Origin of the sequence: Modicisalibacter tunisiensis, from assembly GCF_020148005.1 — a bacterium.
GTDB lineage: Bacteria > Pseudomonadota > Gammaproteobacteria > Pseudomonadales > Halomonadaceae > Modicisalibacter > Modicisalibacter tunisiensis.
The window spans coordinates 1,261,816-1,317,962 of sequence record NZ_JAGXFD010000001.1; the positions used below are offsets into that span (position 1 = coordinate 1,261,816).

Sequence of the window (56,147 nt, forward strand, 5' to 3'; positions counted from 1 at the left end):
CCGGGTCGCCGGCGTCGCGGATGCCGACGAAGTTGACGCCCTTGACCACGCGGCCGGCGTCGACGTCGAGGCAGGGGATGATGCGCTTGGCCAGACCCATGGTGATCACTCCTTGCGGGTTGTGTCGAGGCTGTCGCACAGGCGCTGGGCCGCGGCGACGTCGAGACTGCCTTCGTAGATGGCGCGGCCGGTGATGGCGCCGAGGATGCCCTGGTCGGCGACCTCGGCCAGGCCACGGATGTCATCGAGGTTGGTGACCCCGCCCGAGGCGATCACCGGCAGGCCGCCCTCGCGGGCCAGCGCGACGGTGGCGTCGAGGTTGACGCCCTGCATCATGCCGTCGCGGGCGATGTCGGTGTAGACGATCGACGAGACGCCGTCGTCGGCGAAGCGCCTGGCCAGCTCGGTGGCCTTGAGCGTCGACACCTCGGCCCAGCCGTCGGTGGCGACGAAGCCGTCGCGGGCGTCGAGGCCGACGATCACGTGACCCGCGAACAGCCGGCACGCCTCGCTGACGAAGGCCGGCTGCTTGACCGCCTGGGTGCCGATGATCACGTAGGAGACCCCGGCCTCGAGGTAGTGCTCGATGGTTTCCGCCGAGCGGATGCCGCCGCCGATCTGGATCGGCAGGTCGGGGTAGGCGCGGGCGATGGCGGTGACCGCCTCGCCGTTGACCGGCTTGCCCTCGAAGGCGCCGTTGAGATCGACCAGGTGCAGACGGCGGGCGCCGGCCTCGACCCAGCGCGCGGCCATGGCGACCGGATCGTCGCCGTAGGTGGTGGCGTCGTCCATTCGCCCCTGCTTGAGGCGGACGCATTGGCCGTCCTTGAGATCGATGGCGGGAATAACCAGCATGTCATGTCCTCGTGAGCGCCCGGTCCGGCCGGGCGCGGTCTATCCAGTGTGACGGCGGCGAACGCCGGGGCTCAGGGCGTCCAGTTGACGAAGTTTTCCAGCAGGCGCAGCCCCGCGTCGGCGCTCTTCTCGGGGTGAAACTGCACGGCGAAGACGCTGTCCCGGCCGGTCGCCACATGGGCGGTGACGTCGCCGTAGCGGGTGGTGCCGAAGACGTCCGCGTCGCGCTCGGCCTCGACGTAGTAGCCGTGCACGAAGTAGAAGCGGGCGCCGTCGCCGATGCCTTCCCAGAGCGGATGCGGGTGATGCTGGCTGACCTGGTTCCAGCCCATGTGGGGGATCTTCAGGCGGCGGCCGTCTGCGTCGTGCATCTCCTGGCTGAAACGGCGCACGCTGCCCGGCAGGTAGCCCAGGCAGGTAACCCCGCCGTTCTCCTCGCTGTGCTCCATGAGCATCTGCTGGCCGACGCAGATGCCCAGCAGTGGCTTGCCCTCGTCGTCCAGCAGTTCCTTGACCAGCCCCTGCAGTTCGGTGCGCTGCAGCTCGCCCATGCAGTCGCGGATGGCGCCCTGGCCGGGCAGCACGATGCGCGTGGCGCCGCGGATCGAGCGGGCGTCGCGGGTGATCACCACGTGTTCGTGGGTGACGTGCTCCAGGGCCTTGGCCACGGAGTGGAGATTGCCCATGCCATAGTCGATGACGGCGATCGTCATGCTCGCTCCTCGCGGTTACTGATCAAAGGCTGCCCTTGGTGGACGGCATCTGCCCGGCCATGCGCGGGTCCGGTTCGACGGCCATGCGCAGGGCGCGGCCGAAGGCCTTGAAGATGGTCTCGGCCTGGTGGTGCGCGTTGAACCCCTTGAGGTTGTCGATATGCAGCGTCACCCGGGCGTGGTTGACGAAGCCCTGGAAGAACTCCCAGAACAGCTGGGTGTCCAGGCGACCGATGCTGGCACGGGTGAACTCGACATCCATGGCCAGTCCGGGCCGGCCGGAGAAGTCGATCACCACCCGGGACAGGGCTTCGTCGAGCGGCACGTAGGCATGGCCGTAGCGGCGGATGCCGCGCTTGTCGCCGATTGCCTTGTCAAAGGCCTGGCCGAGCGTGATGCCGATGTCCTCGACGGTATGGTGGTCGTCGATGTGCAGATCGCCCCTGGCGACGATATCCAGGTCGATCAGCCCGTGGCGGGCGATCTGGTCGAGCATGTGGTCGAGAAACGGCACGCCGGTGTCGGCATTGAAGCGTCCCTGGCCGTCCAGGTTGACGGTGACCGTGATCTGAGTCTCGGACGTGTCTCGCGATACCGTGGCGATTCGCTCGGGCATTGGCCGCTCTCCCTTCCGGGCGCTCGCGCGCCGGGCAACAGTAAGTTGGCGGGACGCGTGGCGGAAACCGGAGTGTGGCGGCCTGCGCGTCCCGTGCCGAGCCTGTCATTATAGAGAATCGCAATGGCCATCCGCTACAATGCGGGGTCATCGACGGCGGGATTCGTGGCACCACGGGAGGGAGCAGGCATGCCGGTTACACTGGAGGAAGTCGATCACGCGCGCTGGGGCGAGGATCCCCAGGTGGGGATCGATCTGGCGCGTATCTATCAGGATGCCGAGGCCGACTGGCTGCCGCTGCCCGTCGATGCATTCATCCGCGACCATCTCGAGTTGGGCGGTGTCTTTCACGCCGCCCTGTTCAACGACCGCCTGCTGGGCGCGGTCAGTGTGCGCAAGTCGCCCGAGGCCTGGTGGCTTTCGCACTTCTGCGTGCGCCGGCCTACACGCCGCCGTGGTGTCGGTTCACGGTTGATGACGCTGGTCGCCGCGGCGGCGGGGGAGACGCCGCTGCGCATAGAGACCCGCCACCTGCCGCTGGAAAGCCAGCTGCTGCTGGTCCGCATGGGCTATCGGCTCGAGGAGGGCGGCGGCTTTTTCGAACTCAAGACACCCCCTGCAGGAGGAAGCCAATGAAGAGGCTGGTGCGGATTCTGCTCGCGGCCGTCGGCGTGCTGGGGCTGGTGGTCGTGGCAGCGGTCGTCTACGTCACCACGTTCTTCGATCCCAACGAGCTCAAGCCGCGCCTTGTCGAGGCCGTGCACGAGCAGACCGGGCTGGATCTGGCGCTGGACGGGCCGCTCAACTGGTCCTTCTATCCGCGCATCGGCGTCAGCGTCGAGGATGCCCGCGCCTGGCTGCCCGACCAGCAGCGCGACGACGAGGCCTTCGCGGCGATCGACCGCGGCGAGGTCAGCCTGGCCTTCGCGCCGTTGCTGTCGGGCGAGATCGCCATCGACGGCCTGACCCTGAACGGCCTGCGGCTGTCGCTGGAACGTGATGCGCAGGGGCACGGCAACTGGGAGCAGCTGCTCGAGCGCTTCGGCGATGCCGAGGGCCAGCCGCGCAAAGCGCTGGCGCCGGCCTCGTCGGGCCCGGCCATGCAGGGAGCGGGCGCCCCCAGCGTGGCGCTGGATATCGCCAGCATCGCGGTGCGTGACGGCCAGGTCCACTATCTGGATCGGCGCAGTGGTCTGGATGTCACGGTTCGGGACTTTGCGCTGGATGCCAGCGATGTCAATCCCGCCAGTGCCTTCCCGCTGCAAGCCAGTTTCGTCGTCGACGGCACCCAGCCGGCGGTGCGCAGTCAGGTGAAGCTCAAGAGCAAGGCCCGGCTGGGGCTTCAGGACGGGCGCTATGTCCTCGAGGGGCTGGCGTTGCAGACCACCACCGATCTGCCGGCCTATCCGGATCGCCAGCAGACGCTCGACCTGGATGCCGACTCGCTGATTGCCGACACTCGCCAGGGGCGTTACCGGCTCGACGGCGCCGAGGTGGATGCGAGTCTCGCGCATCCGGCGCTGGGCGAGTCGCCGCTGTCGCTCAAGGCCACCTTCGCCGCCGAGGCGGATACCGACGCCGCGACCGCGCGTCTGAACGACCTGGCCGTCAGCGGGGACGACGGCCTAGAGCTGAATGGCAATCTGGCGGTCAGCCGGCTCGACACGACGCCGCGCTATACCGGCAAGATCGAGCTGGCGCCGTTGTCGCTGCGTCCCTGGCTGACCCGGATGGGCCTGCCGCCGGCGACCGCGGATGACAAGGCACTGAGCAAGGTTGCGCTGAACAGCCCGATCCAGGGCGATATGCAACAGGCCACACTGACCAGCCTGAAGCTGGTCGTCGACGACACCACCTTCACCGGCTCGCTGGGCGCCGGTCTCGACGGGCAGTCGCTGACTGCGGATCTGCAGGGGGGCGCGCTCGATCTGGACCGCTACCTGCCGCCGACGGAGGCGACGCCGGGCAAGCAGGCGGATACCGCGGCGTTGCTGAATGCGCTGGGCGTGGCGCCGGCCTATGCGGCCACCGAAGCCGCCCAGGGCGCCGACCTGGTGCCGGTGGACACGCTGCGCACGCTGGCAGTGGACGGCAAGCTGTCCCTGGATTCGCTGGTGGTCAAGGGCATGACCCTCGAGCAGCCCTCGCTGGCGCTGCATGGGCGTGATGGGCAGTTCACGCTGCAGCGTCTCGATGCCCGCCTCTACGACGGCACGCTGCATGCCGAGGCCGGCCTCGATGTGCGCCGGACACCGATTCACTGGCGCTTCAGCGACGCGCTCGACGGCGTGCAGCTGGTGCCGCTGGTCGAGGACTACAGCGGCAAGCCCTCGCCGCTGCGGGGCCGGCTCAATGTATCCGGCAACTTCACCTCGCGGACCAACCGCGCCGACACGCTGCTGCGCAACCTCAACGGCAAGGCCGACTTCCGCGTCGTCGACGGGGCGGTGTTCAACGTCAACGTCTCGAAGGAGCTGTGTACCGCCGTGGCGGCCCTGGAGGGGGAGGCCACCCAGCGTGACTGGAGCCCGGACACCCGCTTCGACCAGCTCAAGGGCAGCGCCCGGGTCGTCGACGGTGTCGTCCACAACGACGACCTGCTGATCACCCTGCCCGGCATCGAGATGACCGGCAAGGGGCGGGTCAACCTGCCCACCCAGCGTTTCGACTACGATGCCCGGGCGCGGTTCGTCGATACCGCGGATGCCGCCTGCAAGGTCAATCCGCGCCTCGAGAAGGTGCCGCTGCCGGTGCACTGCGAGGGCGAGCTCTCCGGCGAGCCGGGCCAGTGGTGCGCGTTCGACCGCCAGGCCTTCCAGAAGGCGCTGACCAGTCTCGCCAAGGACGAGGCCAAGAAGAAGGCCGTCGACAAGCTGAACGAGAAACTCGATGAAAAGCTCGGTGGCAAGTCCTCCGAGGAACTTCGCAACGCGATCCGTGGTCTATTGAAGTGATCATCATGCAAGCCAGTCCTGCGCCGACCTTCGCGTCGGCGCTTTTTTATGGAGGGCCGCCGTCGTGACGCCGTCCCGCCCCGCCGAACTGACCCCCGAGGTGTTCCAGCAGCGCCTGTTCGCCTGGTTCGACCGTCATGGTCGCAAGAGCCTGCCCTGGCAGCAGGACAAGACCCCCTACCGGATCTGGGTGTCGGAGATCATGCTCCAGCAGACCCAGGTCGCCACGGTGATTCCCTACTACGCGCGTTTCATGGCGCGCTTCCCGGATGTCGAGGCGCTGGCCCGCGCCGAGGTCGACGAGGTGCTGCACCTGTGGACCGGGCTCGGCTACTACGCCCGGGCCCGCAACCTGCACCGCGCGGCGCAGCGTGTCGTCGACGCGCATGGCGGCGAGTTTCCCGTGCACAGCCTCGAGGCCATGGCCGCGCTGCCGGGCATCGGCCCGTCCACGGCCGGGGCGATCATCAGCATCAGCACCGGGCGCCGGGCAGTGATCCTCGACGGCAACGTCAAGCGGGTGCTGGCGCGGCTGCATGCCGTCGAGGGCTGGCCCGGCCGGACCGCGGTGAGTCGCGAGCTGTGGCGGCTGGCCGAGCGCTACACGCCCGACTCGCGGCTGGCCGACTACTCGCAGGCGATGATGGATCTGGGCGCGACGGTCTGTACTCGCGGCAAGCCCAGCTGCCTGATCTGCCCCTTCGTCGACGCCTGCGAGGCCCACGCCCGCGGCGAGGAGCGGCGCTTTCCCGAGCCCAGGCCGCGCAAGGCGCTGCCCGAGCGGCATGCCCGGATGCTGCTGCTGTGTCATCCCGACGGGCGCGTGCTGCTCGAACAGCGCCCGCCCACCGGGCTGTGGGGCGGCCTGTGGTGCTTTCCCCAGTTCGAGGATGACGCCGCCCTCGATGCGTGGTTAGCCTGTCGGGTACCCGAGGCGCGGCGTGGCCGGTCCTGGACGCCGTTCACCCATACCTTCAGCCATTTTCGGCTGCAGGTCGTGCCGCAGCCGGTGTGGCTGGAGCGCGAGCCGCCGGGCGTCGCCGAGCCGGGGCGCATGTGGTACGACCTCGAGGCGCCGCCGAATGTCGGCCTGGCCGCGCCCGTGAAGGCCCTGCTGGACACGCTGGCCGAGACCCTGACCCAAGCCGAGGAACGTTCGTGATGAGCAATACCGTATTCTGTCGCAAGTATCAGCAGGAGCTCGAGGCGCTGCCCTTTCCGCCGCTGCCCGGCGAGAAGGGCGCGGAGATTCAGCGCACCGTCTCCCGCCAGGCCTGGGAGGAATGGCAGGCCCTGCAGACGCGGCTGATCAACGAGAAGCACCTCAACATGCTGGACCCGGAGACCCGGGCCTACCTGATGGAGCAGATGGAACGCTTCCTCGACAACCGCGACACCGACCAGGCCGAAGGCTATGTGCCGCCGTCCTCCTGAGCGTGCCGGGCCCCGAGAACATCTTTTTGAAAGAAGGGGTTGACCGAAAGCGGGCGCTGGGGTTTAATACGTCCCCGTTGGCAGCGGCCAGATAGCTCAGTTGGTAGAGCAGGGGATTGAAAATCCCCGTGTCGGCGGTTCGATTCCGTCTCTGGCCACCACATTGCTGGGGTATCGCCAAGTGGTAAGGCACCGGTTTTTGGTATCGGCATGCGCAGGTTCGAATCCTGCTACCCCAGCCACGCCAACGCTATCTGGCGCTGGCATAGCTCAGTTGGTAGAGCAACTGACTTGTAATCAGTAGGTCCCGGGTTCGACTCCTGGTGCCAGCACCAAAAAATGCTCGCAGAATCAAGCATTTACGAATTTCTAAAAACCGCCTCCCAAGGCGGTTTTTTTGTGGGTGTCTACATTGTGTCTACAGCGGCGAGAGGATTGAATCTCACCGCGTCTTCCAGGTGGTCCGGCGCGAAGTGGGCGTAACGCAGGGTCATGGTCAGTGACTGGTGGCCCAGGATGCGTTGCAGGACCAGGATGTTCCCCCCCCGTTCATCATGGAGTGACTGGCGACACCGGCCGTCCGGCTCGTGCCCTCTGTCTCTCGTTACTCTTCGTTGCCGCTCCGCCGATATCAGCGCTGCATGCCGTCTTCCGGCAGCAGCTCCGGATTGAGCCCGGCCTCGTAGGGAAAGGTCGTGAAATCGGCGATGCGCGCCAGGGCCTCGACATCCAGCAGGTGAATGCGCCGCCGCGAGCGCTCCAGCAGGCCGCGCCGCGACAGCTCGATCAGCGTGCGGCTGACGTGCACGGAACTCATGCCCAGCAGCATGCCGATCTGCCGCTGCAGCAGAGGCAGGTAGAACTGGTCGCCCGAGGCGGCGTCCACACGCTGCAGCCGGTGCTGCACTTCCAGCATGAGATGGGCGATGCGCGAGACGGCATCGTGGCTCAGCACGTTGATCAGCCGCTGGGTGATCAATCGCTCCTGCCGGGCGGCGGAGGCCTGCAGGGCCCAGTCGAGGCGACGAGAGCAGCGCATCAGTTCGGAGACGCGCTCCACGGGATAGGCGCTCACCTGGCCGGTGGTGAGCATTACCGCCGTGCTGGTGTGGTCGTGATAGGTCAGGTCGCGCAGCCCCATGATGTCGCCGGGCACGAACAGGTCGAGTATCTGCTGCGAGCCGTTGGCGGAACGGTGGTAACTGCAGGCCCAGCCGCGACACAGCGTGTAGAGGTGATCGGACGGCCTCTGCGTCTGCCAGAGTTCCGAGCCCCGGGGCACGCGCCGGGGGTGGGCATCGAGTTCGGCGAGCAGGCTGGCGTCGCCGCCCGACAGCGTGACGTGCCGGTCGATGTTCCTGGCCAGGTGGCTTTCCTGCGACAGCATGGCACCACTCCTTGTGCACCTTCTGTCTGTTTGTCACCAGCTCGCCGGCTCGAGGCGCAAGCGGCCGGCGGTGATCGCTGGCACGAGGCGTGATCCAACCTGTCATCTTGGCAACAATTCGAGGCCAGTAGCAAGAAGCAAAATGTTACGGGAGCCGGCGGGGCTGTCGTGGCCGGGGTTACTCGAACAGGTGCGCCAGGCAGGGATTGATGTGATCGCTGAACTTCTCGGGGCGAAAGTCGGAGATCTGCGAGAGGGTTTCCAGGTCGTTGATCTGGAAGCTCCGGCGTCGGCGGGTAATCAGTCCGCGCTCCGCCAGGTCGCTCATGGTGCGGCTGACGTGGACTTCGCTCATGCCCAGCAGCATGGCCAGCTGGCGCTGGGTGAGGGGCAGCGTGAAGCTGTTGCCGGTGGTTTCCTCGATCCGCTTGAGCCGGTAGTAGACCTCCAGGGCGAAGTGGCCCAGACGCGAGCAGGCGTCGTTGCTCAGGACGTTCACCAGGCGTTCGGTGATCACGCTCTGCTGTCGTGCCGCCGAGGCATGCAGCCCCAGCGCCAGGCGCGGCGACCGGGTGAAGAGATCCTCGAGGCGGACCGTCGGGAACGGGCAGATGACGCCATCGGTGAGCATGACGGCGGTGGTGTAGTGGCTTCTCGAGGTTGCATCGCGAATCCCCATCACGTCGCCCGGGAGGAAGATGTCGAGCACCTGCTGGGCGCCGTTCTCGGAGCAGTGAAAGGCATAGGCCCAGCCGCTGCGCAGGGTGTAGAGCTGGGTGGGCGTTTCGTGCGCCTCCCACAGCACCTTGCCCTTGTCGACCTTCCGTGGATCCTTCTCCAGCGACTTGAGAAGGGCGATGTCGGAGGCCTGAAGGTTCACGTGGTGGGCGAGGTTCCTGGTGACGCAACTCACTGGCTGCTGCATGTCCACATCCTTGTGTTACTGCGCGTGTCGGTGGCGTGCCCGGCCGGGCCTGACCCGGCGAGCGCCGACATAAATGTACAAGAAGTTCTTCGGGGACGGGAGTCCGGCGGCCGGAATGTGCTTGGGGCGGTTGGCCTGCTCGTCGATAGTCCGCTACGGTTATCAGAGACAAAGGAGTGAACGCACGGATTCAGGGAGGATGATGTGAGCGATACTGACCTGGGAACCATGGATGCCGGTTCGCTGGTACGGCTGTTCGAATCCGGCGAGGCCTCGCCGCTGGAAGCGACACGGGCAGCGCTCGAGCGCATCGAACGCTTCAACGACGCGGTCAATGCCTATGTCCATGTGGATCGGGAGGGCGCCGAGAAGGCGGCCCGCGCCTCGGCCCGGCGCTGGGGCCAGGGCAAGCCGCTGAGCCCGATCGACGGGGTACCGGCCTCGCTGAAGGATCTTACCAATGTCGCCGGCATGCCGGCCCGGGAGGGGTCGCTGACCACCCCGGACACCCTCTGCGAGATGGACGCTCCTCCGGCGGCACGGCTGCGCGAGGCCGGGGCCGTGCTGCTGGGCAAGACCAATACCCCCGAGTTCGGCTGGAAGGCGGTCACCGACAACCGGGTCTACGGGACCACCTGCAACCCGTGGGACACGCGCCTGACTCCCGGTGGCTCGTCGGGCGGCGCGGCGGTGGCGGCCTCGCTCAACATGGGCGTGCTGCACCAGGGGGGCGATTCCGGCGGCTCGATACGCATTCCCGCGGCCTTCACCGGGGTCTTCGGCTTCAAGCCGACCTTCGGCTGGACGCCGCAGTGGCCGCCGGCCCAGGAGCCCTCGCTGTCGCACATCGGCCCGCTGACCCGCACGGTGTCGGATGCCGCGCGCATGCTCAACGTCATCGGCCGCTACGACTACCGTGACCCCTACGCCACCCGCGGCCAGCCCGACGACTGGGGCGTCGACATGGATTGCGACCTGCGCGGCCTGCGCATCGCCTATTCGCCGACGCTGGGCTATGCCGAGGTGGACCCGCAGATCGCCGACCGGGTCCACGAGGCCGCGAAGCGGCTCGAGGCGCTGGGCGCCGAGCTCGTCGAGATCAATCCCGGGTTCACCTCGCCGATCGATATCTTCCGCAAGCTGTGGTTCACCGCCTCGCTGGAGCTGTGGTCGCAGTGCAACGAGCGCCAGCGCAAGGAGCTCGATCCGGGGCTGGTCGCCAACGCGCGTCACGCCGAGGCCTGGAGCGCGCTCGACCTGTTCCGGGCCCAGGCCGACCGGGCGCGCCTGGCCGAACAGCTCGAGCACTTCAATCAGGAGTATCACCTGCTGATGACGCCGACGGTGCCGATCGAACCCTTCGAGATCAATCACGAGGTGCCGCCGGGCAGCGACATGCGTGACTGGGAGGAGTGGGCGCCGTTCTCCTACCCCTTCAACCTCAGCCAGCAGCCGGCGGCCTCGGTGCCGTGCGGCTTCACCGACGCCGGGCTGCCGGTGGGCTTTCAGCTGGCGGGGGGCAAGTACGACGACATTCGCGTGCTGCGCGCCTGCCATGCCTACATGGAGGCGCACCCGGCTCGCCACCCCACCGTGCCGGACCCCGCCCAGTACGGCTGAACCGCGGAATTCACCAGGTCGCCGCTGGGGCCGCAGGGCCCCGGTCGGCACGGGCCCGGCGTAGCGTGCCGCCGGCGGCCTGTCACCACGCCGACAGTCGAAGCAAGGAGGAGCGTTCGATGATTGTTCGTGACCACAAGGATGCCGAAGCCAGCGCCGTCGACGAGGAGAAGTTCATCAGTCGCCGTTACACGCTGCGTGCCGACGGCATGGGCCATTCCGTGCACGAGACTTATATCAAGCCCGGGCAGGCGCTGCACATGTGGTACAAGAACCACAAGGAGTCGGTCATCTGCATCGAGGGCGAGGGCCGGATCGAGGATCTGACCGAGGGTGGCTCCTGGGAGCTCAAGCCGGGGGTGCTCTATGCCCTCGACAAGCATCAGAAGCACATCCTCAGCAGCGAGAAGGGCATGACGGTGCTGTGCGTCTTCACGCCGTCGCTGGTCGGCCCCGAGGATCACGATGCCGAGGGCAGCTATCCGCTCTACGATGACGACGGCACGCTGATCAAGCATTGAGTTCGTTGGACAGCCTGTAAAAAATTGTACAAGGCTTGTCCAATAAATCCATGTTGTCTATATTGAAGGTGAAGCGGCGGCCGGGACGGCTGCCTCGCGACGCAAGGAAGCGTGGGCCAGGAAAGGCCCGGCATTGGCAAGGGGCACGGAACGGCGCCGTCACGACAGGGAGTCATGACCGCCAGGGAAGCCCGCCAGCACCCCCATCTCCCTTGAACCCCGTACCCCCTGCGGGGTTTTCTTTTGTCCTGGGTAGAGAAGACGATGGCGTGTCACCGCCGTCGAGGAAAATCGTGGCCCGCCATTTGAGTGGAGGCAAAAATATGGCATCGTTGTCTCCCCCAGTGCATGGGCGCCAGTGACGTGAAGGTAGCCAAGGAGGTATAGCGGTGGCGACGGAGCTCGACAAGGAAGAGGCAAGGCTGGCGCAGAGTGACGCGGAGGCATACCTGCGTCTGGCCAATGCCATGAGCGAGGCGGGCATGGCATCGGTCACGCCGCATTATCTGCGGACCCTGGCGGAACAGCTGCGCCAGGAGCGCGACTCGAAGGAGGCCTGATCCAAGGGGCAGGCGCTTGTCGAGCCGCGGGCAAGTGAGTAATATCCGGCCCAGCGCCGGCGTAGCTCAGCTGGTAGAGCAACGCACTCGTAATGCGTAGGTCGGTGGTTCGAGTCCACTCGCCGGCACCAGAAAGATCATGAAAAACGGTCACTTGGCGATTCGTCGCGGTGGCCGTTTTGCGTTGATGGATCGGCAAGCCGCTTTCCCCCTTCGGGGCCTCAGCACCGGCCGGGGCGAGCCCGCCGGGCGGCAAGCAGATGCTCGGCCATCTCCACGAAGCCTTCCCCATGGCCGGCCTCGCACAGCCAGCGCGGCGGCGTGGGCAGTTGGTCGAGGTGCGGCGCGAGGTTGGCGACCCCCACGCTGAGGGGCTGCCGCGCGAACAGCGGCGCGTCGTTCGGGGCATCGCCGATGAACAGCACGCGCCGCTGCTGCTCCGCCACCGACAGCCCCAGGTCGTGCTCCAGCACCCAGGCGGCCATCGTCGCCTTGTCATGCTCGCCGAACCAGGCATTGACGTGGATCGAGCTGGCCCGGGCCCGGGCGCCCTCGGCCCGGAAGGTGGCCAGCAGGCGCTCGACTTGAGCCGCGGCGAGGGGCGGCACGTCCTGGGCATGGTCGACGGCGACATCCGCCAGCCGGTAGGGCTGGTCGGCAGCCAGCCGTGCGTCCGGTACCGCCTGCATCGCGCGCTCGGCGATCGTCAGCAGTCGGCGCTGCTCGTCGCGCAGCGTGGCCAGCGGGCGCACGCTGTGGCAGTCCAGGCCGCCGCCGGCGGCGCGCTTCAGGCGCAATGCGCCGCTCTCGCCGATGACTGCCGCGACCGGCCAGGCGCGCACGATATGGTCGCACCAGCCGGCACAGCCGCCGGTAACCGGCACCACCGCGACTCCCGCGTCGGCCAGGCGCTCGATGGCGGCCAGCGTGGCGCTGGACAGCCGCCCCCGGCGGGTCAGGGTGTCGTCGACATCGGTGAGCACGACATCCACGGCGGCCAGTTCCGGGGACGACGTCATCTTCATCGGGCTCATGGGCACTCTCGATCGGCGGTGGTGGCTGACAGCGGATGGTGCCGCACTCGGCGACGAATCGCCACGCCGGATGTCACCGGCGAGACTATCCCGGTTCGATGGTGGTCGGCGGCTCGGCGGCCAGCAGCTGGGTGTCGCACTGCAGGTAGGCGCCATTGAAGCCGGCCAGGCGCTCCAGGCGGACCGGGTCGAGAATCTGGATGTGGTAGTGCTGGCGACGCACCAGGCCCAGGCAGGCCAGGGATGAGAAGGTGCGGCTGATGTGCACCGGACTCATGCCCAGCGCATCGGCCAGGTCCTGTTGCGACAGGGGCAGCAGAAAGCCCTGCCGGGCATCGTTCGCCGGTTCCTGCAGCCGTGCGTGGCACTCGCAGAGAAAATGCGCCAGGCGCTCGCGAGCGTTGCGGCGGGCGATGCTCACCAGGCGCTCGGCGAGCATCGCCTGACGCTGGTTGGCAATGACGAACAGGGCGCTGCGCAGGCGCGGGGCGCGCTCGAAGAGCTCGCGTAAATGGGAGTAGGAATATTCGCTGATCTCCCCGTCGGTGAGCATCGAGACATCATTGCGTCGTGCGCCATCGGCCAGTTCGCCGAAGCCCAGGATGTCGCCGGGCAGGAAGATTTCCAGCAGCTGGCGACTGCCGTCGGGCAGGTAGCGGGCGGAGCAGGCCCAGCCTTCCCTGAGCACCAGCAGGGTATCCGCCGAGTCGCCCTCGTGCCACAGCCAGTCGCCTGCCGAGACGGCACGGGGGGCACGTTTCATGTCGACGAGTAGGGCCAGCTCGGCCCTCGTCAGAGACACTATATGCTGAAGCCGCCTTATCATGTGACTGCTAAAGTCCTGCACGCACTCTCCTGAGCACAACCCGAAAAAGGGGCCAAGAAACCACGTTGGCCCGCGTCTTGCGATAACGTGGGTTTACTTTTTTGAGCGACTTTCTCTGCAGGTTCCTCGCCATTCGTGCTCGGCGCCAGGCACGGCGGCACGGCTTGTCTGGCGGCCAGTTGGCAGCGCGGCGACAGGATCCCCGTCGCCGGTACTTTACCGGCAAGCCTTTGGGGGGCCGAGAACGGTTGCAAGTTATGTTAAATATTCTAGGATACAGCCGCCAAGGCCAGACAAGGATTTCGGAAGACTCCGTGTGATTCACGCTGATGGCTGAGGACTGGACCTGAACCTGATCACAGGCACTGGAGGTGATTGGATGTCAGTACAGACCGCATCCCGCAACCTGAATACCGCAGCACACGACCCGCAGCGCCGGGACGCCTACCCCACCCGGCTCGCCGGGCAGCCCGACACCCTGCTGATGCCGCGTCATGAAAGGGTGGTCAAGGGCACGGCCGAGGAAGGCCCCCTTGATGATCAACAGCTCGACACCTTCGAGCGCCAGGGCTTTCTCTTCGAGCCCGGTTTCCTGTCCGCCGCCGAGGTGGCCGAGTTGCGCAATGAACTCAAGGCGCTGCTCGACAACGATGCCTATCGCGGCAAGGACTTCTCCATCACCGAGCCGGACAGCCGGGAGATCCGTTCGCTGTTCGCCGTGCATTTCCTGTCGCAGCGCTTCGCCGAGCTGGCTCGCGACCCGCGGCTGACCGGCCGCGTGCGCCAGATTCTCGGCGGCGACGCCTACGTGCACCAGTCGCGGATCAACTACAAGCCCGGCTTCCACGGCAAGGGCTTCAACTGGCATTCGGACTTCGAGACCTGGCACGCCGAGGACGGCATGCCGGCGATGCACGCCGTGAGTGCGTCGATCGTGCTCACCGACAACCACCACTTCAACGGCCCGCTGATGCTGATCCCCGGCTCGCACAAGGTCTTCGTGCCCTGCCTGGGAGAGACCCCGGACGATCATCACAAGCAGTCGCTGAAGACCCAGCAGTTCGGCGTGCCCGGCTTCGATGCGCTGGAGCAGTTGATCGACGCCAACGGCATCGAGTCGCCCACCGGGGCGGCCGGCGGTCTGCTGCTGTTCGACTGCAACACCCTGCACGGGTCGAACGCCAACATGTCCCCGGACCCGCGCAGCAACGTGTTCTTCGTCTACAACCGCTGGGACAACGCCTGTGTCGAGCCCTACGGCGCCCGCCGGCGTCGGCCCGCGTTCCTCGCCCATCGCCCCGAGGAAACCTGGCGCCCCGAGTGACGCCGACCCCACTGTCTCCCGACGAGGCAGCGAGCCGACGACGACCCCGCCCGAGCGCGGGGTCGTTGTTTTCTGGCGAGCGGCCTGGGGTAGACTGGCGTTTTCGCCAGTCATCAGGGGACATCCTCATCATGCCGTTTACCGCCCGTTTCGCCGATGGCCGCCTCTTTGCCGCGCCGCTGGGCAAGATCGTCTGCGTGGGTCGCAACTATGCCGAGCATGCCCGCGAGCTGAACAACCCCGTGCCCAGCGCGCCGCTGCTGTTCATCAAGCCGGCGAGCGCCGCCGTGGCGCTCGAGACGCCACTGGAAGCGCAGTTCGCGCGGGGCGAGGTGCACTTCGAGACCGAGCTGGCGCTGCTCATCGGCAAGCCATTGACGGCCGCCACGCCCGACCAGGCGGCACGGGCGGTGGCCGGCCTGGGGCTGGCGCTGGACCTGACCCTGCGCGACGTGCAGTCGCGGCTCAAGGAGAAGGGACATCCGTGGGAGATCGCCAAGGCGTTCGACGGCGCCTGTCCGCTGTCGGCCTTCGCGCCGGTGAGGGGCGAGGTCGACTGGCAGGCGCTGCACTTCAGCCTCGATATCGACGGCGAGCGCCGCCAGAGCGGCGACACCGGCGACATGCTGTTCGCCATTCCCGAGCTGCTCGCCGAGATGAGCCGCCACTTCACGCTCGAGCCCGGCGACGTGGTGCTCACCGGCACGCCCGCCGGCGTCGGTGTGCTGCCGCGGGGCGCCGAGCTGCGCCTGCAGCTGGCCGGCGGGGCGGGGCACGGCGGTGTCGAGGCCGTGACCCGCACCGCCGCCTGAGGGTCACTCCAGGTAGGTGTAGCCGTCGAGGCCGGCGGCCAGGTCGTCCATGAAGTGGGCGCGTTCGTCGGCGTCCAGGTCGCTGGTCGCCAGCTGGGCGTCGAGCCGGGCGCGCAGCACCTCGGCATCGAAGTTGACGTAGCGCAGCACGTCGGCGACCCGGTCGCCGAGCTGGAGGTTGCTCAGCCGCCAGCGGCCGTGCTCGTCCAGGGCGGCGTCCACGGCATCGGTGTCGCCGAACAGGTTGTGCAGGTCGCCGAGGATCTCCTGATAGGCGCCGACCAGGAACAGGCCCAGCAGCTTCTCGTCGTCGTCACCCCACTCCGGCAGCGGCAGGGTGGCCTCCAGGCCCTGGCCGTCGACGTAGCGGTCGATACGCCCGTCGCTGTCGCAGGTGATGTCCTGGATCACGCCGCGGCGGGTCGGCTTCCGGTCCAGGCCGTTGAGCGGCAGCACCGGGAAGACCTGCTTGATGCCCCAGACGTCGGGCAGCGACTGGAACAGCGAGAAGTTGACGAACAGCTTGTCGGCGAGCTTCTCGGCGAGCTCGTCGATGATCTCGCGGTGGGCGCGGTTGCGGGTGTCGAGGCGCTGGCGCAGCTGGGCGCAGGCGGCGAAGTAGATCGCCTCGCCCTCGGCGCGGGCGGCGATGCCGGTCAGTCCCATGACGAAGCGTTCGTGCAGCTCGCCGATCGCCTGCACCAGGTCGTGCCAGGCCTCGACCACGCCGCGCGGATCGACCTGGCGCTGGAGCAGATCGTGCACCCGCCACAGTTCGTCGACCTGCGGGTCGCCCTCGGTCTGGCGGGGCGGCGGCGTCTCGCCGACGCGCTCCTCGCCGATCACGTTGGTGATCAGCACCGCATGGTGGGCGGTCAGGGCGCGCCCGGACTCGCTGATCAGGTGCGGCTGGGGCAGGTCCTGCTCGTCGCAGGCCAGGCGGAAGGCGTAGACCACGTTGCGGGCGTACTCGAGCATCGAGTAGTTGGCCGAGCAGAAGCTGCGTGACCGGGTGCCCTCGTAGTCCACGCCCAGGCCGCCGCCGACGTCGACGGTGTCCACCGGCGCGCCCAGCTCGCGCAGGCTCTGGTAGAAGCGCGCGCATTCGCGCAGCCCGCACTGGATGTCGCGGATGTTGGCGATCTGCGAGCCCAGGTGGAAGTGCACCAGCTGCAGGCTGGCCAGGGCGCCGGCCTCGCGCAGGTGGGCGACCACCTCGAGGATCTGGCTGGTGGTGAGGCCGAACTTGGACTTCTCGCCACCGGTGTTCTGCCAGCGTCCGCGGCCCACCGTGGCCAGCCGCGCGCGCAGGCCGATGCGCGGCGTCACGCCCAGGCGGCGCGCCTCCTCGAGGATCAGCGGCAGCTCGGAGAGCTTCTCGACCACCAGGTAGACGCGGTGGCCGAGCTTCTCGCCCATCAGCGCCAGGCGGATGTACTCGCGGTCCTTGTAGCCGTTGCAGACGATCAGCGACGGGCCGTCGCCGGACAGCGCCAGCACGGCGAGCAGCTCCGGCTTGCTGCCGGCCTCCAGGCCGACCCGGTCGCGGCCGCGCTCGTGGGTGGCGAGAATCTCCTCCACCACGCGGCGCTGCTGGTTGACCTTGATCGGGTAGACGGCGGTGTAACCGGCGTGGAAATTCTCTTCCCGCATGGCGGTGTCGAAGGCCGCGCACAGCTGCTCCACGCGGTCGTGCAGGATGTCGGTGAAACGCACCAGCACCGGCAGTCGCAGCCCGGCCTCGCGCAGCTGATCGACCAGGGCGTCGAGCGGCAGCGCCGGCCCCGGACTCTCGTCCCCCAGCGGGCGCACGATGGCCCGCCCCTGGGAATCGACGTCGAAATAGCCGCTGCCCCACTGGTCGATGTTGTAGGTGCGGCGCGCCTCGGCGGCGGTGGTCATGGCAGACTCCTCGACATGACGTGACCCGGTGGCGGCGCGCGCCGGTGGCGGCGCGCCGCGCGTGTCAGCGACAGGCTGACGCGGGGTTCAGGGTAGCAACGCTCAGGCCGGTAACGGCAAGGCGCCCTCGGCAATCCGGCGCTTCAGGATGAGGCGGAAGCGCTCGGGGTCGTGCGGGGTCAGCTCGTGGGCCGGGGGATCGACGTAGATCACCAGCAGCCGCGAGAGCCAGTAGCGCAGGGCGGTCATGCGCAGCATCATCGGCCAGGCGTCGCGCTCGGCATCGGTCAGCGGCCGCTGGCTCTGGTAGGCCGTGAGCAGGGCGTCGTGACGCCCCGGGTCGAGGCGGCCGTCGTCGTCGCTGGCCCAGTCGTTGATGACGATCGCCAGGTCGAACAGCAGGTCGCCGGTGCAGCCGTTGTAGAAGTCGATGATGCCGCCCAGGGTGTCGCCGTCGAACAGGGTGTTGTCGCGGAACAGGTCGCCGTGGATCGCGCCCCGGGGCAGGGCGTCGGCATCCCCGAACACCCCCTGGTAGGTGTCGACCTCGTCGGCCATCAGGGTCTGGTCCTCGGGCGTCAGGTAGCCGAGCACCTTGTGATGACTGGCCAGCAGCCAGTGCAGGTCGCGCGGGTTGGGGCGATGGCCCTCGAAGCGCTGGCCGACGTGGTGCAGCCGCCCCAGGGCCTCGCCCAGGGCGCGGCACTGGGCGAGGTTGGGGGCGCGGGGATGCCTGCCGGGCAGGCGCGGGAACAGCAGCGCCGGCTTGCCGGCCAGGCTCTGCAGGGCGATGCCCCGGCGGTCGTGCACGGGCCCCGGCACCGGCAGGCGGTGCTCGTCAAGGTAGTCGAGCAGATCGACGAAGAACGGCAACTCCTCGTGGTCGCCCTGCTCGAACAGGGTCAGCACCAGCGAGGCGCGATCGGTGGTGACGAAGAAGGTGGTGTTCTCGGTGCCGCTGGCGACGCCCTCGAGCGTCACCAGGCGGCCCGTATCGAAACGCTCGAGAAAGCTCGCGACCTGGGCGTCGTCGAGCGGGGTGAATACGGCCATGATGATCTCGCCCTGATTGCCAAGCCGGCTATTGTAGCGGCTTGGCGCGCCGCCTTGCAGTCATCGGGCGAGACCGATCGACGCCTACCAGCGGATCAGCACCCACTGCGGCGGCACGACGCGCTCGTTGTCGCTGCGCCGGAAATCGCCGTCGCCGTTGTCGTCGACCAGAAAATAGGAGGGGCCATGCTTGGGCTTGATCTCGATGGCGTAGAGCTGGCCGTTGACGCGGTACTCGCGAATCGTGCGGTCCTTCTCCTGGCGCACGGTGATATCCGGCTTGACCGCGGCGTCTCCGTCATCCTGGGCCAGGGCCGGTGTGGCGGCCCCCAGCAGCAGGGCAGCGGCGAGACCGAGAGCGGTGAACAGGCGATGGGCTTTCATGGCGGCCTCCGGTAGCGGCGGGCAAAAGAGGTGCCAGTGTAGGGGTAGGCGCCGACACCTGTACTGATTCTAGTCAATTCCTCCGGGACGTTGCATCGCCTCGCGGGCGACGACACCCCTACCCGGGCGTGATGCGTCCGCCGTCTCGCGGCGAGCGCCTGACGCCCCGCGGTGGCTTGCGTATCATGAGGGCATCGATCGTTTTCATCGCTCAGGTGCCCCGCATGGCTGATACCCAACCCCCCATCGTGCTCGTCGATGGCTCCTCCTATCTGTATCGCGCCTTTCATGCCCTGCCGGCGCTGACCACCTCGAACGGTCAGCCGACCGGGGCGGTCAAGGGCGTGCTCAACATGCTCAAGAGCCTGATCAAGCAGTATCCCGACAGCCCCATGGCGGTGGTCTTCGACGCTAAGGGCAAGACCTTCCGCGACGAGCTCTTCGAGCAGTACAAGGCCCACCGTCCGCCGATGCCCGACGACCTGAGAAGCCAGGTCGAGCCGCTGCACCGCTGCATCCGCGCGCTGGGTGTGCCGCTGCTGTGCATCGAGGGAGTCGAGGCCGACGACGTGATCGGCACCCTGGCGCGCCATGCCACCGAAGCCGGTCGCGACGCGGTGATCTCCACCGGCGACAAGGACATGGCGCAGCTGGTCAACCGCCACATCACGCTGGTCAACACCATGAAGGGCGAGACCCTCGACGTCGACGGCGTGACCGAGAAGTTCGGCCTGCCCCCCGAGCGGATCATCGACTTCCTCGCGCTGATGGGTGACAAGGTCGACAACATCCCCGGCGTGCCCGGCGTCGGCGAAAAGACCGCGCTGGGCCTGCTGCAGGGCATCGACGGCGGGCTCGACGCCATCTACGCCGACCTCGAGGCGGTCAAGTCGCTGAGCTTCCGTGGCGCCAAGACCCTGCCCAAGAAGCTCGAGGCCAACCGCGAGCAGGCCTTCCTGTCGTATCAGCTGGCGACCATCAAGACCGACTGCGACCTGCCGGTGGGCCTCGACGACCTGGACATCGCCCATCCCGACCGCGAGGCGCTCGTCGCGCTGTATCGCGAGCTGGAGTTTCGGAACTGGCTCGCCGAACTGCTCGAGGGGCGCGACGAGGGCGTCGATGCGCCCGCCGATGACGACGCGGACGTTCCCGCCGGTGGCGCGGCGTCGTCGCGCCGGGACCACAGCGTGCTGACGCAGGAGGCGTTCGATGCCTGGCTCGAGCGGCTGAACGCGGCAAAGGCCTTCTGCTTCGACCTCGAGACCACCAGTCTCAACTACATGGAGGCCGAGATCGTCGGTGTCGGCCTGGCGCTGGAACCCGGCGAGGCCGCCTATGTGCCGCTCGCCCACGACTACCTCGACGCCCCCGAGCAGCTCGACCGCAACGCCGTGCTGGCCGCGCTCAAGCCGCTGCTCGAGGACCCGGAGCGGGGCAAGATCGGCCAGAACCTCAAGTACGATATCTCGGTGCTCGCGCGTTATGACATCCATGTCGCCGGGGCGCTGACCGACACCATGCTCGAGTCCTACGTGCTCAACTCCACGGCGACCCGTCACGACATGGACTCGCTGGCGCTGAAGTACCTGGGCGAGACGACCATCACCTTCGAGTCGATCGCCGGCAAGGGCGCCAGGCAGCTGACCTTCAACCAGATCGCCCTCGAGCAGGCGGTGCCCTATGCCTGCGAGGACGTCGACATCACGCTGCGCCTGCACCGCGAGCTGCGCCCGCGGATCGAGGCCGAGGGGCGCCTGGCCGAGGTGCTGGATACCCTGGAGCGGCCGATGATCCCGGTGCTGTCGCGCATGGAGCGCACCGGGGTGGCGCTCGACGTGTCGCGCCTGCACGCCCAGAGCAAGGAGCTCGAGGGGCGCATCCGCGACATCGAGCAGGACGCCTTCGAGATCGCCGGGCGCGAGTTCAACCTGGGCTCGCCCAAGCAGCTCGGCGAGATCCTCTTCGACGAGCTCAAGATCCCGGTGATCAAGAAGACCCCCAAGGGCGCGCCGTCCACCGCCGAGGCGGTGCTCGAGGAGCTGGCGCTGGACTACCCGCTGCCCAAGGTGATCATGGAGCATCGCGGGCTGAGCAAGCTCAAGTCGACCTATACCGACAAGCTGCCGCAGCTGATCAACGCCACCACCGGACGCATTCACACCAGCTATCATCAGGCGGTGACCGCCACCGGGCGGCTGTCGTCGTCCGACCCCAACCTGCAGAACATCCCCATCCGCACCGAGGAGGGGCGCAAGATCCGCCAGGCGTTCATCGCCCGGCCGGGCTGTCGGCTGGTCGCCGCCGACTACTCGCAGATCGAGCTGCGCATCATGGCCCATCTCTCCGAGGACCAGGGGCTGCTCGAGGCCTTCGCCGAGGAGCGCGACATCCACACCGCCACCGCCGCCGAGGTATTCGGCATCGCCCCCGACAAGGTCAGCGGCGAGCAGCGGCGCAGCGCCAAGGCGATCAACTTCGGGCTGATCTACGGCATGAGCGCCTGGGGGCTCTCCCGCCAGCTGCACATCGAGCCCGGCCAGGCGCAGACCTACATCGATCGCTACTTCGACCGCTACCCCGGCGTGGCGCGCTTCATGAACGACATCCGCGCGCGGGCCGCCGACGAGGGGCATGTCGAGACAGTGTTCGGCCGGCGCCTCTACCTGCCGGAGATCAACGCCCAGAACCGTGCCCGTCGCCAGGCCGCCGAGCGCACCGCGATCAACGCGCCGATGCAGGGCACCGCCGCCGACATCATCAAGCGCGCGATGATCGACGTCGACGCCTGGCTCAATCCCCGCGACGGCGAGGCCGAGTTCGACGCCTGGATGGTCATGCAGGTCCACGACGAGCTGGTCTTCGAGGTACGGGATGCCCAGGCCGAGGATTTCCTGGGGGCCGTGCGCCGGCGCATGGAAGCCGCCGCCGAGCTGAAGGTGCCGCTGGTGGTCGAGGCCCATGCCGGCGCCAACTGGGACGAGGCGCACTGAGTCCGACCACCGTGCGAAACGAGAAAAGGCCCGCGGCAGTGCCGCGGGCCTGGTGCATCCGGGGGGAGCCGGGGCTTACCGCCAGCCGACCCGGTCGAAGATGCGGATCGCCTCGGGGTTGTTCTCGCCCAGGGCGCTGACGTTCAGGTCGTCCCGCTTGAAGTCGCCCCACGACTCCAGCACCGGATCCTTGGCCACGCCGTCGACCACCGGATACTCGTGGTTGCCCTTGACGAACAGCGCCTGGGCCTCGTCGGAGGCGAGGAACTCGAGGAAGCGCACGGCGTTCTCGCGATGCGGCGCGTCGCGGACCACGCCGGCGCCGCCGATATTGACATGGGCGCCGCGGCCGTCCTGGTTGGGGAAGAGGATCTGGACCTTCTTGGCCGCCGCGCGGTCGTCCGGGTTGTCCGACTCGAGCAGGCGCGCATAGTAGTAGTGGTTGGCCACGGCGATGTCGCATTCGCCGCTGGCCACGCCGAGGATCTGGTCGGTGTCGCCGCCTTCCGGGTCGCGGGCCATGTTGTCGACCACACCCTGCGCCCATTGCTCGGCCTTTTGCTTGCCGTCGTGGGCGATGATCGAGGCCAGCAGCGACTGGTTGTAGATGTTGTTCGACGAGCGGATGCACAGCTCGCCCTTGAAGCGCGGATCGGCCAGGTCCTCATAGGTCTTGAGGTTGGCCGGATCGACGTCCTGCGGGTCGTAGAAGATCGCCCGCACCCGCTGGCTGAAGCCGAACCACTTGCCGTCGGGCTGGCGCACGGTGGCGGGCAGGCGCTCGTCGAGCACCTTCGAGTCGACGCTCTGGAAGATGCCTTCCTCCTCGGCGCGCCACAGGCGGCCGGCGTCGACGGTGATCATCACGTCGGCGGGGCTGGCCTTGCCCTCGCGCTTGATGCGCTCGATGAGCTGGTCGGAGCTGCCCTGGAGGACGTTGACGTCGATGCCGGTCTTCTCGGTGAAGGCGTCGTAGAGGGCCTGGTCGGAATCGTAGTGGCGGGCCGAGTAGATGTTGACCTCCTCGGCGCTGGCGGTGCCGGCGGCGGTCAGGCCGGCGGCGAGTACCGCCAGGGGAACGGCGAAGCGCAGACGTGCGGGCATGGGCGATCCTCGGTGGTGGTTTTTAATGAGAATACGTTGCATTATTGGCCGTATTCAAGCGCGTCGTGCGGCGAACGTCAATCATTCGCGCCGTTCCACCGCAGGACGCGGCCTCCACCGGCGTTTCGCGTTACCATCGCCGGGCGATTCATTCACTCGAGCAGCTTCGCCCATGACCACCATGACCTCTCCGAGCTCCGAGGCCTCCCGGGCCACCGCCACGCCGCGTCACGCCACCCTGCTGGCGATGCGTCATGTCCGCCATGTCTACGACGGCGCGCAGGTGGCCGTCGACGATGTCAGCCTGACGGTGGGGCCCGGCGAGGTGGTCTGCCTGCTGGGCCCGTCCGGCTGCGGCAAGACCACGCTGCTGCGCATCGCCGCCGGGCTCGAGGCCCTGCAGGAGGGCGAGCTGAGCCTGCGCGGCGAGCCGCTGAGCGTGCCCGGCGGCCGGCATGTGCCGCCGGAGAAGCGCAGCGTGGGACTGGCGTTCCAGGATTCGGCGCTGTTTCCCCACCTGCGGGTGCTGGAGAACGTCGGCTTCGGCCTGGAGTCGCTGCCCGCCGGCGAACGCCGCGAGCGGGCCATGGCGCTGCTCGAGCAGCTGGGCATGGCCGACTACGCCCGTACCTACCCGCACCAGCTCTCGGGCGGGCAGCAGCAGCGCGTGGCGCTGGCCCGGGCGCTGGCCCCGGCGCCGGCGCTGATGCTGCTCGACGAGCCCTTCTCGAGCCTCGATGCGCGGCTGCGCGAGCAGATTCGCGACGACACCCTGCACGTGCTCAAGCGGGTCGGCGCCGGCACCCTGCTGGTGACCCACGACCCGGAAGAGGCGATGTTCATGGCCGATCGCATCGCCCTGATGCATGACGGCCGCATCATCCAGATGGGCACGCCCCGCGAGCTCTACTGCGAGCCCGAGGACCCCTTCGTGGTGTCGTTCTTCGGCGCGGTCAACGAGTGGAGTGGCGAGGTGCGCGATGGCCGGGTGGCCACGCCGGTGGGGCCGGTCGCGGCGCCGGCGCTGGCCGAGGGCGCGCGTGCACGGGTGATGATTCGGCCCGAGGCGCTGCGCGTCACCCCCGTCGAGCTGCCGGACGACGAGCGTCGCGAGGAGCCGGCCCGGCGGGGGCAGGTGATTCAGGCCCGGCTGCTCGGCCGCAGCAGCCTGGTGCAGCTGCATGCCCGTGGCGCGGACGGCAGCGAGGCGAACCTGCAGGCGCAGGTGCCGGGGGTCTTCCTGCCCGAGCCGGGGCAGCCGGTGGCGCTGGCGCTGGACACCTCACAGACCTTTGTCTTTCCCGCCGGCGCCGGGGCGTGAGCGGCGGATCGCCCGGCTGAGCAGGATCACCGGGATCACCCCGACCAGCACGATGGTCAGCGACGACGTGGCGGCCTCCGCCAGCCGCTCGTCGGCCGCGAGGTTATGGGCCCGCACCGCCAGGGTGTCGAAGTTGAACGGGCGCAGGATCACCGTGGCCGGCAGTTCCTTCATCACGTCGACGAACACCAGCAGGGCGGCGGCGAACAGGCTGCCGCGCATCAGCGGCGTGTGCACCCGGCGCAGCGTGCCGCCGGCGGTCTGGCCCAGGGTCCGCGAGGCGGCGTCCATGCTGGGTGTCACCTTGCCCAGGCTGGCCTCCACGGTGTTGAACGACACCGCCAGGAAGCGCACCACGTAGGCGTAGATCAGGATGAACGCCGAGCCGCTCAGCAGCAGCCCCGGCTGGATGCCGAACCAGGCGTCGAGCCCGGCGTTGAGCTGGCGGTCCAGCCAGGCGAAGGGGATCAGGATGCCCACCGCCACCACCGAGCCGGGCACGGCATAGCCCATGGCGGCGACCCGCGTGGCCAGGCGCGATACCCGTCCCGGATGCAGGCGCACGCCGTAGCTCAGCGCCACCGCCAGGCAGACCGCCACCAGCGAGGCCACCGCGGCCAGCGTCAGGCTGTTGCCGACGAACTCCAGAAAGCGCGAGCCCAGCACACTGTCGCCCGTCTCGAGCGCGAGATTGGCGAGAATCGCGCTGGGCGCGACGAAGCCCACCAGCACCGGCAGGGTGCAGGCCGCGATGGCACCCCAGGCCCGCCCGCCGCGCAGATGGAACTCCGGCAGCTGGCGATAGCGCCCGGTGGTGTGGAAGTACTGGCGCTTGCCCCGCGACCAGCGTTCGAGCAGCACCGCGAGGATCACGAACAGCAGCAGACAGGCCGCCAGCTGGGCCGCCGCGACCTGCTCGCCCATGCCGAACCAGGTGCGGTAGATGCCGGTGGTGAAGGTGTCGACGCCGAAGTACTGCACCGCGCCGAACTCGTTGAGGGTCTCCATCAGCACCAGCGAGACGCCGCCGACGATGGCCGGCCGCGCCAGCGGCACGGCGATGGTGGTGAACAGTCGCCACGGTCCGCGCCCCAGGGTCCGTCCCACGTCCAGCACGCACACCGACTGCTCGAGGAAGGCGGCGCGGGCGAGCAGGTAGACATACGGATAGAGCACCAGGGTGATCAGCAGCGCCGCGCCCCACAGCGAGCGGATGTCGGGAAAGACATAGTCGCCGTGCTGCCAGCCGAACAGCGCGCGCAGCTCGCTCTGCAGCGGCCCCGAATACTGCAGGAAGTCGGTATAGGCGTAGGCGATCACGTAGGTGGGCACCGCCAGCGGCAGCAGCAGGGCCCACTCGAACAGTCGCCGCCCCGGGAAGCGGCACATCGCCACCAGCCAGGCCGTGCCGGTGCCGATCACCGCCGTGCCGAGGCCCACGCTGAGCGCGAGAATCAGGGTGTTGCTCAGGTAGCGTCCCAGCACGGTGCCGGCCAGGTGGCTCCAGATCTCGCGGCTGGGAATCAGGATGTGCGCCAGTACCACCAGCACCGGCACGGCGACCGCCAGGGCGATGCCGAGCGTGGTGAGCGTCCAGGGATCGAGGCGCCGCCGGGTGCGTGGTGCGGTCGACCGTGTCGTGGCGAAAAGGGACACGCGGGACTCCTTGCGGTAGTTGGGCTGGCGATAGCGGGGCGTTGGCAGCGGCCAAGGCGGGAAGCCCTGTCCGCGGCGAATCATAGCAATTTGCATTGCGCCTCGCAGCGTCGCCGCGCGGCGCGATTGACGAATTTCATCGCCACGATAGCGGTGCCGGGCGCGCCGGAGCGCCTATGCTGGAGCAACTTTCAGCGCTGAACAGGGAGAGACAGGGATGACCCGCGACTCACGCCAGAGCCCCGACACGCCGGACGAGGAGACCCTGCGCCTGGCCGCGGAAGTCTTCAACGCGGCCCGCGACGGGCATGCCGCGGCCTTTCGACGCTGGCTGGCCGGCGGCCTGCCGCCGGACCTGTGCAACCACAACGGCGACAGCCTGCTGATGCTGGCCAGCTATCATGGCCACCACGATACCGTGCGGGTGCTGCTGGCTCACGGCGCCGACCCGGAACGCTACAACGACCGTGGCCAGAACCCGCTGGGCGGCGCGGCCTTCAAGGGTGACCTGGCGATGGTCGAGCTGCTTCTGGCACATGGCGCGGCGGTGGACGGCACCACCGCCGACGGCAAGACGCCGCTGATGTTCGCGGCGATGTTCGGCAACCACGACGTGCTCGACTGCCTGCTGGCCCACGGCGCCGACCCCGCGGCCCGGGAGGCGGGTGGACTGACAGCACTCGACCTGGCCGTGGCGATGGGGGCGGAGTCGACCCGGGCCCGGCTGGCGGCGCTCGCGTCGTGAGCCGGTGCCGCGGCTCCGCCCAAGGTCGTCTTGCCAGGCGTGGCGGCCGTGACGAGGCTGAAGCGATACCCACAGGACAGCTGCCGGAGCCAGCATGGCCAACGAATCGCTCGCCGAGATCCCGCCGGACCGGTGGGACCCGACGCTGCTGCTGCACGGGCTCGACGCCATGGCCGAGTGGGTGGTCGTGGTCGATGCCCGCAGCTGCATCGCCTACCTGAATGCGCCGTATGCCGACTTCCTCGAGGTCGACCCGCTCGCCGCGGTGGGCCGCCCGGTCAGCGAGGTGATCGAGAACACCCGCATGCCCGAGGTGGTAGCCTCGGGCAAGGCCGAGCTGGCCCAGCTGCAGCTGGTGCGCGGCCATCACATGATCGCCCACCGCTACCCGGTCCGCGCGGGCGGCCGGGTGATCGGGGCGATCGGCACGGTGATCTACCACGACACCTGGGAGTGGCGGCAGATGAATGCCCAGGTGCGGGCCCTGGAGGCCGAGGTCGACTACTATCGCCAGGCCCTCGACGCCCGGGCCGGGGCCCGCTGGCAACTCACCGACGTGGTCGGCGAGAGCGAGGCGATGCGTATGCTCAACGCCAAGGTGCGCAAGATCGCCCCCGGCGATGCCTCGGTGCTGATCCGCGGCGAGTCGGGCACCGGCAAGGAGCTCTACGCCCACGCCCTGCACCGGCTCTCCGAGCGCGCCGACGGCCCCTTCATCAAGCTCAACTGCGCGGCGATCCCCGAGCAGCTGCTCGAGGCCGAGCTGTTCGGCTACGAGGATGGCGCCTTCACCGGGGCGCGCAAGGGCGGCAAGCCGGGCAAGTTCCAGCTCGCCCATGGCGGCACGCTGTTTCTCGACGAGATCGGCGACATGCCCCCGGCGATGCAGGTCAAGCTGCTGCGGGTGCTGCAGGATCGCGAGGTCGAGGCGGTCGGTGCGACCCGGCTGGTGCCGGTCGACGTGCGGGTGATCGCCGCCACCCACCGGCCGCTGGAAGCCCTCGTCGAGCGCGGCGAGTTCCGCGAGGACCTGTTCTACCGCATCAACGTGGTGCCGCTGGCGATCCCGCCGCTGCGCGAGCGCCGCGAGGACATCCCGGGACTGGCCCGTCACCTGCTGTCCCGGCTTGCCGAGCGGCGCGGGCGGCGCTGTCCGACGCTCGGCGACGCGGCGCTGGCCTGCCTGTGCCGCCATGCCTGGCCCGGCAACGTGCGCGAGCTGGAAAACGTGCTCGAGGCGGCATTCTACCTGGGCGGTTCCCACCTCGATGTCGATGACCTGCCGGAGGCCCTGCGCGGCGCCGCCGTGCTCCCCGAGCGGGCAGCGCGCTCGCTGCGCGCGACGCTCGCCGAGGCCGAGCGGCAGGCGCTGGAGCGGGCGCTGGGCGAGTGCGGCGGCAACCGCACGCAGGCGGCGCGATGCCTGGGCATCGCCAAGTCCTCGCTGTACGAAAAGCTGGCCCGTCACGGCCTGTGCGCCGAGCGTGACGCGGGCTGAGCGTCCGGAATTCCGGAGGGTGTCCGATTTTTCGGACGCCCGGGAGGCGGTCGGTGGGCGTTTCCGGGGCGCCGTGGCCGTCGAGGCGTCCGGATTTTCGGACGACGGCGTGTCGCGGTCACGCCGCGAGCGGCTTCCCGGCGCGGTGCGAGCGTCTGGAACCCGCGCCAGTGAGCTGACGGGAAAGGCTTTTTGCCGGAACTGGCAGTCTCCTTGCTGGGCATTGACGAGCCCCATGACGGGGGAACAACAACAATGCTCAAGGAGAACGTTCATGCCTCACACCGTCACCACCCGCTCGCTGCTGGCCTCGGCGATCGCCCTGGCGAGCGCCGCCATGCTGACCGCGCCGGCCCACGCCGAGGGCCCCAAGCGGCTCGACGTGGCCAGTACCTTCTCGACCCAGAACTTCCTTGGTGCCGGGGCCGAGCACCTGTCCAAGGAGCTCGAGACCGCCACCGGCGGCGCGGTGTCGCTGCGCGTGCACGAGCCGGGGGACCTGGTGCCGCCCTTCGAGGTCTTCAACTCGGTGTCCTCCGGGGCCGTGCAGGCCGGCTGGGACTGGATCGGCTACTGGGCGGGCACCGTGCCGATCACCAACCTCTACGGTGCGCTGCCGTTCGGCCCGTCGCCGGAGGCCTTCATGTCGTGGATGTGGGCCGGCGAGGGTACCGAGCTGCTGCAGAAGGCCTATGACCCCTACGGCGTGAAGGTGCTGCCGTGCTTCATCTCGCCCCAGGAGACCGGCGGCTGGTACAACAAGGAGATCAAGTCGCCCGAGGACTTCAAGGGCCTGTCGATGCGTATCTCCGGGCTGGGCGCCAAGGTACTCAACAAGCTCGGGGCCTCGACCCAGCTGGTGCCGGGCAACGAGATCTACCTGGCGCTGGAGCGCGGGCGCGTCGATGCCACCGAATTCTCGGTGCCGCAGGTCGATGCGGCGATGGGCTTCGACGAGGTCGCCAAGTACTACTACTTCCCCGGCTGGCACCAGAGCGCGAGCTGGTTCTCGCTGCTGATCAACCAGCAGGTCTGGGATCAGTACAGCGACGAGCGCAAGGCGCAGTTCGAGACGGCCTGTCGTTCGACCCTGCAGTGGGCCATGGCCGAGGCGCCGCCCGCGCAGGTGCGTGCCATCCACAAGCTCGAGGAGAAGGGCGTGCAGGTCAAGCGCTTCCCCGACTCGGTGATCCAGGCGCTGCAGGATGCCTGGGTCGAGGTGCGCCAGGAGGAGATGCAGCAGAACCCGGCGTTCGCCGAGGCCTACAAGTCGCTGATGAAGCACGTCAGGCTGATCGACGAATGGTACAAGCTGCAGGCGCTGCCCGCGCCGGAGCCGGTCAAGGACACCGACTCGGACGGCACCAGCGGGTCTGAAGGAGACGCCTGATGCCCACCGCCGACCTTGCGCCCTGGCGCAGTCGAGGCGGCACGGCATGCGAGGCCCTGGCCCGACCGCTGGTCGGGCTGGGGCTGTGGGTGGGCCGCGTCACCAGCTGGCTGGTGCTGCTGGTGATGCTGGCCGTGCTCACCACCGTGACCCTCAACGCCCTGGGCATCAACGAGATCGCCGAATGGCAGACCGACGTGCTGCTGTTCGGCAAGGCCCTGACCATCAACAGCATCACCGAGCTGCAGTGGCACCTGTTCGGCGTGCTGACGCTGTTCGGCGGCACCTACGCCCTGCACCACGACACCCACGTGCGCGTCGATCTCGTCTACCACCGGCTGTCGCCGCGCGGGCGGGCGATCATCGACATCCTCGGCCACGTGATTTTCCTGATTCCGTTCTGCCTGCTGGTGGCCTGGCTGTCCAAGCACTTCGTGACGATGTCGTATCTCTCCGGCGAGCATTCCAACTACGGTGGACTCACCGACCGCTACCTGATCAAGGCGATCCTGCCGATCAGCCTGGTGTTCCTGGCCATCGGGGCCCTGGGGCAGGTGCTGCACAACCTCGCCGGGCTGTTCGACCCGGCGCATCTGGCCTCCGACCACCACGAGGAGGCGCCGCATGGCTGAGTTCCTGAGCGAGTACGCACTGGCGCTGGCGATGATCGTCACCCTGCTGGCGGGAATCTTCACCGGCTATCCCGTCGCCTTCCTGCTCGGCGGGCTGGGCATCGTCTTCTCGTTCATCGGCGGGGTGCCGCTGCCCTTCCTGGGCACGGTCAGCTCGCGGATCTTCGGCGGGGTGGTCGAGAACTGGCTGATGATCGCCATTCCGCTGTTCGTGTTCATGGGGCTGATGCTCGAGCGTTCCGGGGTCGCGCGGCGCCTGCTGCTGACCCTGCAGCGGCTGTTCGGGCGCACCCACGGCGGGCTGGCGGTCTCGGTGGCGATGCTGGGCATCGTCATGGCCGCCAGCACCGGGATCATCGGTGCCTCGGTGGTGATGCTGGGCCTGCTGGCGCTGCCGGTGATGCTCAAGCAGGGCTACCGCGCCGAGATGGCCTGCGGGGTGATCGCCGCCTCGGGGACCCTGGGCATCCTGATTCCGCCGTCGATCATGCTGGTGCTGATGGGCTCGATCCTCCAGGTCTCGGTGGGCGCGCTGTTCAAGGCCGCGCTGCTGCCCGGGCTGCTGCTGGGCGGGCTGTACATCGCCTATCTGCTGATCACCGCGCGGCTCAAGCCGGACTGGGCGCCGCTGGTCGACCAGAATTCCGCGGAGGCCGACACCACGCCGCTGCCGCTGGCGCTGCTACGCGACCTGCTGGGACCGGTGGCGCTGATCGTCGCCGTGCTCGGCTCGATCATGGCCGGCATCGCCACGCCCACCGAGGCGGCGGCGATCGGCGCGGGCGGCAGCCTGCTGCTGGCGCTGGTCATGCGCAGCCTGGACTGGGCGACCCTGCGCGAGGCGGTGCGCGAGACCTCGCGGACCTCGGCGATGATCCTGTTCGTGGTGATCGGCGCGACCTGCTTCTCGGTGATCTTCAAGCGCCTGGGCGGCGCCTACATGATCGAGGACCTGATCACCGGCACCGGCCTCGGCCCCTATGGCCTGATGCTGCTGATCATGGGCCTGATCTTCGTGCTCGGCTTCTTCCTCGAGTGGATCGAGATCAGCTTCGTGGTGCTGCCGCTGGTCGCGCCGGTGATCGAGTCGCTGGACTTCGGCTACGGCCTCTCCGGCCAGGGGCTGCTGGTGTGGTTCGCCATCCTGGTGGCGATCAACCTGCAGACCAGCTTCCTGACACCGCCGTTCGGCTATGCGCTGTTCTACCTCAAGGGCATCACCGAGGGGCAGATCGGCATCGGTACCATCTACCGCTCGATCATCCCCTTCGTGCTGCTGCAGCTCGCCGGGCTGATCCTGTGCATGGTCTTTCCGGCGCTGGTGCTGTGGCTGCCGGGGCTTCTGTGAGGAAACACTGACGCCATGTCTGCGCTGACCCATCGCGGCGTTGCGCGGTGCTCGGTCGCGAGCCCGCTCGACAACTCGCCCGACATAACATCCCGTCATGTCGCGTTGTCTGTGCGCCGTGCGCCTTGCGTTTGGCAATGCTCGTCGATTTCTCAGCGCTTCCTGGAGAAAGAGCTGTGCGTAAACGGGTCTTGATTGCCGGCGGCGGCGAGCTGCTGGAGCCGCTGGCGCGGGCCTTCCTCGAGGAGGGCGCGACGGTGGCGCTGCTGACGCCGGATGCCGTCGGTCTGTCCCGGACGCTCGATGCCCTGGGCGGCGAGCGCGAGGATCGCTTCGGTCACGTGGCCGAAGCCGGTGCGCTGGATACCCTGCTCGGGCGCCTGAGCCGGCTGGATGTCCTGGTCTGCGCGCCGCCGCCGCTGGCGCCCAGCGTGCCCCTGGCGCGGCGGCTGAGCGAGCAGGTCGCCGAACCCTCGGCCCTGCTGCAGATCGCCCGGGCCTGGATGCACAGCCGTGGCGGCGGGCGTCTGGTGGCCGTCGCCCCGGACGGCGACAGCCAGGCGGCGAGCATGGTGCGCGAGGCCCTGGCGGCGCTGGTGCGACGGCTGGGCGACGCCGGGAGCGCGGGGGTGTGCATCAACCTGCTGTGCCCGCGTGGGGCATCGCGCTCCGCCGTGGCGGACTGCGCGCGCTTTCTGGCCGGCGGCGCCGGGCGGGCCTTGAACGGGCAGGTGCTGACCCTGACCTAGTCGCGCCACTCGGCGGGACGTGCCCCGCCCAGGAAGATCGCCACGCACTGGCGGGCGCGCTCGGCGCACTGGGCGTCGTCGGGGGCGGGGTGGCGGCCCAGCAGGGCGTCGATGTGCCACTCGCCGAGCAGCATGCCCATGAACATGCCGGCGGCCTCGCGCGGGTCGGCGAGCGCCAGGTTGCCGGCGGCCACCTGGTCGCGCAGGTAGTCGGCCAGATCCTGGCGGGTGCGGTCGGGGCCGCGGCGCAGGAACAGTTCGCCGAGCGCGGGGGCCCGCTCCGCCTCGAAGGCCAGCCCCCGCGTCAGCCGGATCACTCCGGGGTCGAAGACCAGTGCCAGCATCCGCCGGCCCAGCTCGAACAGCACCTGCTCCGGTGCGGCGGCATCGCGCCGCCCGGCCTCCAGGACCTCCCAGGCGGTGGCGATATGGCGCTCCATCGCCGCCATGAACAACCCTTCCTTGTTGCCGAACAGCTTGTAGAGCGTGGCCAGCGACCCGCCGGCCCGCGCGACCACGTCGTTGACGCTGGCGCCGGCATACCCCTGTTCCAGGAAGACGTCGCGGGCGGCATCGAGCAGCCGTTCACGGCGCGCCTCGCCGCGCGGGGTGCAGGCCCGTGCGCACGGGCCGGGGCGGGATTCGGACATGCGGACTCCTGGCCGGATCGATCATCGATGGTCATGTAGTGTAGCATTCATTACACTATGTGGCAGCGGCCCGGGTGATGGAAGCCACGAAGCCCGGGCAGGCCCGCAAGGCGCGCGGCATCCGCGCCGGGGCGCAGCGAACCGAGGAGTCGACATGAAGCAGACGGGCAAGATCGTGGGCGCGCTGGTGGCCGTCGTGGCGCTGGCCGTGCTGGGCTGGCGGGGCTGGGAGTGGTGGCAGGTCGGTCGCTTCATCGAGGAGACCGACAACGCCTACGTGCATACCGACAGCGTGGCGATCCGCGCCGAGCTCGCCGCCCGGGTGGCCGAGGTAGTGGTCGACGACAACCAGCCGGTGACGAAAGGGCAGCTGCTGGTGCGCCTCGACGACGCCAGTTATCGCGATCGGGTCAGCCAGGCCCGGGCGCAGCTGGCGGTGGCCACGGCCGCGATCGCCCAGGCCCGGCGGCAGGTGGCGTTGCAGAAGGCGGCGATCGACGAGGCCGGAGCGCAGGTCGAGGCGGCCCGGGCCGATGTCGACCAGGCCCGGCAGCATCTGGCGCGCTCCTCGAAGCTGGCCTCGCGCAACTATGCCTCGCGCCAGCAGCACGAGGACGACCAGGCCGCCCTGCGGGTCGCGAAATCGACGCTCGCCGCGCGGCAGGCCGCGGTAACCTCGGCACGGCGCCGGCTGGCCGTTGCCGAGTCGGATGTCGACAGTGCCCGGGCCAGGCGCGACGCCGCTCGGGCCGATCTGGCCTACGCCCGTCATCAGCTCGACAAGACCCGCATCGTCGCCCCCCGCGACGGCGTGGTCGGCAACCTGACCGTCGAGGCCGGCACGCTCGCCCAGCCGTCGCTGACGCTGATGCAGCTGGTGCCCATCGACTCGGCCTACGTGGTGGCCAACTACAAGGAAACCCAGCTCGCGCGGATGCGGGTCGGCCAGCCGGTGGATATCCATGTCGACGCCTTTCCCGACACGACCTTCAGCGGCGTGGTCGACAGCCTGGCGCCGGCCACCGGTACCCAGTTCAGCCTGCTGCCGCAGGACAACGCCACCGGCAACTTCAACAAGATCGTCCAGCGGGTGCCGGTGAAGATTCGCGTCACCGGCCCCGACGACGCCCTGGGCCGGCTACGTGGCGGGCTGTCGGTGGTGCCGGGGATCGACACCCGTGACCGGGACGCCGATACGCCCGGAAAGCCGGCCTCCGGAAAGCCGGCCTCCGGAAAGCCGGCCTCCGGAAAGCCGGCCTCCGTGGCCCGTAGCGGGAGCGGCGCGTGAGCGACGCCGCGGCCGACGGCGCCCGTCAGGGCGTCAGCGACCTGCCGCCGTGGCCGCAGCGCTTCGGCTTCATCGCCGCGGTGTTCGGCATGTTCATGGCGATCCTGGATATCCAGATCGTCGCCAGTTCGCTCAACGAGATCCAGGCCGGGCTGTCGGCCAGCCAGGACGAGATCTCCTGGGTGCAGACGGCCTACCTGATCGCCGAGATCGTGATGATCCCCCTGTCGGGGATGCTGATGCGCATTCTCTCGACGCGGGTGGCCTTCACGCTCTCCTGCGCCGGTTTCACGCTGGCCAGCCTGGGCTGCGCACTGGCCGGTTCCATCGAGCAGCTGATCGTGCTGCGCGCCATCCAGGGCTTCGCCGGCGGGGCGATGATTCCCATCACCCAGGCGGTGAGCTTCTCGATCTTTCCCCGGCGGGTGATGGGCAGCGTGCAGGCGGTGATCGGCATGGTGGTGACCATGGCGCCCTCGATCGGCCCCACGGTGGGCGGCTATCTGACCGATATCGCCAGCTGGCACTGGCTGTTTTTGGCCAACGTGATCCCCGGGGTGCTGGTGTGCTGGGCGGCCTGGACCTTCCTCGACATCGACCGGGCGAACCATGCCGTCGCCCGCCGTCTGGACTGGATCGGCCTGGCGCTGATCGCGGTGTTTCTCGGCTCGCTGGAGTTCGTGCTCGAGGAGGGCCCCGGCGACGACTGGTTCGCCAGCGATCGCATCGTCGTCATGACACTGCTCTGCGTGCTGGCGGGGGTCTGGTTCTTCGCCCGCACCCTGCGTCGCGAGCATCCCATCGTCGACCTCTACGCCTTCGCCAACCGCAACTTCGCCCTCGGCGCCGGGCTGGGCTTCATCATCGGCATCGCGCTCTACGGGCTGGTCTACCTGATGCCGCTGTTCTTCGGCCAGGTGCGCCACTTCTCGAGCCTGCAGATCGGCGAGGTGATGTTTGTCACCGGCCTGACCATGTTCTGCTGCGCGCCGATCGTCGGCCAGCTTTCCAATCGCCTGGACCTGCGCGTGCTGCTCGTTGCCGGTCTGCTGCTGGTGGGCATCGGCTCGATGATGAATGCCGACCTGACCGTGGAGTCGGGGTTCTGGCAGTTCTTCTGGCCGCAGGTGGTGCGCGGCATGGGGCTGATCCTGTGCATCATTCCCGCCTCGCGGATCGCGCTGGGTACCTTGCCGCCCCACGAGGTCGGCAATGCCAGCGGGCTGTTCAACGTGATGCGCAACCTCGGCGGGGCGGTGGGGCTGGCGCTGCTCGACACGCTGCGCGACTGGCGCGAGGACTTTCACTGGAACGCGCTGGCGCCGGCCATCGATAGCGGCCGCGAGGTGGTGGTGGCGGAAATCGCCAGGTACGAGGCGATGCTCGCGGGCTCGGTGCCTGACGCCCACCGGGCCGCGGTGGGCATGCTGGTCCAGCGCCTCTCCGAGCAGACGGTGGTGATGGCCTTCAACGACATCTTCCTGTGGCTGGGCATGATCTACCTGCTCAGCGTGCCGCTGGTGTTCCTGCTGCGGCGCATCGAGGCCTGACTTCAGCCAATGCCTGGCGTCCTGCCGGCCGGGCATCGGTTCGGCGCTGCTCCATCGGGCCGGTGCCATCGAACGGACACGAAAGTGTCAGCCGGCTGTCATCGTGGTGCCGGATCATGCGGTCATGTCGATCATGGCGTCGGTGCCTCTTGTGGCCAGGCCGACGTCGTTCGACGCCACTTCGATCCGCCTGACGACCAAGGACGTTCCCATGACCCAGTCTGTCGATAGCAATCGCCGCCGTCTGCTCGGCTTCATGGCGGGCGCGCCACTGCTGCCGCTCGCCGGTGGTCTCGCCGGCCTCGGTGCCAGCCGTTCCGCGGCCGCCGCGACCGAGGCCACGCTCGATTCCGTCAGCTTCCTGCCCATGGCGGCGCCCTCGCTGAGCAACCCGGTCGCCATGGCGACCACCACCATCGGCTCGGCCATGCAGCTTCACATGAGCGACGGCAGCAGCCGCCAGGTCAAGCTCGCCTATCATCCGTTCTTCATCACCGGCGATCGGGTGCCCGACGGTCAGGGCGGCACGGTGGTCGCCGGCGGCTACTACGACATCGACAACCGGCCGATCCTCGACCCCTCGGCCGGCAATCGCCAGTTCTTCTCCGACTGCCCGGACGGCACCAGCCTGCTGACGGTCGACAACGCCCGGGTCGACGGCGTGTACGGCAACCCCGTGTTCGCCGTCGTGCAGTTCGAATACACCACCCGCGACGGCGCCGGCGAGTCGATGTACGGCCGCCTGCCCTCGCCGATCGCGGTGCTGACCCTGGATCAGAACCCGGAAACCGGCGAGCTGACGCTGGTCAAGTACCACAATGTCGACACCTCGCCGGTGGGCGGGCTGTGGATCACCTGCGGCGCCAGCCTGTCGCCCTGGGGCACCCACCTGTCCAGCGAGGAGTACGAGCCGGACGCCGCCGCCCCCGACGACGAGTTCAAGAGCTACTGCCGGAACCTGTTCGGCGACGAGAACCGCGGCACGCCCTACAACTACGGCCACCTGCCGGAAGTGACGGTCAATCCGGACGGCACCGGCACCCTCGTCAAGCATTACAACCTCGGGCGTCTCTCCCACGAGTTGATTCAGGTCATGCCTGACGAGCGCACCGTGCTGATGGGTGACGACGCCACCAACGGCGGCCTGTTCATGTTCGTCGCCGACAAGCCGCGGGACCTGTCGTCCGGCACCCTGTACGTGGGCAAATGGACCCAGGTCTCGGGCAAGGGCCCCGGCGCCGGCGACATCGGCTGGATCCGTCTGGGCCATGCCGACAGCGCCGAGATCAAGCAGCTGATCGACGACGGTATCCAGGCGTCGGATATCATGGATATCCGCACCGAGGACCCGCAGGACGAGGGCTTCACCCGCATCCCCTACAGCGGCAAGATCAACTGGGTCAAGCTCAAGCCGGGCATGGAGAAGGCCGCCGCCTTCCTCGAGACGCACCGCTACGCGGCCCTGGTCGGCGCCTCGATGGGCTTCACCAAGATGGAAGGCACCACCGTCAACGCCGCCGACAAGAAGGCCTATTCGGCCATGTCCTACATCTACAAGACGATGACCGACGGCAGCAGCGATATCCACGTCGAGGGGCCGACCGCCGGGGCGGTCTACGAGCACACCCTGCGCGGCGGCCAGAAGGACAGCGGCGGCCAGCCCATCGACAGCGAGTGGGTGTCGGTACACATGGCACCGCCGGCCAACCTCGTCGGCGAGGACCTGGCCGAACCGGACGCGCTGGGCAACACCGCCCATGCCGACCGCATCGCCAACCCCGACAACATCAAGTTCTCCGAGGAGCTGCGCACCCTGTTCATCGGCGAGGACAGCGGCAACCACGTCAACAACTTCCTGTGGGCCTACAACGTCGACAGCGGCAAGCTCACGCGCCTCCTGTCCTGCCCCGCGGGCGCCGAGTCCACCGGGTTGCAGGCCGTCGACTCGATCAACGGCTGGACCTACATCATGAGCAACTTCCAGCACCCAGGCGACTGGGAAAGCCCGCTGCACGACAAGGTCCGCGAGACGCTCGACCCCTACGTGCGGGCCAACTACAAGGACCGCTACGGCGCCGCGGTGGGCTACATCACCGGCATGCCGAAGCTGGGCTGAGCCGCCGCCGACCGTCGGGCACTGGCCTCGACGCCGTGCATGGCGCATCCTGTGCGCCATGCACGACTCCCTGATCGCCGCCCTCGCGGCGCTGCGCAAGACGCTCAATGATCGCCGCCACCGTGGCCTGCTGTGGGCCGACGGCGAGGCGGCGATGGTGCGTGAGCGGGCCCTTGGCATCTGGCGTGGCGGCGACTGGCAGGCGCCGCTGTGGCTGGGCCCCACCGCCCCCGCCGATGATATCCCCGTGCTGCCCGCCGCCAAGGCCCGTACACGGCTGGGCGGCGAGCACGAGCTGGTGGTGGTGGACGCCGCCACCCCGGGCGGCGGCTTCGACCCCGAGGCCTTCGGCGCCGTCGCCGGCACGGTGCGCGCCGGTGGCTTGCTGCTGCTGCTGACGCCCGCCGACTGGCGCACCGCCGCGCCACGCCCCGACGCCGACTATGCCCGGCTGGCCAGCTGGCCCCATGCCGTCGACTCGCTCAGTGCCCATACCCTGGCACGGCTGGCCCGTTGCCTGCGCACCGCCGACACCCTGCTGCACTGGCCGGCCGAGGCCGAGCGTCCCGACCTGACGCCGCCGGCGGCCGGCGAGGCCGCAGCGCCATCGGACGTGGCCGATCCGGACTGCCTGAGTGCCGATCAGGCCGAAGCGGTGCGCCGCCTGAGCCGCCTGCGTCGCCGCCGCCCGCTGGTGATCAGCGCCGATCGCGGCCGCGGCAAGAGCGCGGCGCTGGGCATCGCCGCGGCCCGGCGGCTGGCCGGCGGCGAACGCGAGCTGTGGTTGACCGCGCCGCGCCCCGGCGCCGTCGAGCCGGTGTTCGAACGCCTCGCCGCGCTGCTGCCCGGGGGGCGGCGTGAGGCCAATGTCTTTGTGGTGACCACCGGCCAGGGCCCGGCGCGGCTGCGCTTTCTGCCGCCGGATGGCGTGATGGCGGCCCTGGCCGAGGCGGGGGGCGAACCGAGTGCCGCGCCGACGCTGCTGGTCGACGAGGCGGCGGCGATTCCCGCACCGCTGCTGGGACGCTGGCTGGCGGCCTTTCCGCGGCTCGCCTTCGCCACCACCGTGCATGGCTACGAGGGCACCGGGCGCGGCTTTGCGGTGCGCTTTCGCGAGCGGCTCGCGCGCGAGACGCCGGACTGGCGGGCCTGTCGGCTCGCGACCCCCGTGCGCTGGGCGCCGGGCGATCCGCTCGAGGCGCTGACCCGCGAGCTGCTGCTGCTCGACGCCGAACCGGCGGACGACGACCGGGTCACCGCGGCGCTCGCCGCTGAGCCGGTACAGCTGGCCGAGCTCGACCGGGCGGCGCTGGCCCGTGACACCCCGGCGCTGACCGAGCTCTTCGGCCTGCTGGTCCAGGCGCACTACCGCACCACGCCCGGCGATCTGCGCCAGCTGCTCGACGCCCCGGACACCCGGCTGCTGGCGGCCCGGGTCGGCGGGCACTGCGTGGGGGTGTGCCTGGTTCAGGCCGAGGGCGGACTGCCGGCGGCGCTGGCCGCGGCGGTCCACCATGGCGAGCGTCGCCCGCGGGGCCATCTGCTGGCCCAGTCGCTGGCGGTGCACGGCGGCTGGCGCGAGGCGGCCGAAACGCGCTGGTGGCGCATCCAGCGCATCGCCGTGCATCCCGCGGCACGCCGGCGCGGGGTGGGCTCGCGGCTGCTCGCGGCGGTGGCCGAGCGGGCCCGCGTCGCCGGCATCGACGCCCTGGGTACCAGCTTCGGCGGCGAGCCCGCCCTGCTGGCCTTCTGGCGCTCCCGGGGCTACGCCACCCTGCGCCTGGGCCTGTCCCGCGAGGCCTCCAGCGGTGAGCATGCGGTGATGATGGGGCTGCCCCTGCACGCCGACGCCCGTCGGCGGCTGACCGACTGGCAGGCCGAGTTCCACGAGCTGCTGCCGACCCTGCTGGCCGCCGAACTGGACGAGCTCGATGCCGCCCTGATCGTGGCGCTGCTCGACGAGGCTCCCGTGCCACCGCTCGATACGGCCACGCCGGCGCGGCTGGCCTGGTTCGCCGCGGGCGGTGGCGAGCTGGCGCTGGCACGGCCCTGGCTGGCCCGGGCCTGGCGCATCGCCCGTCATCGCGCGCCCTCCGCGCTGGACGAGGCCGAGTGGCAGGCGCTGGCGGCGCCGCTGTTCCAGGGCCGCGAGGTGCCCGCCGGCTGGACGGCGGCGGGTCGCAAGGCACGCCTGCGCCACTGGCGCGAGCTGGCCGGGCGGCTCCAGGCGGCGCTCGAGACGACGCGTCCCGACAAGCTTGATGCACGTCAAGCGGGTGGCATCGGCAGTCCGTAGACTAGTCCGGATTTCTTGTTCACTGACGACTCGCGTTCCCACGCTCCCTTATGCAGACTTCCTCCACGGCAAGACCCCGCGACTGGCTCAAGCAGGAAAGCCGTCGCGTGCGCACGCCGGTCAGCTGGGCCATCGGCCTGGGCCTGGCCAGCGGCGTGCTGCTGATCCTCCAGGCGACCCTGCTCGCCCATGTCGCCGACGGCGCCATCTTCCAGGGCACGCCGCTGGCCACCCTGTGGCCGGCCTTCGCCGGCATGCTGGCGATCCTGCTGGTGCGCGCGGGGCTGACCTACGCGGTCGAGCGCTGCGCCTTCGCCGCCGCCGCCACGGTCAAGCTGGCGATCCGCGACCGACTCATGCACCAGCTCGAGGCGCTGGGGCTGGCCTGGCAGCGCGACACCCAGACCGGCGACATCGTCAACAGCGTCACCGACGGCGTCGAGCACCTCGAGGCCTACTACGCCCGCTACCTGCCGCAGACGGCGCTGGCCGCGCTGATTCCGCTGGCGATCCTCGCGGTGATCCTGCCCATCGACTGGGTCTCGGGGCTGATCCTGCTGGTCACCGCGCCGCTGATCCCGGTGTTCATGATCTTCATCGGCAAGGGCGCCGAGAAGCTCAACCAGCGCCAGTGGCGGCGCATGGGGCGGCTCTCGGGGCATTTCCTGGACGCGCTGCAGGGGCTGACCACGCTCAAGGTCTTCAACCTGGGCCGGCGCGAGGCACGGCTGATCGAGCGGCTCTCCGACGACTATCGGGCCAGCACCATGAAGGTCCTGCGGCTGGCCTTCGTCTCCTCGCTGGTGCTGGAGTTCCTGGCCACGGTGAGCATCGCCATGGTCGCGGTGCTGATCGGCTTTCGCCTGCTGTGGGGCGAGCTGGGCTTCGAGGCGGGCTTTCTGGTGCTGTTGCTGGCGCCGGAGTTCTATCTGCCGCTGCGCAACATGGGCAGCGTCTACCATGCCCGCATGGAGGCGCTGGGCGCGGCCGAGCGCATCGTCGAGCTGCTCGACACCCCGGCCCGGCCCTGGAGCGGCACGCGCCGCGATGTGCGGACGCCCGGCGATCCGCCGCGGGTGGCGCTGGAAGGGCTGGCCTACGCCTATCCGGGCGGCGTGCAGGCGCTCAGCGACATCGACCTGACCATCGCCCCGGGCGAGACGCTGGCCATCGTCGGCCCCTCGGGGGCGGGCAAGAGCACCCTGGCGCTGCTGCTGCTGGGCCTGCTGCGCGCCGGGTCGGGGCGGCTCGCGGTCAACGGCGTGGCGCTCGACGAACTCGACATCGACACCTGGCGCGAGTCGCTGGCCTGGGTGCCCCAGCAGCCGCGGCTGTTCTTCGGTACGGTGCGCGACAACCTGTGCCTGGGGCGCGACGACATCGACGATGCGGCCCTGTGGCGGGCGCTGGAACAGGCCCAGGCGAAGGCGCTGGTCGCCGCGCTGCCGCAGGGGCTGGACACGCCGCTCGGCGAACGCGGGGTACGCCTGTCCGGCGGCGAGGCACAACGCCTGGCGATCGCCCGGGCCCTGGTCCGCGAGGCGACCTTCGTGGTCGCCGACGAGGTCAGCGCCCACCTGGATTCCGACAACGAGCGGGCGCTGGTCGCGGCGCTCGAGACGTTGGGGCAGGGGCGCAGCCTGGTGATCATCGCCCACCGGCTGGCGACCGTGCGCCACGCCGACCGCATCGTGGTACTCGACGGCGGGCGCATCCGCGAGCAGGGCAGCCATCAGGCCCTGATGGCCGCCGGCGGGCTCTATGCCCGGCTGGTGGCCGGTGCCGACGGGGAGGTGCCGGCATGAGCGACCTGCGCTGGTGGCTGTCGATCGCCCGTCCCTACCTGGGCTACTTCGCGCTGGGCATCCTGCTCAGCGTGGTGACCGTCTCCGCCAACATGGCGCTGCTGGCGGTGTCCGGCTGGTTCCTGGCCAGCATGGCGGCGGCGGGGCTCGCCGCGGCGGACTTCAACTACTTCACTCCGGCGGCGCTGATCCGCGGCCTGTCGATCGCCCGCACCGGCGGTCGCTATCTCGAGCGGCTGGTCAGCCACGACGCCACCCTGCGGCTGCTCACCGGCCTGCGGGTGTGGTTCTACCGTCAGGTGGAGCCGCTCTCGCCGCAGCAGCTGCAGGGGCTGCGCAGCGGCGACCTGCTGGCACGGGTGCGCTCCGACATCGACACCCTGGACAACGTCTATCTGCGGCTGCTGACGCCCGCCGTGGTGGCGCTGATCTGCCTCGGCGGCGCGGTGCTGGTGCTGGCCACCTACAGTGTGCCGGTGGCGCTGGTCAACCTGGCGCTGCTGGTGCTGGCGGGCGTGGCCCTGCCGGCGCTGGTCGAGCGGCTCGGGCGCGAGCCGGGCCGCCAAGGTGTGGCGATCGCCGCCGAGCTCAAGGCCAGCGTGGTGGATGCGGTCGAGGGGCTGGGCGAGCTGAGCGTGTTCGGCGACCTGCCCCGCCGACGCGCGGAGATTCATGAGCTGAGCCGACGCTGGCTGGCGGCCCAGGCGCGGCTTGCGCACCTGTCGGGGCTATCCGGCGCCGGTGTGCTGCTGCTCACCAACCTCGCCGTGCTGGTCACCGCCTGGCTGATGGTGCCGCTGGTGCAGGGGCCGGGGCTGGCGGCGGTCGACTTCGCCCCGGTGGTGCTGCTGGTCATGGGCTGCTTCGAGGCGATCGCCCAGCTGCCCGGCGCCTGGCAGGCCCTGGGACAGCTGCGGGCGGCGACGCGGCGGCTGCGGGCCTTCGAGACGCTCGCGCCCAATGTCACCGACCCCGCCGAGCCGGCGCCGCCGCCCGAGGACGATACCCTGTGCTTCGCCGGCGTCGGCGCACGGCATACCGCCGACGGCCCCTGGGCGCTGACGGATCTCGACCTCACCATCGCCCCCGGCGAGCATGTCGCGCTGGTGGGGCCGAGCGGGGCCGGCAAGAGCACGGTGACGCAGCTGCTGCTGCGCCTGATGCCGGCCGAGCGCGGCGAGATCCGCTGGGGCGGGCGGCCGGTCGAGGCCTACCGCAGCGAGGACCTGCGGGCACGCCTCGCCGTGGTGCCGCAGAAGATCTACCTGTTCCATGCCACGGTGCGCGACAACCTGCTGCTGGGCAATCCCGAGGCCGACGAGGCGGCGATGGTCGAGGCGGCGCGACTGGCCTGTCTGCACGACGAGATCCTGGCGCTGCCCGAGGGCTACGACACCATCGTGGGCGAGGAGGGGCTCAAGCTCTCCGGCGGCCAGATCCGCCGGCTGGGCATTGCCCGCGCCCTGCTGCGCGACGCCCCGGTGGTGATCATGGACGAGCCGGGCGAGGGGCTCGACACCGCCACCGCGGCGCGGCTGCGCGCGAATCTGGCCGGCTATCTCGCCGGGCGTTCGCTGCTGCTGATCTCGCACCATCCGGGCTGGGCGCGTCTGGCCGAACGAGTGTTGCTGCTCGAGCGCGGGCGGCCGATCGCGAGCGGTGATCATGCCTCGCTGATGCGCGATTGCGCCACCTACCGACGCCTGGCGAGCCCCGGGCTGACGAGCCCGGCGCCCCTGGCCGAGACGGCTTGCGACAGCCTGCCGCAGGCCGGCGGCGAGTGCCGGTGAGCGGCCTTGATACAGGTCAAGAGGCGTTTTCCGGCGCTGCGTTAGGCTGAGGCCGCACTTCCGTCGCTGTCCACGCCGCCGGGCGTGGAGAGCGTCGGTCACGCAGGGATCACGGAGAACACCTCGCCATGCAAGAACTAGACACCGTCATCGAGCTGTCGCGACTCCAGTTCGCGGCCACGGCGTTGTATCACTACCTTTTCGTGCCGCTGACGCTGGGCTTCTCGGTGTTGCTGGCGACGATGGAAACCATCTACGTCATCACCGGGCGCGACATCTACCGGCAGATGACCCACTTCTGGTCGAAGCTGTTCGCCATCAACTTCGCCCTGGGCGTGGCCACCGGCCTGACCATGGAGTTCGAGTTCGGCACCAACTGGTCGACCTACTCGCATTTCGTCGGCGACATCTTCGGCGCGCCGCTGGCCATCGAGGGCCTGATGGCGTTCTTCCTCGAATCGACCTTCGTCGGCCTGATGCTGTTCGGCTGGGGCAAGCTGTCGCGCGGCAAGCACTTGCTGGTGACCTACATGGTGGCGCTGGGGTCCAACCTCTCGGCGCTGTGGATCCTGATCGCCAACGGCTACATGCAGAAGCCCACCGGCTCGGCGTTCAATCCCGACACCATGCGCATGGAGCTGACCAGCTTGCCGGACCTGATCTTCAGCCCCGAGGCGCAGGCCAAGTTCGTCCACACCAGCATCGCCGGCTACGTGACCGCGGCGATCTTCGTGCTGGGCATCAGCGCCTTCTACCTGCTGCGGCGCCGCCACATCGAGCTGGCCAAGCGCTCGTTCCGGGTCGCCGCGCTGTTCGGCGTGTTCGCCAGCATCGGTGTGATCTCGCTGGGCGACGCCCTGGGCTTCATCAACGGCGGCGCCCAGCCCACCAAGCTGGCCGCCATGGAAGGGCTGTGGGAAACCGCCGAGGCCCCGGCCGGCTTCAACCTGATCGCCTGGCCCAACCAGGAGGAGCAGCGCAACGACTTCGAGGTACAGATTCCGTACCTGCTGACGCCGCTGGTCACCCACACCTTCGACGAGTCGATTCCCGGGGTGAATGATCTGGTGGCCGAGGCCGAAACACGGATTCGCAACGGCATCCCGGCGTTGAGCGCTCTGCAGACGCTGCGCGAGAACCCCACCGACGCCCAGGCACGCGCCACCTTCGAGGCCCATCAGGACGACCTGGGCTACGCGCTGCTGGTCCAGCGCTACGTCGAGGACGTTTCGCAGGCCACCGATGCCCAGATCGCCAAGGCGGCGGCCGACACCATCCCGCCCGTGGCGCCGGTGTTCTGGTCGTTCCGCGTCATGGTGGCGACGGCCTTCCTGATGATGGCCTTCCTGATCCTGGCGGTGATCTTCTCGCTGCGTGGCACCCTGCATCGGCATAACTGGTTCCTGCGCCTGGCGCCGTGGATGATTCCGGTACCGTTTATCGCCAACGAGGCCGGCTGGGTGGTCGCCGAGCTGGGACGCCAGCCGTGGACGGTCTACGGCCAGCTGCCGACCTGGCTGTCCGCTTCGACCCACAGCGTCGGCTACATGATCTTCTCGCTGACCGGGTTCGTGCTGCTCTACAGCCTGTTCATCGTCGTCGAGATGTACCTGATGGTGAAATTCATCCGTCTGGGGCCGAGCGAGGGCAAGCATGACGCGCATGCCGATTCGGTCCGTCAACAACATTCATCCCAGTGGAGCGAGGCCTGAGCCATGGATCCGTACGTACTTCTCAAGGTGACCTGGTGGGTGCTGCTGGGTGTGCTGCTGATCGGCCTGGCGGTGATGGTCGGCATGGATATGGGGGTCGGCGCCGCGCTGCGCTACCTGGGCCGCACCGACGGTGAGCGCCGCGCGGTGATCAACATGATCGCCCCGCACTGGGACGGCAACCAGGTGTGGTTCATCCTCGGCGGCGGGGCGGTGTTCGCCGCCTGGCCGACCATCTACGCCACCGCCTTTTCCGGGCTCTATGTGGTGATGCTGGTGCTGCTGTGGTCGATGATCGTGCGCCCGCTGGGCTTCGAGTACCGCAGCAAGCTGCCGGGTGAGCGCTGGCGCGGCGCCTGGGACTGGATGCTGTTCATCTCCGGCGCGGTGCCGATGATTGTCTTCGGTGCGGCGATGGGCAACATGCTCGAGGGTGTGCCGTTCCACTTCTCCTGGAACATGGTCTCCTACTACACCGGCAGCTTCATCAGCCTGTTCAACCCCTTCGCCGTACTGTGCGGAGTGATGGCGCTGGCGCTGGCGCTCTATCAGGGCGGCGCCATGGTGATGAACCGCGGCACCGGGGTGATCCGCGAACGCGCCTGCCGCTTGCTCACCATCGCCGGTCTGGTGGCGCTGGCGGTGTTCAGCCTCTGCGGCATCTGGGTGACCCTGATGCACGGCTACGAGATCACCGCGGGCGGCGACCCGGCCGGCCCGGCGCTGCCGCTCAACAAGACCGTGGAAACCGCCGCCGGCGCCTGGCTGGCCAACTACACCGCCCACCCGGCGCTGTGGCTGGTCCCGGCGAGTGTCTACCTGGCCGTGCTGGGCGGCATCGCCGCGGCGCGCGCCGGCCTGTCGCACCTGGCCTGGTGGCTGGGCGCGCTGGCCTGGGCCGCCACCCTGGTCACGCTGGGTGCGGCGATGTTCCCGTTTTTGATGCCGTCGTCCAGCGAGCCGAGCCACAGCCTGACCGTGTGGGATGCGTCCTCGAGCCTGGGCACGCTGGGCTGGATGCTGGCCTTCACCGCGGTCTTCATCCCGATCATCGGCATCTACACCAGCTGGGCCTTCTGGGTGATGCGCGGCAAGGTGACGCCGGAATCGATCGCCCACGACGAACACGCCTACTGATTGCGGAGCCCGGACCATGAAACAGATACTGCACTTCCTCTTCTGGCTGCTCCTCGCGGTGGTGGCCATCGCCCTGACCATCGTGCTGGGCGAGCGCGGCGCCTGGTACTTCGCCTGGGTGCTGGGCACTGTGATGATCGTGCTGATCGCCGCGGCGGGCACGGCGATCATCGATGCCCGCTACGACGAGAGCCACGACGACCACTACTGAGCGTCGCCCCGCTTGCGTTCGCGCCGCCGCCCCGGTCATCGCCGGGGCGGCGGCGTTTTCGGACAGGACGAGGAAAAGTCCCGGGCGGAAGGCTTCGTGACGGGGTCATGATCGCTACAATGACCGGCGATCGATATCGTCGCCTTCAGGACCCGTCATGAACGAGCATCTGGAAACCCTGACGCCGCGCCCGCTGTGGCGCCATTTCCGCACCCTGTGCAACACGCCGCGGCCCTCCGGCCACGAGGCCGGCATCCGCCGCACGCTGATCGCCTGGGCCGAGGCCCGGGGCCTCGCCCACGATCTCGACGCCGCCGGCAACCTGCGCCTGAAGAAACCGGCGACGCCGGGCTGCGAGCAGGCCCCGGGGGTGATCCTCCAGGGCCATCTGGACATGGTCGCCCAGGCCAACGCCGAGCATCCCCACGACTTCACCAGCGATCCCATCGAGACCGTCATCGCCGACGGCTGGCTGCATGCCCGCGGCACCACCCTGGGGGCCGACAACGGCCTGGGCGTGGCCGCGGCGCTGGCGATTCTCGAGGATGACACCCTGCGCCACGGCCCGCTCGAGGCGCTGTTCACCGTCGAGGAGGAGTCCTCCATGGGCGGCGCGCTGCACCTGGCCGAGGGCTGGCTGGAGGGGCGCATCCTGCTCAACCTGGACTCCGAGGATCGTGGTCAGGTCTACATCGGCTGCGCCGGCGGCGCCGACGTGGTGGTCGAGGCCAACCTGCCGACCAGTGCCGTGCACGCCGAGGAGCGCACCTGGCGGCTGTCGCTGACCGGGCTGGTCGGCGGCCACTCGGGGATCGACATCCACAAGGGGCGCGGCAACGCCAATCGCCTGCTGGTGCGGGTGCTGCGCGCCCTGGAGCCCTGCGGTGTGCGCCTGGTCGACTATCACGGCGGCACGCTGCGCAACGCCCTGCCGCGCGAGGCCTTCGCCACCCTGGTGATGGCCGACGGCGAGGAGGGCGCCGCCCGGGCGCGCCTGGCGGCCCTGCAGGATGAGCTGCGCGCCGAGCTCGAGGGCGTCGATGAAGGGCTCGCACTGGCGCTGGAGCCGGCGGCGCGGGCCGAGACGGCCCTGACGCCCACCGCCAGTCGCATGCTGGTCGCCGCGCTGCATGTGGCGCCCTGCGGCGTGGAGCGCATGAGCGTCGCGGTGCCCGGGGTGGTGGAAACCTCCAACAACCTGGGGGTGGTGAGCCTCGAGGCGGGGCGCCTGCATCTGTGTGCCCTGGTGCGCTCGCTGCGCGACAGCGCCTGCGCCGACATGGCGGATCGTTTCCGTGCGCTGTTCGGCCTGATCGGTGCCGAGGTGCGCATGGAAAACGCCTACCCGGGGTGGACACCGGCCCCCGAGAGTCCGCTGCTGACGCGCTTCCGCGAGCTGCATCAACGGCTGACGGGCGATGCGCCGGCGGTCAGGGTGATCCACGCCGGGCTGGAGTGCGGGATTCTCGGCGGCAAGTATCCCGGCCTGCAGATGATCTCCTTCGGCCCGCAGATTCGCGGCGCGCACTCGCCCGACGAACGGGTCGAGATCGACTCGGTGGCGGAGTTCTGGCAGCTGCTGCGGGCGATGCTCGAGTCGCTGGCCATTGATCCGCTCAGTCCGGCGAATGCCTGACCGCCGCCAGGCCGTCGGCGGAGATCAGGCCGTGGCGGAAGGCATGCTCGGCCATGCCCAGGCTGCTGTCGGCCAGCAGCAGCGTGCAGTCGTGCGCGTCGACCTCCTCGGCCAGCCGGGCGATGTCCGCCTTGCGCGCGGCGCTGTGGTCGACGTCGCGGATGTAGATGGCGCGGATGCGCCCGGGGTGGTCATGCACCAGGCGGGCGTAGGTCTCGGGATCCTCCTGGCCGCTGTCGCCGATCAGCACGAAGGGCAGGGTGTCGTAGAGCGCCAGCATGCGCTCGATCACCATCACCTTGTGGTCGCTGGCCTTGCGCGGCCAGGGGCGCTGCAGGGTCAGCCCCCATTCGCGCAGGAACAGGATCGGACCGACGGGGATGCGGTTGCGCTGGAAGAAGGCTTCCAGTATCTCGTAGATGCTCCAGGGCCCCCGCGAGACATAGAGCATCGGGCGCCGGCGCTGCCCGTCGGTACCGTCGAACAGTGCCTGATAGAAGGCCGCGACGCCGGGGAAGGCCGTGCGGCGGTCGGCCTTCTCGAGGAACAGGCGGTAGGCCATCTTCAGCTTGTTGGCGACCCCGGTGTACATGACCGTGTCGTCGATGTCGCTGATCACCGCTAGGTCGACCGTCGGTGGCGGCACGTAGATCTCGGCCCGCTCGCTGACCGTGTGCGCGCCGTCGACGTGCACGTCGAGATCGGCATGATGCCAGCTGTGATCGAGCGGCAGCGGGGTGTCGAGGCGCATCCGGGCGTCGTAGTAGCCGTCGCGGTCGGTAGTCACGGTCAGCGTGCTGCCGTTCAGGCGCAGGGTGACTGCCGCCTCCCCGACGCCCCAGCGCACGCCGCGTCGCACCACGTCGGCCACGTCGCGGGCCAGTGTGCCCTCGGCCAGCGGCAGCCCCAGGCTGGGCTGGTGAAAGACGCGGCCCATCAGGTAGACCTCATGGGCCGTGCCGTAGCCTCGATAGGCATGCACCACGATGCCGCCGCGCCCGCGGTCCGACTTCATCGGCCGGGCGGCGATATGCAGCAGCTTGCGCAGGGCCTGGCGGGGGTGGCGGGACATGCGGGACTCCTTGAAGGCGGCCTTGGCGAGGCCGTACGCAAAGCGTCCGCCTCGGCGGGCGAGGCGGACGCAAGCGGGACTCGAGGGGATGCCGGTCAGGCGTGCTGGTGGCTGTGGCGCCCTTCGCCGATCTCCTCGATCAGCTTGCGGCAGAAGGCGTCGAGATCATCGGGCTTGCGGCTGGTGACCAGGCCGCTGTCGACCACCACTTCCTCGTCGACCCACTCGGCGCCGGCGTTCTTGAGATCCTGGGCCACCGAGGGGAACGACGTCATGCGGCGCCCCTCGACCACGCCGGCGTTGATCAGCAGCCAGGGACCGTGGCAGATGGCCGCGACCGGCTTGCCGGCCTCGAAGAAGTGCCGGGCGAAGGCCTGGGCCTTCTCGTTGGTGCGCAGGCTGTCCGGATTGAACAGGCCGCCAGGCAGCACCAGGGCGTGGTAGTCGGCGACATCGGCGTCGTCGAGGGCCACGTCGACATCGTAGGTGTCGCCCCAGTCGGTTTCCGCCCAGGCGCGGATGCCCTTCTTGTCGGGCGCGACGATGTGCACGGTGATGCCCTGGGCATCGAGTTCCTTGCGCGGCACCGCGAGTTCGGATTCCTCGAACCCGTCGGTGGCGAGGATGGCGACGCGCTTGCCACTCAGTTTCTGGCTCATGGCTACCTCCTTGCGGCTCAGTGAGCGAATGCGGTTTCGACCGCGACAGGACTCATCCTTGGGGCGGCGGCCGCCACGGACAAGGGGGGGGCGGCCGACGCTGGGTTCAGCATAGGCCATCATGACGCGACCTCAAGCGGCCGAGTGCCACGAGGCCCGAAAACGTCGCCGCCGCTCCGGGGAGCGGCGGCGACGGGGCGGGATGACGCGCGGGCTCAGCCGAGGTAGGCGTTGAGCATCCACACGGTCTTCTCCTGCTCGCGGATATAGTCGCTGGCCAGCGAGGCGGTACCCTCGTCGTCGGCGTCGGAGGCCAGGGAGAGCAGCTCGCGCTGCAGCTCGATCAGCGTCTGCAGGCCCTGGACGATGCCGCGCACGCAGGCCTCGCCGTCGTGGACGTTCTTGTCCTCGGCGATGTCGGCGATACGCACGTAGTCGCTGTAGGCATGCAGCGGCTGGTGGCCCAGGGTCAGGATGCGCTCGGCCACCTCGTCGATCTTGGTCAGCAGGTCGGTGTAGTACTCCTCGAACTTGGTGTGCAGTTCGAAGAAGTGCTGGCCCTTCACGTTCCAGTGATAGCCGCGCACGTTCATGTAGAAGATCTGGTAGTTGGCCAGCAGGGCGTTGAGCTTGTCGGCCAGCTGGTCGGCGCTGGCCTGATGCAGGCCGATGGCGTTGGTGTCTGCCATGAGAGAACCCTCCGTGATGGAACCTGCCTCGATGATAACCGGCCCGCCGGGAGGCGCCCAGTGAGCGGAAGTCATCGGCGGCATAGCGGCAATCTATCGTCATGGGCGCCTCGACGGCCGGCCGCCGGGGCGCCCGTCGGGAGGTCAGTGGCGCAGCGGGGAGGTCACCAGCTCGAAGCGGGCGACCTCCGCATAGACCTCGCCCGGCGCCTTGACCGGCTCGGCCGGGGGCACGGCCTCGGGCCAGATGCGAGAGAGTGCCTCCAGCTCGGCCTCACCCTTGGAGTAGACCTTGCCGTCGGCGTCGCGCAGGGTGTCCGCGCTGGTCTGCCACAGCTGCGTGGCGACCTGCACGAAACCGCGGCCGTCCTGGTACTCGGCGGCGTTGGCGAAGCGGCCGTCCTTGACGGCTTCCTCGTACTCCGCGGCGGCCTGCTTGAGCAGTGCCAGCGTCACGTCGCCGATGAAACGCGGGGACTGGCGCGTCTCGACGGCGACATCGGCCTGGGCCGCGTCGATCGCCTGGCGGGCCTTCGCCACGGCGGGGGCCAGCTGCGCCCAGTCGGCGGTCTGGCCGGCCTTGTCGGAAAGGGCTTCCAGCGCCGACTCCAGCGGGGCTTCCTCGTCGTGTGCCTCGAGTGCCGGCTCCAGCTTCGGGTACTGCTCGATCAGCGGGTGGGTGAGATGGGCCGCGCCCTGGTCGCCGTGGCCGCTGCGGTAGAGCGCCTCGGCCGTGGCCAGGTGGCCTTCCATGAAGGCAAGTTCGGTATAGTAGATGCCGGGCGAGGTCAGGGCGCTGGGGGCAGGCGTGTCACCACTTTCGCCGCCTTCGCCCCCCTCGCTGACCGCTACCGGGAAGTGGCTGAAGACGAAGCCGACGGCGCCGCCTTCACCGCCTTCGCCACCGTGATGGGATTCACCGCCTTCGCCGCCGTGGCCGGATTCATCGCCTTCACCGCCGTGATGGGACTCACCGCCTTCACCGCCGTGGTGGGCTTCGCCGCCCTCGCCACCGTGGCGGGATTTGCCAGCTTCACCGCCATGGTGAGTCTCGCCGCCCGATTCGGCGGTCAATTCAGTCTTCTGGGGCTCGTCGGCGGCGGGATCGCCGCCGTGGGCCAGAGCCGCCTGGCCGCCGGCTCCCAGGAAGGTCGTCATGCCGATGCCGACCCACAGTTTCAGGCGCTGTTCCATCATGCTGATGCCCTCGTCGTGTTCAATGCCTTGCTGGTGGAGAAATAAAGGGGCCCGCCGGTACGCTGGCGTATCATGGCGTGGAACAATAACATAACCCACACGAGAGTTATTTGCATTCACGTTCGCATCACTGACAGGGGAGCAGGCAATGATTCTGTGCGTGGCGGATGTCCTCGATGCCGAGCAGCTGGCGGCGCTGCGGCGGGATCTCGACGAGGACGCGCATTTTCGGGACGGCCGGGAGACGGCAGGCTGGCACGCCCGCCAGGTCAAGGCGAACCAGCAGGCCGACGGCCAGGCGCCGGTGGTGCGCCAGTGGAGCGAGCGCCTCGGCGAGGCGATCCGCCGCCATCCGCTGTTCCAGATGGCGGCGCGGCCGGCGCGCATGACGCCGGTGCGCTTCAGCCGCTACCGCCCGGGCATGCACTACGGCAACCATGTCGACGACCCGGTGATGGGCGGCGCGGCGCCGGTGCGCACCGATCTCTCCTTCACCCTCTTCCTCGAGGCACCGGAGGCCTACGACGGCGGCGAGCTGGTGACCGACACCACGGCCGGCGAGCAGCGCTACAAGCTGCCGGCCGGGGCGATGATCCTCTATCCGTCGTCGACCCTGCACCGGGTCGAGCCGGTCACGCGGGGGCAGCGCCGGGTGGCGATCGGCTGGGTGCAGAGCCAGGTCCGCGACCCCGCCGCGCGGGAGATCCTCTTCGACCTGGACACCGCGCGGCGCGGCCTGTTCGAGCGCGAGGGCAAGAGCGAGACCTTCGACCTGATGAGCAAGTCGCTGGCCAACCTGCAGCGCATGTGGGTGGAGGTGTAGCCGACCTCAGCCGCGGCAGGCGCCGAACAGCCGCAGCACCGCCTCGGCCCGGTCGGCGAGCAGCTCGGCGCAGCGGCTCAGGGCCTCGTCGAGCGTCATGGGGCCGTCGGCCAGGGCGAGGGCCGCCAGCACGCCTTCGTCGTGGGCCGCCTGCCAGCCGTCCCCCAGGCGCCCGGCCAGCACCACCGTCGGTACGCCGTGCTCGCGGGCGCGGCGGGCGATGCCGATGGGCGTCTTGCCGGCCAGGCTCTGGCCGTCGAGCTGGCCCTCGCCGGTGATCACCAGGTCGGCCCCGGCGAGCCGCTGCGCGAAGCCGGCCTGCTCCATGACCAGCTCGATCCCGGGGCGCAGGGCGGCGCCGAGCACGCTGGCGGCGGCGAAGCCCATGCCGCCGGCGGCACCCGCGCCGGGCCGGTCGCGCTCGTCGCGTCCCAGGGCCCGGGCGAGATGATCGGCGAAGTGGTCCAGGGCAGCATCGAGATGGCTGACGTCCGCCGCCGAGGCCCCCTTCTGCGGGCCGAACACCGCGCTGGCGCCGCGCGGGCCGGTCAGCGGATTGTCGACGTCCACCGCCGCTTCCACCGTCAGCTCGGCCAGGCGCGGGTCGAGTCCACTCAGGTCGAGCCGCGCCAGCTCGCCCAGCGCCGCGCCGCCCGGGGGCAGGGGGCGCTCCTCGGCGTCCAGCAGTCGCGCGCCCAGTGCCGCCAGCATGCCCGCGCCGGCGTCGTTGGTGGCGCTGCCGCCGAGGGTTAGAATCAGCCGCCGGGCGCCGGCGTCGAGGGCCGCGCGAACCAGCTCGCCGACGCCGTGGGTGGTGCTGTCGCGGGCGGTGCGCTCCTCGCGGCTCAGGGCCTGCAGGCCGCTGGCCTCGGCCAGCTCGACATAGGCGCTGCGGCTGGCGGCGTGCCAGCCCCAGGCGGCGGTGGCGGGCCGGCCCAGGGCATCCTGCACCCGGGCATGGCGACGCTCGGCGCCGGTGGCGGCGATCAGGGCGTCCAGGGTGCCTTCGCCGCCGTCGCCCATCGGACACTCGACGAGTTCGGCCTCGGGGCGCACGCGACGCAGCCCGGCGGCGATCGCCGCGGCCGCCTCGCGGGCCGGCAGGGCATCCTTGTAGCTGTCGGGGGCGATCAGGATCTTCATCGGCGTCCTCGTGTCGTGGGCTCGTCGGCAAGGCTGTCAGCCTAGCGCGAAACGGTCCGCGGCGGGAGTTCGCCGACGTCCCGCGCTATGCTCGAAGAGCCGGGCCCGGGCGGCCCGTGACGCCGTGAGGAGAGACACCATGAAACAGCCACTGTATGCACTGATGCTGCTGGCCGCCGTCGCGCTCGGCGGGTGTCAGGCCATGGGCAGCGACCCGCTGGCCGGCGATGCCCGGGCGCTGCCCGCGGCCTGCCAGTGGCCGCGTGAGCCGGCGGCGTCCCGCGAGGCGTGGGTCCGCGCGGCCATGGCGGAACTGGAGGCGCGGGGCTTCGCCATCCGCAGTACCGACCTGGCCCTGGGCGTGGTGAGCGCGGAGCGTACCACCCGCCAGCCGGGGCTGGGCGCCATCGACGAACCGTGGATCGACGGCGGCATGGGCTGGGGAGGCTGGGGCCACGCGGGCGGCGGGGTGCACTTCGGCCTGGGCATGCGCATCGGCGACGAGCCGGTCCAGGTCGAGCGGGTCTCGCTGGTGGTCGACGACACGCGGCTGATGCTGACCCGCGATTCCCGGGTGGTCGCCGATGACGGCCGGGTCATCGATTCCCGTCCCTACAATCGGGATGCCTTCTGCCGCGAGGTGAGCGGCGCCATCCAGTCACGCCTGCTGAACCGGGAGGGGCAGCCATGAAACGCCTGTTGACGATGGGAGTGCTGATGGGAGTGCTGATGGGAGTGCTGATGGGCCTGCTCGCCGGCTGCGCGAGCCTGACGCCGCCGCCGACCCGCGACGTGCAGGTCACCGCCGAGCCGGAGGCGGCATTGTCGGCGGGGGTCGCGGTGCTGGTCGAGCGCGGCTTCGTGATCCAGATGGCGGATGCGGCCCTGGGGCGGGTGGATGCCGTGCTGGCCTGGCGCAACGGCTACGCCCTGACGCTCGAGACGCAGGCCGCCGACGGGGGGACCCGGCTTGTGCTCTCCGGGCGACAGGGCGGGCAGCCGATCGACCCGGCGCGCTTCGACGACCTGCTCGCGGCGATCCGCGCCCGGCTCGAGTCGCGGCGTTGAGCCTGGTACGCCGCCGCCGGCTGCGGCGGCTGCTGGTCTCCGGAGTGGGGCTGGCGGTCGCCGCCATGCTGTGGTGGGTCTGGCACTGGCAGCTCGACGCCGCCATGCGCGAGGCGCGTCGCCACGCCGACGCGCGGCTGGCGCTGTATACCAGCAGTCTCGACGGGGCGCTGGCGCGCTTCGCCTACCTGCCGGATCTGCTGGCCCGCCAGCCGTTGATCCAGAGCGCCCTGGGGATGGACAACCCGGCGGTGATCCGCCGCGTCAACCGGCATCTGGCGCGGGTGGCCGCGGACTCGGAGGCCGAGGCGATCTACCTGATGAATCGTCGCGGGCTGACCGTGGCGGCGAGCAATCACGCCACGCCGGGCAGCTTCATCGGCCATCGCTACGACTATCGCCCCTACTTTCGTGCCGCCCTGCGCGGCGACCAGGGCGAGTTCTTCGCGGTGGGCAGCACCACCGGGCGCCCGGGCTACTTCGTCTCGGCACCGGTGATCAGCGGCCCCCGTGAGGCGGGCGACAGACAGCCCGTAGCCGGGGCGCTGGCGGTCAAGGTATCGCTGGAGTCGCTGCAGGCGGACTGGCGCCAGGCCGGCGAGAAGGTGCTGGTCAGCGACGCCAACGGGGTGGTGATCCTCTCCAGCCGCCCCGACTGGCGCTTCCGCCACTTCGGCCGACTGGACGCGTCCGCGCGTGAGGCGATCCGCGCCCAGCGCCAGTTCAACGGCGCGGCGCTGGAGCCGCTGGGCGAGCGCCTGGCCGACGGTTCGCTGCTGATCGGTGGCGAGCCGGCCGGCGGGGCGGTGGGCGACCCCGTCGGGGAGCGCTATTTCATCACCTCCAGCCCGCTGTCGACGCTGGGCTGGCGCATGCACTATCTGGTGCCGGTGCGGCCGCTGTACGCCAGTGCCCGCGATGCGGTGCTGGTCGCCGCCGCCGGCTGCCT

51 protein-coding genes and 4 tRNA genes (2 of these 55 only partly in view) are annotated in these 56,147 nt (G+C 69.5%); 36 read left to right on the forward strand and 19 right to left on the reverse strand.

All coding sequences use genetic code 11. From position 1 onward, the window contains the following. From hisF to hisB, 4 genes are all read right to left on the reverse strand, one after another. A protein-coding gene (gene hisF, locus KGQ91_RS05830; RefSeq protein WP_224415904.1) for an imidazole glycerol phosphate synthase subunit HisF crosses the window boundary here: on the reverse strand, positions 1-100 show its beginning. The gene continues 674 nt to the left of window position 1, outside the view; the window shows 100 of its 774 coding nt (coding positions 1-100); its start codon is at positions 98-100; its stop codon lies off the left edge, out of view. A 5-nt stretch (positions 101-105) separates the two neighbouring features. After that, positions 106-855 (reverse strand): 1-(5-phosphoribosyl)-5-[(5-phosphoribosylamino)methylideneamino]imidazole-4-carboxamide isomerase, encoded by a 750-nt coding sequence (gene hisA, locus KGQ91_RS05835; RefSeq protein ID WP_224415903.1) that lies wholly within the window; start codon positions 853-855, stop codon positions 106-108. Between the two features lie 71 nt (positions 856-926). Further along, positions 927-1,568, reverse strand: coding sequence for an imidazole glycerol phosphate synthase subunit HisH (hisH, locus tag KGQ91_RS05840; RefSeq protein WP_224420504.1), 642 nt, complete (start codon positions 1,566-1,568; stop codon positions 927-929). Positions 1,569-1,590: 22 nt separating this feature from the next. Then, positions 1,591-2,184 (reverse strand): imidazoleglycerol-phosphate dehydratase HisB, encoded by a 594-nt coding sequence (hisB, locus tag KGQ91_RS05845; protein WP_224420505.1) that lies wholly within the window; start codon positions 2,182-2,184, stop codon positions 1,591-1,593. A gap of 189 nt (positions 2,185-2,373) precedes the next feature. On the opposite strand from hisB, the gene KGQ91_RS05850 reads away from it, so the two are divergent. The 7 genes from KGQ91_RS05850 to KGQ91_RS05880 all read left to right on the forward strand — a co-directional run bounded on the left by KGQ91_RS05850 (position 2,374) and on the right by KGQ91_RS05880 (position 6,907). Next, positions 2,374-2,820 carry an acetyl-CoA sensor PanZ family protein gene (locus tag KGQ91_RS05850; protein WP_224420506.1) on the forward strand — a complete coding sequence of 149 codons (447 nt, stop codon included), beginning with the start codon at positions 2,374-2,376 and terminating at the stop codon, positions 2,818-2,820. Continuing rightward, entirely contained in the window at positions 2,817-5,138 is a 2,322-nt protein-coding gene (locus KGQ91_RS05855; protein WP_224420507.1) for an AsmA family protein, read from the forward strand. Before KGQ91_RS05850 ends, KGQ91_RS05855 begins: the two co-directional genes overlap by 4 nt. Positions 5,139-5,202: 64 nt before the next feature. Next, positions 5,203-6,300, forward strand: a complete 1,098-nt coding sequence (mutY, locus tag KGQ91_RS05860; RefSeq protein ID WP_224420508.1) for an A/G-specific adenine glycosylase — start codon at positions 5,203-5,205, stop codon at positions 6,298-6,300. Beyond that, positions 6,300-6,572 carry an oxidative damage protection protein gene (locus tag KGQ91_RS05865; protein WP_224420509.1) on the forward strand — a complete coding sequence of 91 codons (273 nt, stop codon included), beginning with the start codon at positions 6,300-6,302 and terminating at the stop codon, positions 6,570-6,572. Before mutY ends, KGQ91_RS05865 begins: the two co-directional genes overlap by 1 nt. A gap of 85 nt (positions 6,573-6,657) precedes the next feature. Then, positions 6,658-6,733, forward strand: a tRNA-Phe gene (locus tag KGQ91_RS05870). 6 nt (positions 6,734-6,739) lie between these two features. Next, positions 6,740-6,814: transfer RNA gene (locus KGQ91_RS05875), tRNA-Gln, on the forward strand. 17 nt (positions 6,815-6,831) lie between these two features. Further along, positions 6,832-6,907: transfer RNA gene (locus KGQ91_RS05880), tRNA-Thr, on the forward strand. A gap of 296 nt (positions 6,908-7,203) precedes the next feature. On the opposite strand, the gene KGQ91_RS05890 is transcribed toward KGQ91_RS05880, so the two are convergent. Both KGQ91_RS05890 and KGQ91_RS05895 read right to left on the reverse strand, forming a co-directional pair. Then, a complete protein-coding gene (locus KGQ91_RS05890; RefSeq protein WP_163648137.1) occupies positions 7,204-7,959 on the reverse strand; it encodes a Crp/Fnr family transcriptional regulator in 756 nt (251 codons plus the stop codon). A 178-nt stretch (positions 7,960-8,137) separates the two neighbouring features. Continuing rightward, positions 8,138-8,884, reverse strand: coding sequence for a Crp/Fnr family transcriptional regulator (locus tag KGQ91_RS05895; RefSeq protein ID WP_163648138.1), 747 nt, complete (start codon positions 8,882-8,884; stop codon positions 8,138-8,140). A 204-nt stretch (positions 8,885-9,088) separates the two neighbouring features. Here KGQ91_RS05895 and KGQ91_RS05900 point away from each other — a divergent pair, with 204 nt between their 5' ends. The 4 genes from KGQ91_RS05900 to KGQ91_RS05915 all read left to right on the forward strand — a co-directional run bounded on the left by KGQ91_RS05900 (position 9,089) and on the right by KGQ91_RS05915 (position 11,716). Then, positions 9,089-10,504, forward strand: a complete 1,416-nt coding sequence (locus KGQ91_RS05900) for an amidase (RefSeq protein ID WP_163648139.1) — start codon at positions 9,089-9,091, stop codon at positions 10,502-10,504. A 119-nt stretch (positions 10,505-10,623) separates the two neighbouring features. Next, positions 10,624-11,025, forward strand: a complete 402-nt coding sequence (locus tag KGQ91_RS05905; RefSeq protein WP_163648140.1) for an ectoine synthase — start codon at positions 10,624-10,626, stop codon at positions 11,023-11,025. Between the two features lie 389 nt (positions 11,026-11,414). Continuing rightward, positions 11,415-11,585, forward strand: a complete 171-nt coding sequence (locus KGQ91_RS05910; protein ID WP_163648141.1) for a hypothetical protein — start codon at positions 11,415-11,417, stop codon at positions 11,583-11,585. Between the two features lie 55 nt (positions 11,586-11,640). Further along, positions 11,641-11,716: transfer RNA gene (locus tag KGQ91_RS05915), tRNA-Thr, on the forward strand. A gap of 90 nt (positions 11,717-11,806) precedes the next feature. Here KGQ91_RS05915 and KGQ91_RS05920 read toward each other — a convergent pair. Together KGQ91_RS05920 and KGQ91_RS05925 are read right to left on the reverse strand one after the other, a co-directional pair. Next, entirely contained in the window at positions 11,807-12,619 is an 813-nt protein-coding gene (locus KGQ91_RS05920) for an HAD-IIB family hydrolase (protein WP_163648142.1), read from the reverse strand. Positions 12,620-12,704: 85 nt separating this feature from the next. Beyond that, positions 12,705-13,382: a Crp/Fnr family transcriptional regulator gene (locus KGQ91_RS05925; RefSeq protein WP_163648143.1), complete on the reverse strand. Its 678-nt coding sequence runs from the start codon at positions 13,380-13,382 to the stop codon at positions 12,705-12,707. A gap of 442 nt (positions 13,383-13,824) precedes the next feature. Here KGQ91_RS05925 and thpD point away from each other — a divergent pair, with 442 nt between their 5' ends. Next, a complete protein-coding gene (thpD, locus tag KGQ91_RS05930; protein WP_163648144.1) occupies positions 13,825-14,769 on the forward strand; it encodes an ectoine hydroxylase in 945 nt (314 codons plus the stop codon). A 131-nt stretch (positions 14,770-14,900) separates the two neighbouring features. After that, positions 14,901-15,581: a fumarylacetoacetate hydrolase family protein gene (locus KGQ91_RS05935; protein WP_224420510.1), complete on the forward strand. Its 681-nt coding sequence runs from the start codon at positions 14,901-14,903 to the stop codon at positions 15,579-15,581. A 3-nt stretch (positions 15,582-15,584) separates the two neighbouring features. Here KGQ91_RS05935 and speA read toward each other — a convergent pair whose 3' ends face one another. The 3 genes from speA to KGQ91_RS05950 all read right to left on the reverse strand — a co-directional run bounded on the left by speA (position 15,585) and on the right by KGQ91_RS05950 (position 18,920). After that, positions 15,585-17,483, reverse strand: a complete 1,899-nt coding sequence (speA, locus tag KGQ91_RS05940; RefSeq protein WP_224420511.1) for a biosynthetic arginine decarboxylase — start codon at positions 17,481-17,483, stop codon at positions 15,585-15,587. A 102-nt stretch (positions 17,484-17,585) separates the two neighbouring features. Then, a complete protein-coding gene (locus KGQ91_RS05945) occupies positions 17,586-18,536 on the reverse strand; it encodes a homoserine kinase (protein ID WP_224420512.1) in 951 nt (316 codons plus the stop codon). Between the two features lie 84 nt (positions 18,537-18,620). Further along, on the reverse strand, positions 18,621-18,920 hold the full coding sequence (locus KGQ91_RS05950) for a DUF2782 domain-containing protein (RefSeq protein ID WP_163648148.1): 300 nt from the start codon (positions 18,918-18,920) through the stop codon (positions 18,621-18,623). Positions 18,921-19,144: 224 nt separating this feature from the next. On the opposite strand from KGQ91_RS05950, the gene polA reads away from it, so the two are divergent. After that, a complete protein-coding gene (gene polA / locus KGQ91_RS05955) occupies positions 19,145-21,913 on the forward strand; it encodes a DNA polymerase I (protein ID WP_224420513.1) in 2,769 nt (922 codons plus the stop codon). A 75-nt stretch (positions 21,914-21,988) separates the two neighbouring features. On the opposite strand, the gene KGQ91_RS05960 is transcribed toward polA, so the two are convergent. Continuing rightward, the gene (locus KGQ91_RS05960) at positions 21,989-23,017 is read right to left on the reverse strand and encodes a Fe(3+) ABC transporter substrate-binding protein (RefSeq protein ID WP_224420514.1); all 1,029 of its coding nucleotides are present in this window, start codon (positions 23,015-23,017) and stop codon (positions 21,989-21,991) included. A 172-nt stretch (positions 23,018-23,189) separates the two neighbouring features. Between KGQ91_RS05960 and KGQ91_RS05965 the strand changes: the two genes are divergently transcribed. Continuing rightward, positions 23,190-24,338, forward strand: a complete 1,149-nt coding sequence (locus tag KGQ91_RS05965) for an ABC transporter ATP-binding protein (protein ID WP_377172691.1) — start codon at positions 23,190-23,192, stop codon at positions 24,336-24,338. On the opposite strand, the gene KGQ91_RS05970 is transcribed toward KGQ91_RS05965, so the two are convergent. Further along, entirely contained in the window at positions 24,300-25,994 is a 1,695-nt protein-coding gene (locus tag KGQ91_RS05970; protein WP_224420515.1) for an ABC transporter permease, read from the reverse strand. The genes KGQ91_RS05965 and KGQ91_RS05970 overlap by 39 nt on opposite strands. 217 nt (positions 25,995-26,211) lie before the next feature. On the opposite strand from KGQ91_RS05970, the gene KGQ91_RS05975 reads away from it, so the two are divergent. The 6 genes from KGQ91_RS05975 to KGQ91_RS06000 all read left to right on the forward strand — a co-directional run bounded on the left by KGQ91_RS05975 (position 26,212) and on the right by KGQ91_RS06000 (position 32,356). Next, complete coding sequence (locus KGQ91_RS05975) at positions 26,212-26,739, forward strand: ankyrin repeat domain-containing protein (RefSeq protein WP_224420516.1); 528 nt, start codon at positions 26,212-26,214, stop codon at positions 26,737-26,739. Between the two features lie 94 nt (positions 26,740-26,833). Beyond that, positions 26,834-28,237, forward strand: coding sequence for a sigma-54 interaction domain-containing protein (locus tag KGQ91_RS05980; protein ID WP_224420517.1), 1,404 nt, complete (start codon positions 26,834-26,836; stop codon positions 28,235-28,237). A gap of 274 nt (positions 28,238-28,511) precedes the next feature. Further along, on the forward strand, positions 28,512-29,627 hold the full coding sequence (locus KGQ91_RS05985; RefSeq protein ID WP_224420518.1) for a TRAP transporter substrate-binding protein: 1,116 nt from the start codon (positions 28,512-28,514) through the stop codon (positions 29,625-29,627). Further along, positions 29,627-30,259, forward strand: coding sequence for a TRAP transporter small permease subunit (locus tag KGQ91_RS05990; protein ID WP_224420519.1), 633 nt, complete (start codon positions 29,627-29,629; stop codon positions 30,257-30,259). Before KGQ91_RS05985 ends, KGQ91_RS05990 begins: the two co-directional genes overlap by 1 nt. Continuing rightward, on the forward strand, positions 30,252-31,607 hold the full coding sequence (locus KGQ91_RS05995; RefSeq protein ID WP_224420520.1) for a TRAP transporter large permease: 1,356 nt from the start codon (positions 30,252-30,254) through the stop codon (positions 31,605-31,607). Before KGQ91_RS05990 ends, KGQ91_RS05995 begins: the two co-directional genes overlap by 8 nt. Before the next feature lie 176 nt (positions 31,608-31,783). After that, positions 31,784-32,356, forward strand: a complete 573-nt coding sequence (locus KGQ91_RS06000) for a hypothetical protein (protein ID WP_224420521.1) — start codon at positions 31,784-31,786, stop codon at positions 32,354-32,356. Here the strand turns inward: KGQ91_RS06000 and KGQ91_RS06005 are convergent. Next, positions 32,353-33,006, reverse strand: coding sequence for a TetR/AcrR family transcriptional regulator (locus KGQ91_RS06005; protein WP_224420522.1), 654 nt, complete (start codon positions 33,004-33,006; stop codon positions 32,353-32,355). The genes KGQ91_RS06000 and KGQ91_RS06005 overlap by 4 nt on opposite strands. Positions 33,007-33,160: 154 nt before the next feature. Between KGQ91_RS06005 and KGQ91_RS06010 the strand changes: the two genes are divergently transcribed. From KGQ91_RS06010 to KGQ91_RS06055, 10 genes are all read left to right on the forward strand, one after another. After that, positions 33,161-34,294: an HlyD family secretion protein gene (locus KGQ91_RS06010; RefSeq protein WP_224420523.1), complete on the forward strand. Its 1,134-nt coding sequence runs from the start codon at positions 33,161-33,163 to the stop codon at positions 34,292-34,294. Continuing rightward, the gene (locus KGQ91_RS06015) at positions 34,291-35,844 is read left to right on the forward strand and encodes a DHA2 family efflux MFS transporter permease subunit (RefSeq protein WP_224420524.1); all 1,554 of its coding nucleotides are present in this window, start codon (positions 34,291-34,293) and stop codon (positions 35,842-35,844) included. Before KGQ91_RS06010 ends, KGQ91_RS06015 begins: the two co-directional genes overlap by 4 nt. 211 nt (positions 35,845-36,055) lie before the next feature. Next, on the forward strand, positions 36,056-37,960 hold the full coding sequence (locus tag KGQ91_RS06020; RefSeq protein ID WP_224420525.1) for a PhoX family protein: 1,905 nt from the start codon (positions 36,056-36,058) through the stop codon (positions 37,958-37,960). Positions 37,961-38,018: 58 nt separating this feature from the next. Beyond that, positions 38,019-40,256, forward strand: coding sequence for a tRNA(Met) cytidine acetyltransferase TmcA (locus tag KGQ91_RS06025; protein WP_224420526.1), 2,238 nt, complete (start codon positions 38,019-38,021; stop codon positions 40,254-40,256). 50 nt (positions 40,257-40,306) lie between these two features. Then, entirely contained in the window at positions 40,307-42,061 is a 1,755-nt protein-coding gene (gene cydD / locus KGQ91_RS06030; protein ID WP_224420527.1) for a thiol reductant ABC exporter subunit CydD, read from the forward strand. Continuing rightward, on the forward strand, positions 42,058-43,851 hold the full coding sequence (cydC, locus tag KGQ91_RS06035) for a thiol reductant ABC exporter subunit CydC (protein ID WP_224420528.1): 1,794 nt from the start codon (positions 42,058-42,060) through the stop codon (positions 43,849-43,851). Before cydD ends, cydC begins: the two co-directional genes overlap by 4 nt. 128 nt (positions 43,852-43,979) lie before the next feature. Then, positions 43,980-45,563: a cytochrome ubiquinol oxidase subunit I gene (locus KGQ91_RS06040; RefSeq protein WP_163648166.1), complete on the forward strand. Its 1,584-nt coding sequence runs from the start codon at positions 43,980-43,982 to the stop codon at positions 45,561-45,563. A gap of 3 nt (positions 45,564-45,566) precedes the next feature. Further along, on the forward strand, positions 45,567-46,700 hold the full coding sequence (gene cydB / locus KGQ91_RS06045; protein ID WP_224420529.1) for a cytochrome d ubiquinol oxidase subunit II: 1,134 nt from the start codon (positions 45,567-45,569) through the stop codon (positions 46,698-46,700). A gap of 16 nt (positions 46,701-46,716) precedes the next feature. Beyond that, on the forward strand, positions 46,717-46,911 hold the full coding sequence (locus KGQ91_RS06050; protein WP_224420530.1) for a hypothetical protein: 195 nt from the start codon (positions 46,717-46,719) through the stop codon (positions 46,909-46,911). Positions 46,912-47,068: 157 nt separating this feature from the next. Then, positions 47,069-48,547, forward strand: coding sequence for an aminoacyl-histidine dipeptidase (locus tag KGQ91_RS06055; RefSeq protein WP_224420531.1), 1,479 nt, complete (start codon positions 47,069-47,071; stop codon positions 48,545-48,547). Here KGQ91_RS06055 and KGQ91_RS06060 read toward each other — a convergent pair. From KGQ91_RS06060 to KGQ91_RS06075, 4 genes are all read right to left on the reverse strand, one after another. After that, positions 48,528-49,619: an App1 family protein gene (locus KGQ91_RS06060; protein WP_224420532.1), complete on the reverse strand. Its 1,092-nt coding sequence runs from the start codon at positions 49,617-49,619 to the stop codon at positions 48,528-48,530. The two genes, KGQ91_RS06055 and KGQ91_RS06060, sit on opposite strands and share 20 nt — an antisense overlap. 95 nt (positions 49,620-49,714) lie before the next feature. Next, entirely contained in the window at positions 49,715-50,278 is a 564-nt protein-coding gene (locus tag KGQ91_RS06065) for a type 1 glutamine amidotransferase domain-containing protein (protein ID WP_224420533.1), read from the reverse strand. Between the two features lie 215 nt (positions 50,279-50,493). After that, complete coding sequence (locus KGQ91_RS06070; RefSeq protein ID WP_224420534.1) at positions 50,494-50,967, reverse strand: Dps family protein; 474 nt, start codon at positions 50,965-50,967, stop codon at positions 50,494-50,496. Positions 50,968-51,111: 144 nt separating this feature from the next. Continuing rightward, positions 51,112-51,720, reverse strand: a complete 609-nt coding sequence (locus tag KGQ91_RS06075) for a hypothetical protein (RefSeq protein ID WP_224420535.1) — start codon at positions 51,718-51,720, stop codon at positions 51,112-51,114. Between KGQ91_RS06075 and KGQ91_RS06080 the strand changes: the two genes are divergently transcribed. After that, positions 51,709-52,209 (forward strand): hypothetical protein, encoded by a 501-nt coding sequence (locus KGQ91_RS06080; protein ID WP_224420536.1) that lies wholly within the window; start codon positions 51,709-51,711, stop codon positions 52,207-52,209. The two genes, KGQ91_RS06075 and KGQ91_RS06080, sit on opposite strands and share 12 nt — an antisense overlap. A gap of 103 nt (positions 52,210-52,312) precedes the next feature. After that, complete coding sequence (locus KGQ91_RS06085) at positions 52,313-52,987, forward strand: Fe2+-dependent dioxygenase (RefSeq protein WP_163648173.1); 675 nt, start codon at positions 52,313-52,315, stop codon at positions 52,985-52,987. Positions 52,988-52,993: 6 nt separating this feature from the next. Here KGQ91_RS06085 and KGQ91_RS06090 read toward each other — a convergent pair whose 3' ends face one another. Continuing rightward, positions 52,994-54,130 (reverse strand): glycerate kinase, encoded by a 1,137-nt coding sequence (locus KGQ91_RS06090; RefSeq protein WP_224420537.1) that lies wholly within the window; start codon positions 54,128-54,130, stop codon positions 52,994-52,996. A gap of 139 nt (positions 54,131-54,269) precedes the next feature. Between KGQ91_RS06090 and KGQ91_RS06095 the strand changes: the two genes are divergently transcribed. The 3 genes in view from KGQ91_RS06095 to KGQ91_RS06105 are tightly spaced (each overlapping or abutting the next) and all read left to right on the forward strand, a layout consistent with a single transcriptional unit that may run on beyond the window. Beyond that, positions 54,270-54,821, forward strand: coding sequence for a hypothetical protein (locus KGQ91_RS06095; RefSeq protein WP_224420538.1), 552 nt, complete (start codon positions 54,270-54,272; stop codon positions 54,819-54,821). Further along, complete coding sequence (locus KGQ91_RS06100) at positions 54,818-55,198, forward strand: hypothetical protein (protein WP_224420539.1); 381 nt, start codon at positions 54,818-54,820, stop codon at positions 55,196-55,198. The genes KGQ91_RS06095 and KGQ91_RS06100 overlap by 4 nt, the downstream gene beginning before the upstream one ends. Then, positions 55,195-56,147, forward strand: the 5' portion of a protein-coding gene (locus KGQ91_RS06105; protein WP_224420540.1) for a sensor histidine kinase. The gene runs 895 nt beyond the window's last position; only the first 953 of its 1,848 coding nucleotides appear in the window; the start codon lies at positions 55,195-55,197; its stop codon lies off the right edge, out of view. The genes KGQ91_RS06100 and KGQ91_RS06105 overlap by 4 nt, the downstream gene beginning before the upstream one ends.

Coding starts and splice junctions, on each gene's coding strand:
- hisA (WP_224415903.1), bottom strand. CDS start 855: ATGCTGGTTATTCCCGCCATCGATCTCAAGGACGGCCAATGCGTCCGC.
- hisH (WP_224420504.1), bottom strand. CDS start 1,568: ATGACGATCGCCGTCATCGACTATGGCATGGGCAATCTCCACTCCGTG.
- hisB (WP_224420505.1), bottom strand. CDS start 2,184: ATGCCCGAGCGAATCGCCACGGTATCGCGAGACACGTCCGAGACTCAG.
- KGQ91_RS05850 (WP_224420506.1), top strand. CDS start 2,374: ATGCCGGTTACACTGGAGGAAGTCGATCACGCGCGCTGGGGCGAGGAT.
- KGQ91_RS05855 (WP_224420507.1), top strand. CDS start 2,817: ATGAAGAGGCTGGTGCGGATTCTGCTCGCGGCCGTCGGCGTGCTGGGG.
- KGQ91_RS05865 (WP_224420509.1), top strand. CDS start 6,300: ATGAGCAATACCGTATTCTGTCGCAAGTATCAGCAGGAGCTCGAGGCG.
- KGQ91_RS05890 (WP_163648137.1), bottom strand. CDS start 7,959: ATGCTGTCGCAGGAAAGCCACCTGGCCAGGAACATCGACCGGCACGTC.
- KGQ91_RS05895 (WP_163648138.1), bottom strand. CDS start 8,884: ATGCAGCAGCCAGTGAGTTGCGTCACCAGGAACCTCGCCCACCACGTG.
- KGQ91_RS05905 (WP_163648140.1), top strand. CDS start 10,624: ATGATTGTTCGTGACCACAAGGATGCCGAAGCCAGCGCCGTCGACGAG.
- KGQ91_RS05920 (WP_163648142.1), bottom strand. CDS start 12,619: ATGAGCCCGATGAAGATGACGTCGTCCCCGGAACTGGCCGCCGTGGAT.
- KGQ91_RS05925 (WP_163648143.1), bottom strand. CDS start 13,382: ATGAAACGTGCCCCCCGTGCCGTCTCGGCAGGCGACTGGCTGTGGCAC.
- thpD (WP_163648144.1), top strand. CDS start 13,825: ATGTCAGTACAGACCGCATCCCGCAACCTGAATACCGCAGCACACGAC.
- KGQ91_RS05935 (WP_224420510.1), top strand. CDS start 14,901: ATGCCGTTTACCGCCCGTTTCGCCGATGGCCGCCTCTTTGCCGCGCCG.
- speA (WP_224420511.1), bottom strand. CDS start 17,483: ATGACCACCGCCGCCGAGGCGCGCCGCACCTACAACATCGACCAGTGG.
- KGQ91_RS05945 (WP_224420512.1), bottom strand. CDS start 18,536: ATGGCCGTATTCACCCCGCTCGACGACGCCCAGGTCGCGAGCTTTCTC.
- KGQ91_RS05950 (WP_163648148.1), bottom strand. CDS start 18,920: ATGAAAGCCCATCGCCTGTTCACCGCTCTCGGTCTCGCCGCTGCCCTG.
- polA (WP_224420513.1), top strand. CDS start 19,145: ATGGCTGATACCCAACCCCCCATCGTGCTCGTCGATGGCTCCTCCTAT.
- KGQ91_RS05960 (WP_224420514.1), bottom strand. CDS start 23,017: ATGCCCGCACGTCTGCGCTTCGCCGTTCCCCTGGCGGTACTCGCCGCC.
- KGQ91_RS05965 (WP_377172691.1), top strand. CDS start 23,190: ATGACCACCATGACCTCTCCGAGCTCCGAGGCCTCCCGGGCCACCGCC.
- KGQ91_RS05975 (WP_224420516.1), top strand. CDS start 26,212: ATGACCCGCGACTCACGCCAGAGCCCCGACACGCCGGACGAGGAGACC.
- KGQ91_RS05980 (WP_224420517.1), top strand. CDS start 26,834: ATGGCCAACGAATCGCTCGCCGAGATCCCGCCGGACCGGTGGGACCCG.
- KGQ91_RS05985 (WP_224420518.1), top strand. CDS start 28,512: ATGCCTCACACCGTCACCACCCGCTCGCTGCTGGCCTCGGCGATCGCC.
- KGQ91_RS05990 (WP_224420519.1), top strand. CDS start 29,627: ATGCCCACCGCCGACCTTGCGCCCTGGCGCAGTCGAGGCGGCACGGCA.
- KGQ91_RS05995 (WP_224420520.1), top strand. CDS start 30,252: ATGGCTGAGTTCCTGAGCGAGTACGCACTGGCGCTGGCGATGATCGTC.
- KGQ91_RS06005 (WP_224420522.1), bottom strand. CDS start 33,006: ATGTCCGAATCCCGCCCCGGCCCGTGCGCACGGGCCTGCACCCCGCGC.
- KGQ91_RS06010 (WP_224420523.1), top strand. CDS start 33,161: ATGAAGCAGACGGGCAAGATCGTGGGCGCGCTGGTGGCCGTCGTGGCG.
- KGQ91_RS06020 (WP_224420525.1), top strand. CDS start 36,056: ATGACCCAGTCTGTCGATAGCAATCGCCGCCGTCTGCTCGGCTTCATG.
- KGQ91_RS06025 (WP_224420526.1), top strand. CDS start 38,019: ATGCACGACTCCCTGATCGCCGCCCTCGCGGCGCTGCGCAAGACGCTC.
- cydD (WP_224420527.1), top strand. CDS start 40,307: ATGCAGACTTCCTCCACGGCAAGACCCCGCGACTGGCTCAAGCAGGAA.
- cydC (WP_224420528.1), top strand. CDS start 42,058: ATGAGCGACCTGCGCTGGTGGCTGTCGATCGCCCGTCCCTACCTGGGC.
- KGQ91_RS06040 (WP_163648166.1), top strand. CDS start 43,980: ATGCAAGAACTAGACACCGTCATCGAGCTGTCGCGACTCCAGTTCGCG.
- cydB (WP_224420529.1), top strand. CDS start 45,567: ATGGATCCGTACGTACTTCTCAAGGTGACCTGGTGGGTGCTGCTGGGT.
- KGQ91_RS06050 (WP_224420530.1), top strand. CDS start 46,717: ATGAAACAGATACTGCACTTCCTCTTCTGGCTGCTCCTCGCGGTGGTG.
- KGQ91_RS06055 (WP_224420531.1), top strand. CDS start 47,069: ATGAACGAGCATCTGGAAACCCTGACGCCGCGCCCGCTGTGGCGCCAT.
- KGQ91_RS06060 (WP_224420532.1), bottom strand. CDS start 49,619: ATGTCCCGCCACCCCCGCCAGGCCCTGCGCAAGCTGCTGCATATCGCC.
- KGQ91_RS06065 (WP_224420533.1), bottom strand. CDS start 50,278: ATGAGCCAGAAACTGAGTGGCAAGCGCGTCGCCATCCTCGCCACCGAC.
- KGQ91_RS06070 (WP_224420534.1), bottom strand. CDS start 50,967: ATGGCAGACACCAACGCCATCGGCCTGCATCAGGCCAGCGCCGACCAG.
- KGQ91_RS06075 (WP_224420535.1), bottom strand. CDS start 51,720: ATGGAAGGCCACCTGGCCACGGCCGAGGCGCTCTACCGCAGCGGCCAC.
- KGQ91_RS06085 (WP_163648173.1), top strand. CDS start 52,313: ATGATTCTGTGCGTGGCGGATGTCCTCGATGCCGAGCAGCTGGCGGCG.
- KGQ91_RS06090 (WP_224420537.1), bottom strand. CDS start 54,130: ATGAAGATCCTGATCGCCCCCGACAGCTACAAGGATGCCCTGCCGGCC.
- KGQ91_RS06095 (WP_224420538.1), top strand. CDS start 54,270: ATGAAACAGCCACTGTATGCACTGATGCTGCTGGCCGCCGTCGCGCTC.
- KGQ91_RS06100 (WP_224420539.1), top strand. CDS start 54,818: ATGAAACGCCTGTTGACGATGGGAGTGCTGATGGGAGTGCTGATGGGA.